We start from the raw sequence: 57,671 nt of genomic DNA on the forward strand, positions 1-57,671 counted from the left end.
CTGGTGAAAGTCAGAATGGCTCCTTTGCTTGTGGAATAAACGAGTGATCCTGGATGTCCTCCTTTGCGTCCAGCAAGTGAAGCCAAATTAACAATACTGCTGCTTTCATTTTTTGCCAAATGAGGAGCTGCTGCGCGTGTCACAAACATCATGGAGGTCATATTGATATCCATGACTTTGTGCCAAAAATCAGCTTCCATCTCGTCTAGCATCTTACGTGCTACGAGTGAACCTGCATTATTAATTAATATGTCTAAACCTCCAAGGGTTTCAACAGTTTTGTTCATCAATTCATTGGCTTCAGCTTCTTTTGTCAAGTCTCCACTGATAGCAATGGCTTGTTGACCTTTTGCAATGGCGTATTTCGTCAATTCATTTGCCTTATCGGCACTGGAAAAATAGTGAATCGCAACATTCGCTCCATTGTCAATAAAGTGTCTTGTGATTGATTCGCCGATTCCTTGTGCTCCAGCGGTGATAAGGACATTTTTTCCGACTAATTTATTATTGTTTTTCATGTTGAACCTGAATTAGTTGACTATTCAATTTTTTGTAAATATAAAAAAATATATATTTGGGTGCCCAGATTGGGTGCCCAAATATTATGACTGACGTAAAAAATAAGATTATTTTCATTATAGGAGTTTCTGGAGTGGGTAAAAGCACGATCGGAAACTTGCTGGCTGAAGCGTTAGAAATTCCTTTTTTTGATGGGGATGATTACCACCCAAAAGAAAATGTATTAAAAATGTCAAGTGGGAAAGCGCTAAATGACATGGATAGATTGGGCTGGTTACAAACATTAAACAAGCTTGCTATTGGCCAAATGAAAAATGGTGGATGTGTTATAGTTTGTTCAGCATTGAAGGAGAGCTATCGAGCAATTTTAAGTGCCAAAATTGAAACCACTTGCAAATGGGTATTCCTGCACGGTTCATTCGAACAGATCAAAGAAAGAATAAACAATCGTAAAGGGCATTACATGAGCTCTGACCTGTTGCAATCTCAATTTGATACTTTGGAAGAGCCTAAAAATGCTATTAAAGTAGATATAAGTTTAACACCTGAAAAAATTATAGAAGTGATAGATAAGGAACTAATGGAAAAGTCCGCATTTGGCCTGTTTGGATTAGGCGTAATGGGCAAGAGTCTGGCAAGAAATTTAGCCAACAAAGGATTCAAAATCTCTTTATTTAATCGGCATGTGGATGGACAAGAAGTCGATGTGGCCAAAAAGTTTAAAAATGAATTTGGAGAGTTGTCAGCCGCAAGCTCATTTGACGATGTAGAACGATTTGTGAATTCCTTGCAAAAGCCAAGAAAGATCATGCTGATGGTGAATGCTGGTAAGATTGTGGATGATGTCATTGAAGACCTTTTGCCACACTTGGATAAAGGAGATATATTGATCGATGGAGGAAATTCCAACTATAATGATACGAATGAACGCGTTGAGCATTTGAAATCTAAGAGTATCAAATTTGTCGGTACCGGTGTTTCAGGCGGAGAAGAAGGAGCCTTAAAAGGCCCTTCGATCATGCCTGGATGCGATCCTGATGCTTATAACGAAGTAAAACCTTTCTTAGAAGCTATTGCGGCTAAGGATGCCAATGGGCTACCTTGCTGCACGTGGATCGGAAATGGCGGCAGTGGCCATTTTGTGAAAATGGTTCACAATGGAATTGAGTATGCGGAGATGCAATTACTAGCTGAAGTATATATCATTCTCAAAACTATGGGTAAGAATCCGAGCCAAATAGCAGAAGATTTGGAATCATGGAAACCAACTGCCAATAGCTATTTGATGGAAATTACAATTGATATCCTGAGAAAGAAGGAAGGTGAAGATTGGTTGGTCAATAAAATCATGGACAAGGCTGGAAATAAAGGCACGGGAAACTGGACAACGATTGCTTCTGCTCAGCTGGGTGTGCCAAGTACCATGATCGCTTCAGCACTATTTGCACGATATACCTCCTATTTTAAAGAAGAACGTGTGATGGCAAGTAGAAACTTTGCTTCAGAAAATCTTCCTGACCTAGATCTTAGTGTTGATGAACTCTTGGAAGCCTATCAATTTGCCAGGATTATCAATCACTATCAAGGGTTCAAATTGATTCATGAAGCATCAGAAAATCATAATTGGGGCTTGAACTTAAGTGAACTATCTAGGATTTGGACCAATGGGTGTATTATTCGCTCAGACCTCATGATAGAATTGGTTACCACTTTTAAGACCTCAAAGAATTTACTGATGAACGACGAAATAATCAGAAGAGTTAAAGCTTTAAAGCCAAGTGCTAAAAAAGTGATATCAGCTTGTGTGCTGAATGAAGTAGCGATTCCTAATCTGAGCGAATCGATTAATTTCTTAAACAGCTTTGCTGTGTCCAATTCATCTGCAAATTTAATTCAAGCGCAGCGTGACTATTTTGGTGCACATACATACCAAAGAAATGACGACGATACTGGGAAATTCTATCACACCGATTGGATTAACAATTAAACTAATAAAATAAGCGCATGGCAGATTCAGACCATAATAAATCTTTGTTAAAGAAAATTATATCCATCGTTCTAGGTTTTGGTCCTGGCATTTTTGCGATAGGCTATACCATAGGCACAGGGAGTGTGACTTCTATGATCGTGGCTGGAAGCACCTTTGGGATGCAGCTGCTGTGGGTGCTTTTTTTGAGTTGCTTATTTTCTGGTGTTTTGATGTTTGCTTATGGGAATTATGCATTGATCACAGGTGAAACGGCGCTTTATGGCTTTAAGAAGCATTTAAAGTATGGTAAGCTCATCGCACTCTTGATCATTGTGGGAATTTCATTTGGACAATGGAATTCGTTAATGGGTATTTTAGGAATTTCGTCCAATATTATTTTTGAAATATTGGCACTCAATATTGAAGGCTTAGCCCCACATAAATATGAGGTGGTCTTAACGGTTGCCATCGTAGTAATAGTGGTATTCTATTTATTGATGCTGGTAGGAAAGTACACTTTCTTCGAAAAAATCCTAGTGGTATTTGTATCCTTCATGGGCTTATCATTTATCATATCTTTCTTTTTTGTGCAGCCTCATGGAATAGATGTAGTGAAAGGTTTGATTCCCACTATTCCTGATGTCCCTGGAGGTAAGATGTTAGTAGCTGCTTTTGTAGGAACTACCATGGCTGCTGCTACTTTTTTATCTCGTCCATTGTTCGTGAAGGGTAAGGGCTGGACCATCAAGAATTTGGATCAACAAAAAAGGGATTCAATTACAGCAGCGGTTTTAATTTTTGTGATCAGTGGAGTGATTATGGCTGTGTCTGCTGGCGCTTTGTATTATGATGGTAAAGAAGTTACACAAGTAATAGATATGGCTGGAGCATTGGAGCCAGTTGTGGGTAAATGGGCTGTTACTATTTTCTTTTGTGGAGCATTGAGTGCTGGGTTGTCTTCCGTATTTCCTTGTCTATTAATCGCTCCATTGCTTATCGCTGATTATCAATCTGGAACCGTAGACACCAGCTCAAAGCAGTTTAGAATCATTACAGCAGTCGCTAGTCTGGTGGCATTGATGGGTCCGGCTTTTGGGTCTAATCCTATTCAAATTCAAATACTATCTCAGGTGTTTAATGTATTCGTATTGCCGATAGTGGTGCTCGGAATTATACTGATGCTGAGCAATAAAAATGTCATGAAAGATTATAAAACCAGTTGGGGTGTTTATATAGGAATGTATGCCGCCTTGTTTTTTTCTCTTGTAATTTCATACAATGGAATCATGGCTCTAATGGATTACTTTGTGTAATAAATGAATCCAGAAATTGAATTACAGAGTTATTCTTTTAGAATAGAAATGCCTAAAAATTAATTGCAGTGAAGATAAGTTTGATAGATCAGCAGGCGAATAAGATTTTACAAAATGAGGTCATCAGTAAAATCAGAGATTTAATCAATAAAAGAAACCTAGAACGAGGAGATAAATTGCCTTCTGAAAGGATGATGTCCGAAAAATTTGAGGTCAAAAGAAACCACATTAGAGAGGCCATTAGAAAACTGGAATTTTATGGTGTGGTAAAGTCGGTCTCTCAGAGCGGTACCATGTTGGCCATTGGTTTGACTGGGTTTAATGGTATGGTGGATGAAATTATTTCTTTGAATGCACCTTCGTTTCAAGAACTTGTAGAGACTAGAATATCCTTAGAGTTGGAAATGGTAGGCTTGGCTGCTCAAAGACGAACAGACGATGATTTAGATAAGTTAAAAGATGCGCTTGAAGCGTTCAAGGTAAAATTAACTAATGGAGAGAGTTATTTAGAGGAAGACTTATTATTTCATTTGGCTATAGCCAAGGCTAGTAAGAATGGAACAATGATATCACTCATGTTATTATTGATTCCGCCGATACTTTCAAAGTATGACAGAGATAATGTTTGCGAGGGCGATGAGGTACAGGCTGAGATTAAAAAGCATGAAGATGTTTATCTGGCTATTGAGTCGAAGGACGCAGCGCATGCGACAAAAATGATGAATAAACACTTCTTTAAATTATCTCAATATTTAGAAAGAACAAAAGGGGAATAGGCGATTACCATTTTGTATCTGTCAAGATTCCACCATAGACTATTTGCTTTGCAATGTCTTCTAACCGATATTTTACTTTGGATTCATCCAAATTTAGGAAGCTATTGGTTAAATTGTATGTACGTACATAAAACCCAAAACTATGGACAGAAAATCATTCCTCATTAAAATAGGTGCAGCATTTTTAGCTGGTATCCCGCTCGTGTCACTATGGAGCTGTTCTGATAACTCGGAAGATGACGATATGGATGACAACGCTGAAGATGACGAAGAAATCGACGACGAATCTGATGAAGATGACACTGACGATTCTGATGACACATCTACCAGTTGTGTAGACAATGGAACTTCCAGCTCTATTTCGGCGAATCATGGGCATAGTTTAACAGTATCTAAAGAAGACATGGCGGCCGGAACTGCCAAAACATACAGCATTACTGGTAGTGCGGATCATGCGCATGATGTCACGGTAACTGCCGAAAATTTTACTTCGTTGCAAAGCAATAGTAGTGTGACCATTCAGTCTACAACTTCGGGGCATTCGCACAGCGTTACCATTACTTGTGCCTAATTAGTTGGCCGCTGGATTAGGGAAGTTGTCTGATTCATCTTCTCCGGGTCTTTTGTGCAAGCACTGAAAGTCTTTTTCTACTAAGATTCTGACATTGGTTTGGTCTGCATTTTCAAATCCGACCAAGTCAGTTTCGGTCCATTGTTTGGATAAATCTATTGGGACTTGAACAGTAATGTGACTCCCGTCAAAATCCACAGATACTTCTTTTTGATTTGAAGAGAGCAATTGATAAGTCAATGAGTGAGATCCAAAATTAATTGCATCTCCCACGCGATTGTTTTCTGAAAAATTATCCACTTCACTTTGGCTCAATCTAAGTCGTACAAAATTCCCGTTGATTCTGATTTTCATGGCTGTTGCAAAGATTTACTGATCCAAAAGTACATTTTCTTTTCCTGAGTAAATATTGAATGAATCCTTTTTTAGAAACCCAACCAGGGTTTTTTTGCTTTGTTGTGCCAGATCTACCGCAAGATTTGATGGCGCTCCTAGTGCTGCAATAATTTGTATGCCAGCCATTGCTGATTTTTGAACCATTTCGAATCCTAGTCTACCACTCAGCCATAGAATAGTTTGGCTTAAATCAATTTTTTTCATGCTTCCTACACCGATTAGCTTGTCCAGCGCATTGTGTCGGCCTATGTCTTCTCGTAGGACCAGTAGCTCTCCATTACTATCAAATAGCGCTGCAGCATGTAGTCCACCAGTATACTTAAAAGTACTTTGATGATTTTTCAACTGTTGAGTCAATTGAAGAATGGTTTTTTTAGTGACTTTAAGAGGATTGTTTTTCGAAGCTGGTATATCAGAAGTTATCATATCCAAAGAAGCTTTGCCGCATACACCACAGCTAGAACTTGCATAAAAATTTCTTCTGAATTTTTCTTGGTCAAATGGAGTTCCATTCTTTAGCTCGACTTTGAGGGTGTTTTCTGGTTGTTTGGCCTGCATGCAATACTTTGCAGAAAGAATGTCTGTGGAAGATTTCACAATTCCTTCAGAAAGTAAAAAACCTCTGGCTAATTCTTCGTCTGCACCAGGGGTGCGCATCGTGATGGCTAATGAAAACTCCTCTCGTTTGGTTTCTTGCCCGTACCCAATCCGAATTTCCAAAGGCTCTTCTTTGACCAGTAAGTCGTTGGTTTCTTCAAAGTTTTGTGCGTTGACTCGTAATATTTTGGATGTTGATATACCTAAAGTGCTCATTCCCGTATGCCTCTATTGAGTAATAATTTTGCATCAATCTTATAGCATAAATGTATATTATATCACTGACTTACAAAGTTCCTTTAGAAAAAATAGATCAGCATTTGGAAGATCACGTCGCATATTTAAATACCCAATACGAAAAAGGTCATTTCCTGATGTCCGGAAAGAAAGTGCCTCGAACGGGTGGAGTCATATTGGCGCAAGCCAATGATAAAGAAGAAGTGATGCGAATAGTTGAGCGGGATCCATTTTATGCGAATCAGTTGGCTGATTATGGAGTGACTGAATTCATTCCTTCTAAATCCGCAAAGGAGTTGCAATTTTTATTGGTTTGATCAAATCAGGATTTACTTCGTTTGAATAACTTTGAGACTTATGAGTGAAATTCAAATAAAGGTGGTGGCTTTTGGAATCGCTAGAGATATCATAGGAGGTAGAGAACTCAATTTGAAATTGAAGAGTGGCTCGAAAGCACAAGAAGCCATGCATCTGTTGAAATCTCAGTACCCTGCCTTTGAGCAATTGAGTACGCTAAACTTGGCCATCAATGAAGAATATGTGGATGATAATCATGTCATAATAGAAGGTGATGAATTGGTACTCATTCCACCAGTAAGCGGAGGTTGATCATTATGATAGAAATCACAGAACATAAAATTGACGTTCCAACGCTTATTGCTGCTGTCTCACATGACGGGGCTGGTGCCACTGATGTGTTTATAGGAACCACTCGAAACAAAACCTCTGAAAAGGCCGTGGTAAAGCTGGATTTTGAAGCTTATGAGCCTATGGCGGTCAAGGAGCTTCAAAAAATCGTAGACAGAGCGAAAGAACAATGGCCCATATTAAAGTATGCTATTTCACATCGAGTGGGAGTAGTAGAAATTGGAGAAGAAGCGGTAGTGATTGCAGTATCTACACCGCATAGACAAGCTGCATTCGAGTCCTGTCAATTTATTATTGACGAACTCAAAAAGACCGTTCCCATCTGGAAAAAAGAAATTTTTGAAGATGGTGACGTCTGGGTGGCTTCTCACCCTTAGCCTAGTATTTTTATGGCCGCTTCGTACTCTTCTGGTGTATTGATATTTTTTAGTACGGTAGGGTCTTCCAGATGTACGATTTCTACCTCGGTATTGATCAGTACTTTTCTTGGACATGAATACCCAAGACTCAGAAAATGTAATAAGTGCGAATACGCTCGAGGTTCCCAAATTGTAATCAAGGGTTCTGGAAACTCAGTTTCGGGATTGTAAAAAGCAGTAGCAACTTTAGAAGGGTTTCGTTTTAAAACCAAAAATTCCAAAATCTCTTTTGTTAGGAAGGGTTGATCGCATGCAGTGACTAACCATGCTCTATTTGGATTGCTCCGAAAGGCAGAAAGTATAGCTCCAAATGGTCCAAGCCCAATGAAACTATCAGCAATCTGATGGTCTGATTCAGTCCCTAGTTGATCTTGCCTCACAGCATAAAATGCTTGATCGGTTATCGAATCAAGTAAGTCAAACATGAAGTCCTTTTGGCTCTTTCCATAATAATTGATTTCACTTTTGTCTCGCTTCATGCGTGTGCTCTTTCCTCCTGCAAGCACCAATCCATTGATATTTGGAATGTTCTCAATTAAATTCTTTTCGATAATTGAATTGATTGAAGATATATCGCTTAGTTCATATTTAGGGATTTTATCAAAATTCGCAATACTTGATTTGAGAAATTCAGGAGTATCGCTTTCACCATCTTGAAAAAGTATTAAAACTACTTGAGTTAACTTGTGTAGTTTCTTCTCTAGTGACTTTCTTGAGTCAATGACAAGTATTTGCTTTTCAGCTTCAAAATGATTGCCATTCACTAAAATTAAATCCTGATTGATAAATTTTCTTTTATAGTCGAATGGATTTAGCTCACCCATTTCATCAAAACGGTGGAAGTCAATTTTGTCAACATATTCTAGCTGATTGCCATAGGCTAGCGAACTGCCTTCAAGATTAGAAGCGTCATCAGCACTTTTGTGATCCGCATCTACATAGGCGATTTTATATTTATCGGAAAGCTGTTTGCTGATTGATTGAGCCAGCTTTTTGATTTCCCCACACGGCGTACCTAGAATAGCAAATTCGTTCCGTCCAAAATTTCCTATGTTGGGTCTTGTTAGTTTGGCGTGTTTTTGGTGTTTTTTAGCCATTGTATCTAAAGTCTTTTTTGCCTCCTGTCTTCTCGATTAAACGAGTTTCTTTAATGACAATGTTGTGCGACAGGGCTTTACACATATCATAAATGGTTAACGCTGCCAAAGAGGCTCCTGTAAGTGCTTCCATCTCAACCCCCGTTTTGGCGGCGATAGTTGCTGTACATTCGATTATCACTTCAAGTCCTTTTACTTCTATGGAGAAATCACATCCATCCAATCCAATGGGGTGACAAAGCGGGATCAATTCGCCCGTTTTCTTAGCTGCCATCGTTCCAGCAATTATTGCTGTTTGAAAAACCGGACCTTTTTTAGAATGAATCTCTCCAGCTTCTAAACCTGACATGATTCCCTCTGTCAACTGAACCGTGCTACGAGCTGTTGCTGAGCGCACTGTTACTTGTTTGTCAGTAACGTTGACCATGGATGGATTGTTTTCTGAATCTATGTGAGAAAATTTGTCGTTTTTCATATTTGGTATTCGATTCGAGACGAGTTGTATTTAATTTACAAACAGGAGATAAAATTAGAGAATCTGACATGATATCAGTTGACAAGGCTAAAAATATTATTAATTCGCAGCAACCAAACTGGGGAGAAAAAATAATCCCTCTAGAGAATAGTATGGGAGAAGTATTGGCGGAAGACATTTTTGCAGATAGGGATTTCCCGCCTTTCGATAGAGTGACGATGGATGGGATTGCGTTGAGTTATGAGGCTTTCAAATCTGGAAAAAGAGAATTCGTTATTCAAGAAACACAGTTGGCAGGAGAACCTGCCGTTACCCTTAGAGGTCAAGATTATGCCATTGAGATCATGACAGGTGCAATTTTAAGTCATGGTTGTGATTTGGTTGTCAGATATGAAGATTTAGAATTTTCTGAAAGTGAAGATAAAAAAACTGTGTACATCCACTTGGAAGAGGCCAGTCGATGGAAAAATGTCCATAAGCAAGGTAGCGATCAGGGTAGTGGTGAATTATTAATTTCAAAAGGAAAAGTAATTACAGCTGCTGAAATAGCCATTATGGCTACTGTAGGACAGAGTGAATTATCTGTAAAGAAAAAACCAAGAATAGCCATTGTATCTACAGGAGATGAGTTGGTTGATGTGAACGAGAAACCTCAGACTCACCAAATCAGAAAGTCGAATTCAGTGGCTATCGAGGCTTCTTTGAATCAGCTTAGAATCCCAAATCAAAGAATTCATTTAAATGATAATAAGAAAGAGCTTAAATCTAAGATTGGAGCGATTCTGAATGATTTTGATATTGTCTTGATGAGTGGGGGGGTATCTAAAGGTAAAGCAGATTACCTACCTGAAGTTTTAGAAGAGCTGAAGGTGAATAAACTTTTTCATCGTGTGGCACAGCGGCCAGGTAAGCCCTTTTGGTTTGGAGTGAATGATTCGGGTACACAAGTATTTGCTTTTCCAGGCAATCCAATTTCTACCTATATGTGTTTTAGAGTTTATTTTATTCCTTGGCTAATGAAGAATCTGGGTAGAGAATGCTCTAAAAAAATGGCTGTATTGCAGGAGGAGGTTGAATTTAAACCTGATCTTGGCTATTTTTTACAGATTCGTAGTGTGACGATGCCTGATGGTCTTATCCATGGGTATCCCGAAATGGGTAATGGATCTGGAGACCTAAGCAATCTTGCTAAAAGTGATGCCTTTCTTTATTTGCCTCAAGGTAATAGCCAATTCAAAACTGAAAAATCATACGAATATTATTCGTTTGATATATCGAGTTTAGCATAGACAGCGTCTACGCTTTTGAATGGATTGAATGAGATCATTTCTTCTTTACACCCTAATAGACTTAGGAAGAAGATGTAAAATGAAAGACTGAATACAAATCTTTTATATCTTATTAATTGCTTCATTTTCCAAATAATTATATTCAACCAATTTCCCTATTTAGAATCTTTAGATTCCAATTGGTTTAAAAACATAATAAATTTTTCTTTAAGATATACTTTGTGGACAAGCTGCTACTGTTTTGATAATCAATTAATTGTTAATTATAAATTATCTCTACATTACAAAACTAATGAGCTTATGCATATTCACCAACTTTTATGTTCGGATATATTTCTGCGTAGGTCTTAATGCGCTCCTGATCCAACCTACGGTATACATGGTGCCTTTTTATTTTGGAAATAGAGTTTACTCCTGTAGCTCCCATAAATTCCACAAAACTCATGACTGTTTCGTTATGAAACTTGGCCACTCGTTGGATTTTATCATCCACGTTTAAGCCTTTGACCAGATGCTGTTGTTGGGTGGCTACTCCTGTAGGGCAGTTGTTGCTATGGCATTCTAAAGCCTGTATGCACCCCAATGCTAGCATCATACCACGTGCACTGTAGCAAGCATCTGCACCTAAGGCAAAGGCTCTGAAAATATGGAACCCTGTAAGAATCTTGCCAGAAGCCAATACACGAACATCTTTTTTGAATCCATAACCTCTCAAAGAATCACATACAAAAGCTATTCCATCTCTCAATGGCATGCCTATGTTGTTGGAAAATTCTAAAGGCGCTGCACCAGTACCTCCTTCTCCACCATCAACTGTAATAAAATCTGGTGTTATTCCTGTGTTTTGCATGGCAATGCAGAGATCTGTGAATTCTATTTTATTACCTACACAAAGTTTGAATCCTACAGGTTTGCCATTGGATAAATCTCTTAACTTCTTAATGAAATGCATCAGTTCTTCAGGGTTTCCAAAAGCACTGTGGGCGGGTGGGGAATCAACACGTGTGTGTGGTTCCACTGCTCGAATGGCAGCAATTTCTTCAGTGTTTTTTATGGCTGGCAAGATACCTCCATGTCCAGGTTTGGCACCTTGAGACATTTTGATTTCAATCATTTTAACTTGATCCAGCGTGGCTTTTTCTTTGAACATTTCCTCATTGAATGTACCATCCTTATTTCTGCAACCAAAATACCCTGTTCCAATTTGCCAAATCAAATCTCCCCCGTGTTTCAAATGATATTGACTAATGCTGCCTTCGCCCGTGTTGTGTGCAAAATTCCCCAGTTTCGCTCCTCCATTGAGAGATTCAATGGCTCGGTCGCTCAATGCTCCATAACTCATAGCAGATACATTGTATATGCTAGAATTGTATGGTTGTTTACAATCTTTACCGCCTATCATCACTCTGGGGTGATCGTCTAAATCGTGGTGGTTGATTGGATGAATAGAATGATTAGCCCATTCATAACCGTCTACATAAACATCGAGTTTTGTTCCAAAAGGATTGGTAGAAAGCGCGCCTTTGGCTCTTTGATAAACTATCGATCTAAACATTCGGTTGATGGGTGCACCATCGGTTTCAGATTCGATAAAATACTGATAGATCTTAGGTCTTAGATCTTCCATAACATAACGAAAAGCACCGAGTACTGGGAAGTTTCTTCGAAGTGTATGCTTTTTATCAAAAATGTCCAGTGTGCCAAGTATGATAATTGGGCCAATAAGTGCAAAACTCCACCATACCCACGGCCAATAAAGAGAAAGAATGATTAAAGTTAAGGAGGTTATAATCGAGAGTGCAATGAACTGATTTCTCATAAGTAGAGGTTATAAATGATTAATGTCAAATTAGTCAATTTCCTCTCCTCATGCACAAGTTGCATGGAAATTATAAATATTAAAGGTAATTTCAAAATTGATGCAACCCTAAAAGATTTATATGGTCTTTTGTATAGAATTTTGATAATCGTTGGAAATAGGAAATAAGGACATTCATTATCATTTGGTCGAAGCGGCGAAACGCTACGATCAATCCGCTCAATTTGAACTTTACAATTTGTATGTAAAGGCCATGTTGAATGTGAGTTTTCGTATAGTGAATGATCGTGATGAAGCTGAAGATGTAATTCAAGATGCTTTTGTCAATGTTTTTAAGAATATTGATAAGTATCGTGGAGAGTCGACTTTCGGAGCTTGGGTCAAGCGTATTGTAATCAATGCGTCTATCAACGTGCTTAAGAAAAGAAAGCTAGACTTGGTGGAAATAGATCAAGCGGGAGGAGAAGTAGATGAGTCATTTATCGATGATGAGGAGTCTTTGAGTCTGCCAGCTATCAAATCAGCCATCATGCAATTGCCAGAAGGTTTTAGAGCAGTATTAAGCCTCTATTTACTGGAAGGCTATGATCATAAGGAAATAGGAACAGTATTGGGTATTACTGAATCTACCTCAAAATCTCAGTTCAATAGAGCTAAGAAAAAATTGAGAGAGATTCTAAAAGACAAGTATCAATATGAAAGATAAATTAGAAGATTTCATCATATCGCATAAAACTGATTTTGATGATTTGGAACCAAGGAAAGATACTTGGGAAAAGATTCAAAAAGAAATAACTCCTAGTGAGCAGAAGAAAGATTACGTCTGGCTATGGAAAGCAGCGGCAGTAGTGTTTTTGTGTATTTCAGTCGGTTTGGCTGTCGAGCGCAGTTTGTTTAGTGAGGATGAATCTGTTGCAGATGTAAATGTTATTTCAAAAAATAAGACTGCAGAATTGAATGAAGTGGAGGGGTACTACACTCAACTCATTTCGCAAAAACGAATGGAAATAAAAAGTGTAATAGATAAAAATGGTTTGGTAGATGTGGAGCTGTTAAAGGATATGGAGCAGTTAGATCAGATGTATACCTCGCTAAAAAAAGATTTAAAAAGGAATCAGAATGATGAAAGGTTGATCAACGCCATGATTCAGAATTTACAATTGAGAGTCGAAATTCTAAACAAACAATTGAGAATTTTAGAACGAATAAGTAAACACGAGCAAGATGAAAAAATTAGTGTATAGCCTATTGACTTTAGCCACTATCATGGGGCTATTGTCGGGTACGGTAGAAGGTAAAAATAACGGATTGGACTATGAGAAGAGTCGAAAAATTTCCAAGAGCTATGAAGTGAAGTCAAACGTAAAATTGGCGATTGAAAATAGTTTTGGGCGTGTCCATGTCAACACTTGGGATCAGAATAAAATAACTGTAGATATTGAAATCATTGCTCGAATGAGCAATGAAAGTAGAGCACAAGACCTGCTTGACAAAATTGATATTAAAATCGAAGAGAGTAGTTCGATAATTTCATTTGAAACAGTGCTAGGTAGGCTTAAAAACAGAGACCGAGAGGAATTTGAGATCAACTATAAGGTGAATATGCCGAAAAAGAATGATTTAAAGCTGAGGAATAGCTTTGGGGGAAACTACATTGGTGACCTAATGGGGGAAAGTGAAATTAATGTTTCTTACGGCGATTTTAGAATTGAAAAACTATTAGGGCTTGCTGATATTAAAATTTCATTTAGTGATGGCTCTATTCAGTTGGTTAAACAAGGAGAAATTGAGATTAAATATTCGGATGTAGAAATCAATGAGCTCGGCGTGGTGAAAATGGAGCAAGGTTTTTCTGATGTTGAAATAGAAAAAATTGGAACTATTGACTTGACTAGTAAATATGGTGATATGGAGATTGGCACCGTTCAGGGAATTAAGGGGTATGTGGGCTACTCGGAATTCTCAATAGATAGATTAGAAGTTGAATTGGATATTGAAGCCTCCTATAGTGGAAATTTCACAATTGATGAGGTGGCTAAAGACTTTACAAAAATCATAATCGATGGTAAGTTTGGTGATTATAGGATATCATTTGAAGAGGGAGCCAACTTCACCTTTGACACAGAATTGAGCTTCAGTGATTTCAGCTATTCAGGACTGCCATTGGATTTTGAGTATAAAATCAGAGAAGATTTCAAGGGTCGATACAAAGGAAAAATGGGGAGCGGAAAAGGTGGCTATATTCGAATTGATACTAGTTATGGCGATATCCGATTCCGATAGAAAATAATAACTCAAAAGCTCAATCTGCGTATGAGATTCCTTATGCACAGATTGAGTTTTTTTATTGTAGCCCTAATTATCTATTCTTTTCTTGATTATTATGTCTTTCAGGCGGTTAAAGTAGTAGTCAATAATTTTTCTTCAGCAGGTAAGCTTACAGTTTACATCTTATACTGGTCATTAACTGTGTTTTCTTTTGTTGCTTTGGTGCTTTTTGGGAGCGTCGATCCAACAAAGTATCATAATCTCAGAACCTTTCTGGCGACAGCAGTTTTTATGAATATTTTAGGAAAGTTGACCGCCGGACTTTTTGTTTTTGCGGATGATATTTTCCGAGTTGGAAAATATGCATATCAAGGACTGTTTCAAAACGGCGTGACTAGTTCATCTGCTGACCATGGGATTTCCAGATCTGAGTTTCTTTCTAAATCAGCTTTAATTGCAGGAGCGATTCCTGTTGCAGCCATGAGTTATGGGATATTGTCAGGAGCTTATGATTATCGTGTGAGAAAACGCACGATCACATTGCCAAACTTACCCAAAGCATTTGATGGAATCAGGATTGGTCAGTTGTCAGATATTCATAGTGGAAGTTTCTATAATAAAACTGCAGTAAAGGGTGGAATTGACTTGCTTAATGCTGAAAAACCGGATCTCTTTCTATTTACAGGCGATTTGGTCAATAATGAATCCAAAGAAGTCAGTGACTATATGGATATTTTTTCGAAAGTGAAGGCTTCTGCAGGTAAATTTTCTGTGCTAGGCAATCACGATTATGGTGACTATAAAGCTTGGAGGTCTCAAGAAGAAAAGCGAAAAAATCTTGAACAATTGGTAAATTCTCATAAGCAGATGGGTTGGGATATTTTACTCAATGAACACCGATACTTGGAAGTAGATGGAGAAAGATTGGCCATTCTTGGAGTAGAGAACTGGGGAGCACGAGGATTTACAAAATATGGGGATTTGGCTAAAACTTCAGAAAATGTAGAAGCGGATACCAAAATATTGTTGTCACATGATCCGAGTCATTGGGATGCTCAGATCAGGCCAGCATTTGAAGATATTGACTTGACCCTATCAGGACATACTCATGGATTCCAGTTTGGAGTCGAAATAGGCAATTTCAGATGGAGCCCCTCTCAATACCTGTATAAACAATGGGCCGACTTGTATTCTGAAGGCAATCAACACTTATATGTGAATCGAGGGTTTGGCTTCTTAGGATATCCAGGTCGCGTTGGGATATTGCCAGAGATTACGATTTTAGAATTAAAGAGGGCATAGCAAAAAAGTACTAAGGGCTTACAAATTATCAACTGTTATGAATCTGAATATTGCTTAACATAAGAGTTGAGTATTGATCATTAGTAAGAGCCCTTTGATTTTGGTTGATAGATTTTAGGGCCTTAAGCAAGTATTCAAAAAGAGGCTTCGGCCTCTTTTTTTATTTGCACTAAAAATATCCTAACCTCTTCTTAACTTCCTCTTTATAGGTTCTTCCTACTGGTATTTTTATTGTTCCAAGAAGAATTTGATTTGGAGAGAAAGATTCCACAAACGCAATTCCAATAATAAATGATCGATGTACCCTTAGAAACTTATCTGTAGGTAGAATATCTTGTATAGTCGTTAGGCTTTTGTAAGCCACTATTTCTTTTTCCGAAGTCTTTACTTTGATGTAATTTTTAAGGCTTTCTACAAAAACAATATCATCAAGAACTACTTTTTCTAGTCTCTTCTCTACTTTCAGATAAATAAATTTTTGACGGTTTATTTCCTGTTTCTCACTAGAAGAAATCCAGAGTTTATACAAGGAGTTGCCAATAGGGAGTATGGCTGCTAGATTCACGTCTAATAGGGTGTTCATCAATTCAGAAATGATGAAAAAACTTGACGCATCCCACTCGGGGAGATAAGTAGGCTGTACATGATAAAACATAAGTGGCCGCTGAATCAATAGTCCCACCAGTACAAGTAGCAATAAATAGGCAAGAGCAAAACGTGTGAATTGCCTGTTTAACAAAAATTTTGGAATAAGCCAGTATAACGTCGTATAAACTAAAATGAGCCTAGATGGTAGGCTATATAACTGTATAATAAAATTTCGTTGATAGTTGTCGTCCGAGCTCCCCCAAACAACACTTAAAAATGTAATAAGTCCCAGCCAATAAAGTATGTGTTTGGCGATTCCGCGAAGGCTATTGTGATGCAAAACTATCAGTCAATTTTTTTTGTGTTAACAAAAGTTTTAAAAGTCGATAAACATAAAAACTATTTGATACGAACGACTAGCAATTTTATACAAAGAACCTCGATTTTTATATCAACTACTTTAAATAACCAGAATTACTTCAAAGTTTATTCTTTCGGCCTGCCTGTAGTCTGGATTAAGAAACGGTTGATTGTATAAGGAAGTTGGTAGTAAGCCAAAATCATATCATCTAGTGGGATGTTTAATTTTTAAAACTTATTTGGTATGAATACAAAAAACAGAATTATACTCATTTGTTTGGCACTGTGTTTCACAGTGTTGAATCTTCAAGGGCAATCCATTCAGTTGGAGCGTGTAGAGCCACCAAGCTGGTGGGTTGGGATGGAAAGTTCCTCGCTTCAGTTACTTGTTTATGGTGAAAACATTAGCTTTTCTACACCCATGATCAATTACCCAGGAGTAGAGGTAAAAAGTGTTGTCAAATTAGAGAACCCTAATTATCTATTTGTCAACCTCAACATTTCTGCTGAAACTCAGCCTGGATCATTTGAAATCATCTTCATGAAAGGAAAGAAGCGATTAACTTCTTTTCAATATCAATTAGAGCAAAAGAATAACAGAAGTTCGAATGGACAAACCGTGGATGGGGCTGATGTTTTCTACCTTATTACACCTGATCGTTTTGCGAATGGGAATAAAGGAAATGACTCAACTGATGATACTATTGAAAAAGTGAATCGAGACGACATGCATGGTAGACATGGGGGAGACCTGAAGGGTGTAGAAGATCATCTGGACTATGTGCAAGAACTTGGAGCTACTACGCTATGGCTGAATCCTTTTTTAGAAAATGATCAACCAGCATATTCCTATCATGGATATGGAATTTCAGACTTTTATAGAACAGATTCAAGGTTTGGTTCGAACGAAGATTTTAAAAATCTCACCAAAGTGTGCCATGTTCGAGGAATGAAAATGATCATGGATCAGGTTTTTAATCATTGCGGTGCTGGACATTGGTGGATGAATGATTTGCCAGCAAGAGATTGGCTCAATCAGTGGGACACATTTACAAGAAGCAGTTTTACAAATGTTGCAGCTTCCGACCCGCATGTGTCTCTGTCAGATTATGATTTATTCACAAAAGGATGGTTTGACGTGAACTTACCTGACCTAAATCTTCAAAATGAATTTCTCGCCACCTATTTAATACAAAATTCTATATGGTGGGTTGAATATGCTCAATTGGACGGAATCAGAATGGATACCTATCCATATCCGGACAAACAGGTAATGGCTGACTGGGTAAAGAGAGTTAAACTCGAATATCCAGACTTTTATATTGTAGCTGAGACGTGGGAAAGTAAGGCATCCTCTTTGTCTTATTGGAATAGAATTGGATCCAATGCTGATGGTTACGATCCGCAAATTAATAGTGTATGTGACTACCCACTATACTATGCAATGCTCAAAGCCTTTGGTGAAGATGGCAACGTCTACAAATTGTATGAAACATTGGCGGAGGATTTCGTTTATGGAAATGCATCAAACAACAAGATTTTCAATGGGAACCATGATGTTCCAAGGCTTTACACTTTGCTCGGTGAAAATATGAGTAAAGTCAAACTAAGTATGGCTTTTACGCTGACCACACGTGGGATTCCGCAGTTATATTATGGAGATGAAATTTTATTAGCAGGCAACAAACCCGATGGAGTTTTGAGAAAAGACTTTCCTGGTGGATGGAAAAGTGATAAGAGAAATGCCTTCTCAAAGGAGGGACGAACTGTAGAGGAAAATGAACTCTATACGTATGTAAATAACATTCTTAAGTGGCGAAAGAATGCCGAGGAAATTCACGAAGGACGACTCATACATTTTCAACCATACGACAATGTTTACGTCTATTTTAGATCTCTTGGTGATAAGAGAACCATGGTTATCATCAATAACAATAATAGAAAATTTGAAAAGTATAATTTGGCTCGTTTTAACGAGGCCTTAGAAGGGTATAGAAGTGGTACTGATGTTATCACAAAAAGTAATTATTTGACCTTGGGGTATATCGATATCGAGCCAAATACGGCCTTAATCATAGAATTAAAAAAGTAAGATAGATTCAAAAAGAGGCTTCGGCCTCTTTTTTCATTTCTGATAAAGTACTTTACCGTTCACTATCGTGTACTCCACTTCTGTAGATAGTATGTCCTGAGCTGGTATTTTAAGTATGTCTTTAGACAACACTGTGAAGTCTGCCAATTTCCCAATTTCAATCGAACCTTTGATGTCTTCTTCAAATGCTCCATAAGCATTGTTGATGGTATATGCTTGAAGTGCTTGCTCTCTGGTCATTCGTTGATCTGGCTCATAGCCATTCTCAGGTTTTCCTTCTAAGGTCTGTCTTGTAATTGAGGCATAAAAACTAGCCAAAGGATTTACTGGTTCTACAGGAGCATCTGTTCCATTCATTACGTTAGCACCGGTCGTGATTAGTTCCTGCCACATGTAAGCACTTTCCACTATCCTTTTTTCTCCCAATCGGTCGATGGCCCAAGGTCGGTCCGAACTCATATGAATGGCTTGCATAGATGGTATGACACCCAATTGCCCAAACCTTGGGATATCATCAGGAGCGATATGCTGGGCATGTTCAATTCTGAATCTTGGATTGCTCATAGTAGTGTCAGATTTGAGTACGATTTCATACATGTCCAAGACTTCATGATTGGCACGGTCCCCTATGCAATGCGTACATATTTGAAAACCATTTTTTGTACCTTGTTCAGTAACCCTCATGATATAATCAGCAGGAGTGAGTCTAAGTCCTTGTACTCCTGGTGCATCTTCATAATCTTCTAGGAGCAAAGCACCTCTGGAACCAAGTGCTCCGTCTGCATACAACTTAATTGAGCGAACAGTAAGAAAATTGTCGCCTAAGCCAATCTGAGGGCCAGTGCTATACCAATTTTTCAATAGTCCTTCATCTCTTCCATTTAGCATAACATAAAGTCTGATTTTGAGTAGGCCGTTGTTTAAAAACGACTCATAGAGGTCAATCGTTTTTTGTTTGGCTCCCGCATCATGAAAACTTGTAATCCCATTTTGTAAACATTGCTCAATGGCCATATTCAATACTTGAATTTTTCTCTCATCAGAATCTTCAGGAATGATGTCTTTGACCAATTTCATCGCCGTTTCGTTGAGAATCCCAGTAGGGTTACCTCCCAAGTCCTTGAAAATGGTTCCTCCTTCAGGATCTGGTGTGTTTTTATTTATACCAGCCAGTTCTAACGCCCTTGCATTGGCCAATAAGGCATGACCACTGGCGTGAGATAAAACGACAGGATTGTTGGGAGAGATTTCAGAAAGCTTGTTGTGAGCAGGGAATCCATCAATCATATTCTCAGGTAGTACAAACCATTTGTCTTGATGCCAGCCACGACCAAGAATCCATTCTCCATCTTCGACCTCATCTACTTTGGCTTTTACCAACTCAATGATCTCATCATAACTTTTGGTATTTATCAAATCTAGATTGATGAGATTTTCACCAATGCCCATGAGATGACCATGACCTTCAATAAATCCTGGAGTTAGTGTTTTCCCTTCCAAGTCTATGATTTGTGTGGTATCTGCAACCCATTGATTGGCATTGACATTATTTCCTACATAAACTATTCTTCCATCCGTTACAGCGAGAGCTTCAGCTTTAGGTTCAGTTTTGTTTAATGTATAGATATTTCCATTGAATAAAACTAAATCTGCCTTTGGATGCTTGTCTGCACAAGAAAATTGCAGACAGATTGCCACAAGGACTAATAAATAATATGTAGAGCGCATTTTGCTGCTTAAAATTTGAATGATTCAAATGGGTTCCAACATTAAGTTTACCATTTTTGTAGTTAATAATCAAAAATATATTTGCCAACGGTAAATCCCAAGCATGAAGGTATATACAAAAACTGGAGATAAAGGAACTACAGGGCTTCTTGGAGGCACAAGAGTATCAAAAGCAAATTTGAGAATAGAATCATACGGCACCATTGATGAGCTAAATAGCCACATCGGGATGGTGAGGGATCAACCTGTGAATGAATCAATTGCAGAAGAGCTTATAGCCATACAGAATACCCTTTTTGTAATAGGATCTCATCTTGCTTCCGACCCAAATAAATCGAAAGTGGTTATTCCTGAAATAGAAGCAGAAAAAATAGTGCTACTTGAAAATGCTATAGATAGAATGGATGGAGAACTACCAGAGATGCGAAATTTTGTCTTGCCCGGAGGTCATGTTTCTGTTTCAGCAGGACATATAGCACGTTGTGTTTGTAGAAGGGCAGAGCGATTGGTGATAGGATTATCTGAAAATGAAATGGTGCATGAAAATATCACTAAGTATTTGAATCGTCTTTCTGATTATCTATTTGTTCTTTGCAGATGGATGACTCAAGAATTGAAAGCGCCGGAAGTACCTTGGAAGCCCTGATTTATTTCTATAGTATGTTACCTCAAATTACATTTTCGAGGTGCTTCCCATCACTATTTTGATTAAATTTGCGTTTCATTACCCAAAACAAAAATAGCTTAACGAATGACTGAGACGGCACAATTTGAAATTAAGAAGATCGAAAGATCAAGAATTAGTGAGGTTGATTTTGACAACATCCCATTTGGCAAAGTATATGCCGACCACATGTTTGTCGCGGATTTTGAAAATGGTGAGTGGAAAAATCTGAGAATTGAGCCTTTTGGCGACTTATCTATTAGCCCAGCCAATGCTACTTTACACTATGGTCAGTCTGTTTTTGAGGGATTAAAAGCATATAAAAACAAGGAAGGGGAGATCTTAGTTTTTCGTCCTGAAGCAAATGCTAAACGTATGATCATTAGTGCGGAACGTATGTGTATTCCTCCAATATCTGAAGAATTATTTATGTCAGCTCTTACCGAGTTGCTTAAATTGGATAGTGCATGGATTCCAGAGAAAGCTGGGTCGTCTTTGTATGTGAGACCAGTTGTATTTGCAGATGACCCTTATGTAGGCATCAGACCATCTGAAACTTACAAATTTTTAATTTTTACTGCACCAGTAGGGGCTTACTATACTGAGCCAGTTAATGTGAAAATTGAGACTAAATACACCAGAGCAGTAGCTGGAGGAGTAGGATATGCTAAAACGGCGGGTAATTATGCAGCGTCTTTATACCCAGCGTTACAAGCACAAAAAGAAGGTTATCATCAGTTGATATGGACGGATGGACAAACACATGAGTTTGTTGAGGAAGCTGGTACGATGAACTTGTTGTTCTACATTGGCGACACTTTGATTACGGCGCCAACTGGTGACTCTATTCTCAATGGGATCACTAGAGATAGTGTATTGACATTGGCCAGAGATTGGGGGATGAAAGTAGAAGAAAAGAGGTTGAGCGTGAAAGAATTGGAAGCGGCTTTAAAAGCAGGTGAAGTGAAGGAAGCTTTTGGTGCAGGCACAGCGGCTACTATTGCCAAAATCCATAAAATTGGGTATAACGGTGTGGACTATGTACTGCCAGCAGAAAAACCATTATCTGACAAATTATTTGACACTTTAGATAAAATTAAACTGGGAGAAATTGAAGATACACATGGGTGGGTTTACAAAGTCTAATCCATAATTTCTCTTCTGTCGAAATAATGAAGTCCCGATTGATCGGGACTTTTTTTATGCCTAAATTTCTATTTTCCAATCCAAAAATGAATCTTCTATGATCCGTTATGTAACTATACTCTGTCTATCTATTTTTCTAACTGATTCTTTTGCTCAAGTAGCCACCTCCGCCAATGATCGGATGAATAATAAAGCCTTGAGACAGCAAATGCTCAAAAGCTCTTTGATTAAAGATATTCCGTTTAGAAATGTGGGACCCACTATCATGAGTGGAAGAGTGACAGACTTAGCCGTGGACCCAAATAACCCCTTGCATTTTTATGTAGCCTATGCTTCAGGAGGGCTTTGGGAAACCAAAAATGGCGGAACTTCATACGAGCCGCTTTTTGATAATGAAATGGTTATGTCTATTGGGGACATAGCCGTCAATTGGAATACGAAGACCATATATGTAGGGACAGGTGAGAATAATTCTAGTCGCTCCAGCTATTCTGGGATCGGTATTTTCAAATCAACTAACAATGGAAAAACTTGGACACACATAGGTTTGGCCGATACCCAACACATAGGAAGAATTGTTTTACATCCTACCAATGACCAGATCCTTTGGGTGGCGGCAATGGGTCATTTGTATTCAGACAATGAGGAACGTGGGATTTATAAGTCCAACAATGGAGGCAGGAGTTGGGCCAAGACACTTTTTGTTGATGATAAAACGGGTGCAATTGATTTAGTGGTAGATCCGATAAACCCGAATGTGCTTTACGCATCGATGTGGCAACGTGATCGCAAAGCTTGGAACTTTGATGGTTCGGGAATGGGAAGTGGAATATATAAATCCACAGATGGTGGACAGCATTGGAATGAAATATCGGGAGGTAATTCTGGTTTCCCTGATACGAAAGGCACGGGCCGAATTGGCTTGGCTATCTACCCTAAGAATCCCAAAATCATCTATGCCATTTTGGACAATCAAGATCGTAGACCTGAAGAAAAAAAAGAGCAGTTATCTGCGGGGCTAACGAAAGACCAAATCAAAGCTATGGACAAAGCCACCTTCTTGGCAGTGGATGATTCTCTGCTCAATGATTACCTGAAAGAGAATGGCTTTCCTAAAAAATATGATTTTGCAGAAGTAAAACGCATAGTAACAACAGGCGAAGCCAGACCATCAGATGTCGCCACGTATTTTGATGACGCCAATGCCCAATTGTTCAATACACCTGTAGTTGGTATGGAGCTATATCGTTCGGATGATGCAGGAGTGACTTGGCGAAAAACGCACAAGGATTTCATTGATAATATGTTTTATTCCTATGGATACTACTTTGGTGAGGTAAGAGTTTCTGCATCCAATTTAGATCATGTATATGCGCTAGGCGTGCCAATCATTAAATCTGAAGATGGCGGTAAAAGCTGGAATAACATTGAAGGAGATAATCAACACGGCGATCATCAAGCCCTTTGGGTAGATCCAAGTGGTTCTGGCTATTTGATTAGTGGAAATGATGGCGGAGTCAATATTTCTCACGACGATGGAAAGACATGGTTGAAAAGCAATCCTAATGCTGTCGGGCAATTCTATGATATCAATTTCGACATGGCCGAACCATACAATATATATGGTGGTCTACAGGATAATGGAGTTTGGTGGGGATCGAGTGCGTATGAATACTCAACAAGCTGGCAAAGTACGGGTAAATACCCTTGGCAGATGCTGATGTGGGGCGATGGTATGCAAACAGAAGTTGACACCCGAGATAACAATACCATATACACGGGTTTCCAATTCGGTCATTATTATCGAATTGACAAATCTACTGGTGACGAAAAGAAAATTACGCCGATGCATGATTTGGGCGAAAAGCCATATAGGTGGAATTGGGAAGCGCCGATTCATCTCTCTAGACACAATCAGGATGTAGTCTACATGGGATCCAATCGATTACATAAATCCACTACTCAAGGGGATGATTTTGGTAAGCCAACCAAAGACTTAACCAAAGGTAGGAAGGATGGAAATGTGAGTTACGGCACGCTAACAACCATATCGGAATCACCAATGAAAGAAGGGCTGCTTTATATCGGTACAGACGATGGGGTAGTGCAAGTTTCGCAGGATGGCGGAGAGGCTTGGACGATCATTGATCCTAATCTGACTAAGGATTATTGGGTGAGCAGCATAGTGCCATCCAAGTACAAGGAGAGCCGTGTGTATCTCACGCTCAACGGCTATCGAAATGATGATTTCAGCCCGTTGGTTTATGTATCAGAAAACTATGGAAAACTTTGGCGTGCTATTGGTACAAATCTGCCTATGGAAGCGGTGAATGTGATTGCCGAAGACCCAGCCAAAGAAGATGTACTTTATTTAGGCACTGACCATGGCGCTTACGCTTCTATTGATCGGGGAAATACATTTATGCTTCTAAGCGGAGGGCTGCCCAACGTGGCCGTTCATGATTTGGCGGTTCATCCTAGAGAAAATGAGCTGATAGTAGGAACCCATGGGCGATCAGTGTACGTGGCAGATGTGAAAGCCATTCAAAATCTCACTGAGTTAGGCAAAAAAGAATCATTGAAAATTCTGTCCATTCAAGAAATGAAATTCAATGATAACTGGGGAGCGTACAAATATGGTAGCCAATGGTACGGCTACAATGAGCCGACATGCGAAATGGTCATCTACAGTGAGGCTGCAGGTAAAGCCCAACTCAAAGTCTTAGATGGCGAAAGAACGATGTTCGTGACTAACATTGACCTATCCGCGGGGCTCAATTTCTACAATTATGACCTTTCCAGATCTGGAGATGCCGCTGAAGATGGTACCCCAAAAGCTAAAAATGGCAAGGTGTATTTAGAGGCAGGGGAGTATGCTATTCAATTTAATGTGGATGGGAAGATTGCGAATGGTAAGCTCGTGGTGAAGGAGTGATTTATTACCCGTCATGCCCCGGTTTATCCGGGGTATCTGTTTCGGTGACCTCTGCTGCATTTACAGGCAGATTCCCTAGACGAGCTTGCTTTCAGCAGTCTCGCTAGAGAATGACGTCGTACTCTCGGAATTTGTCACTTCGAGGAATCGAGAAGTCCAATAGTATCCGTTTAGATTTCTCTCTCCGTTCAAAATGACAATCCTTAGCCATACTGTTTAATATTAAAATATCTAACTCTGGATTCATGTCCTGAGTTAATAGCTTGATAGATTAAGAATGGAATACTCAATACGCCAACCATTCCTGAGATAGCATAAACTTGCGAAGTTTTGAAAAAATAAGGCCAGAGCAGTATGAATAATATCGAAGTGCCAACAAGAAAGATCAAAAGGCTGACGATCCCAATTACTCTACTTTCTTCAGCTTTTATGTCATTAACATGATAACTTTTATTACAAGAACATGAGTTGCATAAAAGGTGGATTTTTTCTCCTTGTTTTTTTACAAGAACAAACCGATCTTTTGCTATAGAATTAAAACTAATTTCTGAATTACAATTCAAACATTTAGTATATAGCCTCATAGGTTGTTTAAATATATTTTTCAATAATGCCCACTCAATTCAAACTCATCTTTTTCGGAATCCAAGAGATTGCCACCTTCGCATTTGAGCGTGCGATGTGGGTAATAGTTTATGAAACTATGATTGTGTGTCGCCATGAGTACGGCCGTGCCACTTCTGTTGATTTCTAAGAAGAGATTGAAAATGCCGTCTGACACTTCTGGATCCAAATTTCCTGTAGGCTCATCGGCAATAAGTATGGCTGGTTCGTTGATCAGTGCTCTGGCGATGACCACACGCTGTTGTTCTCCGCCTGAGAGCTGGTGCGGCTGCTTATCTGCTGCGGCGCCAAGCCCCACGCGCATGAGTACCTCTGCTAGTCGGGTTTTTATTTTTGATTTGTCTTTCCAGCCAGTAGCTTTCATGACGAAAACCAAGTTTTCCGTAACTGTCCGGTCTGGAAAAAGCTGAAAGTCCTGAAAAATAATACCGATTTTTCTTCGTAGGAAGGGTACATCCTTAGATTTGATATTTTTGATATTAAAGCCCGTCACGTCGGCAGTGCCTTCTCTTAATGCCAAGTCAGCATAAAGCGTTTTAAGGAGGGAAGATTTGCCGCTGCCTGTTCGACCCACCAAAAAGACGAATTCGCCTTTTTCGATTTTGAAACTGATCGAATTGAGTACGGCCTGATTTTCCTGATAGATGGTTGCATCATTTACTTCTACCACAGGGTTCGCACTAAATTCCATTGTACTTATATGTTTAAGGGTTGAATTTTACCGAAAGGAAGTTGATCAATAACTGCTTTGAGTGCTTCCTCTTTGCCCTCTAGACCATATTTTTCTAGTTTTTTCAATGGGCGATCTGCCCGAAAATAGGCAATTAAAACGAAATCATCATCCCGTAGCTGGATATAGTCCGGTATTTTGGCCTTTCCTTTTACCTTAATGATATGCATAGGGCGAGAGCTACGAGATGATGAAAGCTAAAAATTAGTTTCCTTTTTGATGATCAGCCAAGAATTGAGCCAATCCACTGTCAGTCAATGGGTGCTTCAACAAGCCAGTAATCACTTTGAGTGGACAAGTCGCTACGTCAGCACCGATCTCAGCACAGTGAATCAAGTGCATATTGTGTCTGACAGAAGCTGCTAATACTTCAGTATCTAATTCTGGGTAGTTGCTATAGATATGCACGATCTGCTCGATCAATTGCAAACCATCTACAGAAATATCGTCTAATCTTCCAATAAATGGAGAAACGTAGGAAGCTCCAGCTTTTGCAGCTAATAATGCTTGTCCCGCATTGAAAATCAATGTACAGTTGGTACGGATACCTTCGCTACTTAATGCTTTAATTACTTTGATGCCATCTTTGATCATTGGCACCTTCACCACGATTTTTTCATCGATTTTGGCTAATACGTGTGCCTCTTCCATCATGGTTTTGTAGTCTGTGGCGATTACTTCCGCACTTACGTTGTTGTCTACGATGTCGCAGATTTTTTTGTAGTGTGCGAGGATGTTTGCCTGACCAGTGATGCCTTCTTTGGCCATCAATGAAGGATTGGTAGTCACGCCGTCCAATACGCCTAAGTCATAGGCTTCTTGAATTTCGTCCAAGTTGGCCGTGTCGATGAAAAATTTCATATTTTCTTTTTTTTAGTGTGAATGAAATTGCTAGCCGACAAAATTATAAAGAAAAGCTTCAATGAGATAATGAACCAATGATTTAATGAGATAATGATTTAATAAGCTGAGGAATCAATGAACTAATGAACGACCACTATAGTGGAGCAAATAGAGGCTCTTATGAACTCATTAATCGATTAAAAAGAATTAATAATTGAAAGAGAGAGGGGTATAAAAATGGCAAACCAACATCGCACCGCTACGACTATCTACCCTTGCTGCCTTCCGGCCCTGGGGGAGTTCGACAGGAGCTGGTCGTATCGATTTGCCACTGCAAAATTAGAACGATTTTTTCCTAAAGCCAGACTTCCTTCAATTATTTTTTTAAGAATTGGAAACCTATCATGACACCATCTGTCTTTTGCTTAAATTAGGTTTGGAATTTTAATCAAATAATGAAAACGACTCAACTTATACTCGGACTATTGCTGCTTTCTGTTTCGACTTTCGGTCAAACCATTATCCCTCAAAAATCAGATACAATCAATCAAAAATCGGAGTTGCAATACTTTGGCGATCAGGCAGTGGAGAAAGATTCTTTAAGCGTAAAATCAGAACCAGAGCAACCAATCAAAGTGGATACGGTTACTACTCAGCCTGTGATCATCAAATATTATCAAGCAACTGAGCCTTATCAGCCTGAAGTAGAGGATAAGCCAACCAAGAATAAAAATCAGATCAAAACATTGACTGGCAGAATGAATCACAGTGGTGGCTACGGTGCTGTAAGTTTTAAATCATCAAGTTTTAAAGGAGAAACACTCGTGTTGGGGGGTCTTCGCGGAGCTTGGATTGTTAATAGGACCTTGGCTATTGGTTTAGATATGTATGGTATTATTCCCACTACAAAATATCGAGATGTTGATGATACCGACCCTTGGAATGAGTTGCGATTGCTTGGTGGGTATGGAGGAATTATGCTTGAGCCTATTTTCTTTTCTAATGAAGTCGTGCATATTACCTTTCCTGTTTCTGCTGGCGCTGGATGGTTGGGATATGAAGACCCTGATCAAGAAAGTTTCTGGAGCAATAATGATGGATTGATAGACGATGATGTATTCTGGTATATCGAACCAGGAGCAAACTTAGAAGTGAATATCGCTCGAAACTTTAGAATAGATTTGGGTGTCTCCAAACGTTTCACGCAAGACTTACAACTGATGAATACGGAAAGTGACGAATTCGATGAAATCAACTACTATCTCACATTGAAGATAGGTGGGTTTTAATGAGTCTCTGTTTTGATGTTTAAAACAGACAAAGCTTCATCCACATGACGTCTTCCGTTCAACTGAGATTTGATAGTATGCATGAGTTTCCCCTGTTTATCAAAAATGAAGGTTACTCTATCCTTAAGTAAGCCAAATAATTTCCGTCCTACTCCAAAGGCTCTTTCGGCTTCGCGATTTACATCACTGAGTAATCGATATTCTAAATGAAATCGAGTGGCAAATTTTTTGTGCGAAGACACAGTATCCTCGCTGACACCAAATACTTTAACACCAGCTTTTTTCAGATCACTATAATGCGCTTCAAATTCGCATGCTTCAATATTGCAGACAGGCGTATTATCTCTAGGGTAAAAAAATACTACCACGGGTTGGCCTACAAAGTCTCTGAGTTTAATCCAAGCCCCATCCTGATCGGCCAAGGTAATATCTGGTAATTCGTCTCCTTTAGTTAATTCCATCTTCAAATAGTTTTTGAAACTAAAAGCTAAATAATATTTTTATAAAATTCTATTCCCACAGTGGGCTAGGGTACATTCCTTGAGCCACATATTTTTGAATAGCCTGGGCTGCATATTGTGCATCTTCTTTGTAAGTCACACCAAACCACTTGGCTCCTGAGTGTAATACTGAAACTTCAATCATGCCTTTTTTAATCATTTGATCAATGACCGTAGGAATTTGATATTCATCTTTCGTCAAGTCAGGTGTTGTTTCAAGAAAACCCTTAAACTGTGATTTTAGTTCATCGAAAAGATTATTCTGAAAACCCCAAAAATTCATGGATGCTAGTCCTTCGGTGATCTCAATATCTCCTTCTGCTAATATTTTATCACCCTTAGCGAATATACCGTGTGTTTCTTTTATTGAAGACAAATAACCATTTTCATCGCTGATAGAAATACCACGGGACACCGTGCCATTGGCAGATAATGTGTTCTCCAGATCATAACCTACCATACTGTAATTATTAGGAGCAGTATTCTTTTGTAAGAAATTAGCCATCGTGCTAAACGCATCTTTGCCGTAATAGTCATCGGCATTGATCATAGCGAAATTTCCTTCGATTTTATCGCTGGCACACATGATCGCATGGGCGGTACCCCATGGTTTCAATCTTTTGGATTGAATATCTGGATGAATAAATTCGGTGTATTGATCTTGATAAGCGTAGGAAATTTTGCCTTTAGCGGAGGTCATTTTATCAACCAACTCAAAAGTATCCTGTTCCACATCCTTATTAATTACAAGTACCACTTTTTCGAACCCATTGTTTAATGCGTCATAGATGCTGTATTCCATTATGGTTTCTCCATGTGGTCCCATGGGTGCTACTTGTTTGGCTCCGCCAAATCTGCTGCCTCTTCCTGCCGCAAGTATGAGTAAAGTGGGTTTCATTAAAAAATTTAAATATTGGATTAGAAATTAGCTTGCAAGTTAATATTACTCGGGAAATAATGTACGGTCAATATTTGGAATCACCTGAAGTGCATTTTTATAATATAATTTTTTGAGTACCTCATCTTCTAAACCCAATCCGTACATTTTCCAATACGCATGGTATTTTTTATAGTAAGGGAAATATTCATCGCGAGTTTCTAATACTCTGAAGTAGGTGTAGTATTGTTCTTTGTTGTAGGAGTCTTTGCCAAACATGACTCGGTCTTGATATTTAGTGAGGAAGGCTTTGGCAGCACGAGGTTGTCTTCCTAACTCTGCTATTACTGCTCCTATTTCAGAATACATGTTGGGATATTTGTCCATCAATTCACCAAGTGTATTAAGGTCATTGGCATACCATCCCAAGTGCGCATTGATAAATTTAGTATTTGGATGTTTTTCAAAAATATGATGTTGCTCGGCAATAATTTGTTCCCACGGAGCTGGGTTGTCTGCTCCTCGCTTTCTGCCTGGTTTTGTTTTCAGTTCCAGCCAACGTTCATTGTTTTCGTCATGCGCATCCCAAAATGGCTTTGGATCTGCTGAATGAATGAGCACTGGGATACCTAACTCTCCGCATTTGGCCCATACGGGATCCAATCTAGGATCGTCTACAGCGATTCTGTTTCCGTTGTTGTCAGTATGGTGGAGTCCAAGACTTTTGTAAATTTTGAGTCCATTGGCTCCAGCTTTCACATCCGCTTCTAGCTGAGCTACCGTGTTTTTTGACCAATTAGGGTCGTCTATATTTTCTAAAGATATATTCGTAAATACAATGAATCGATTAGGTGCATTTTCTTTCACATTATTCATCACACCATTAAAATGCTCATCACTTCCTCGCCCTCTTCCACTCAAGTTGACCATCACTGCCATGTTCAAATCATCCATGTCTTGTAATAGAGGCCTTAAATCTTGGGTATTCATGCCGAACTGATGATTGTGAACATCTATAAATGGGAATTTGGCACGAGTAATAATATTTTCTTCAACCACTAGAGTAGATGGAGGATTGTAATTTTCAAAATCCATGGTTTGGCAATTCGCCGATAAAGAAATGATTGAAAACGTGAGTAAGACTAAGTAGCTTATCTTCATATGGAGCAATAATTAAAGTTGAATGTCATTGTTAACCAATAATCGAGCGATGGGTTGCGCAATATTAGAGTTAAATTTCGTTATTTTGTAAAATTACAATTTGTCTATGCGATTTCTAATTCTATTCTGTTTCGGAATAATTCTCTTATTTGTTTCTAATGAATCTTTTGCTCAATCTTCTCGTGAGTCAGAAGTGAAGCCTATACCAGCGAGTTCGTCACAGACTTTTTCCAATAAAAAGAAAAAATCAAAAAAAGCTTTTAATAAAAACTATGATCAAGGGATCAAAGATTATGAAAAGCTAATGAAGGCGAATAAAAAGAAGTATCGCAAAATGGCTAAAGGAATGGAGAAACCTCAGTATTCAGATCCTACCTATTTCGGTCATAAAAAGAAGCCTAAAAAACGCCCCAAAGGCAAACGAAAATTTTGCGACGAGTGTGGAATCGTCCACTAGCTTGGCTATCTTTCTTATGTGAAAGCAAAGCCTAATTCTTACATAGAACATACTAATCTGAGATCTGAGTTGATTGATCGTGATATTGATCAGTTAATTTCAGAAGCAAAAAAACATCAATTTTTTGGTGTTTGTGTGCCTCCATTTTGGGTCAAAAAAGCCAGTCGTGAATTGAAAGCATCAGACATTCAATTGGTGACTGTTATTGGGTTTCCTTTAGGGTACCAAATGACTCAAACCAAAATGGCGGAAATGGAATTGGCGATAGCAGATGGTGCTGACGAGATGGATTTAGTCATGAATGTTTCTGCTTTTAAATCTGGTATGAGCTGGCCAAAAATTGAAATGGCTAAGGCTGCAAAAATGGCACATGAGCATAATAAGTTGCTCAAGGTAATAGTGGAAACCGCGTTGTTATCTGAAGACGAACTAGTTCAAGTTTCAAAAATAGTGTCCGATGCTGGAGTAGATTTCATTAAGACATCCACGGGTTTTTCTTCTCGAGGTGCAAGTGTAAGAGACATTGAAATTATGAAAATGAATATTTCTTCAAATGTGGGAATCAAAGCTTCGGGCGGGATCAAAACGCTATCACAATTGCAATCACTAATCGATGCAGGAGCAGAAAGAATAGGAACTTCGTCAGGAGTAAGTATAATGAAAGATTACTATGATGGATGAAGTCATTGGTCGATCGATTTTGGTCTCAGGTAGAGTTCAGGGAGTTTTTTATAGGGCATCCACTGTGGCAGAAGCTAAGAAGCTCAATTTGAAAGGCTGGGTGAAAAATTTATCAAATGGCGATGTGTTGATTGAAGTTTTTGGTTCACCCAAAAATATTAAAGTCTTAATCAATTGGTGCAAACAAGGTCCACCGCTTTCTGAGGTAGCTGATATTAAAATTCAGGAAATCCCTTTGAGGGAAGAAAACGAATTTAAAGTAGCTTATTGAAAGAAATTTCAGGACGCTTTTCTAAGTTTTTTTTCCTTTAGTACCACTCGTTTTACTCCATTTCTTTTCAGAATTTTAATCTCGAAGTAGTCATTGATGAGCCCTTTCACAGCATTTCTAACAAAAGTCAACTCTCTATTTTTATCATTGAATACAGTAAGCTGTAAAATGCCTTTGATGACACTTGGGTTTTCGGTAAGATCATTCACCCAGCGGTCAAATGTATTGCTCCATTCTTCCTTGTATTTTTCTTCATGAGACTTGCCATCCCAAATGATTTCAAGTTGATTGTCCCCATACTTATATCGGTAGGCCACACACAAGTTTTCATAAATGCCTACCAATTCATTCGTGTTGTCAAATCGATAATCTAATATTCGCTGAAAAGTATCGTCAACTAATCCAAGAGGATTAAAGTAAATACTGTATTTGTGAATGGCAATCTCAACTAATCGCTGAGCAAGGTCTGTGAATATTTGATCCTGCGCTGTTTTGAGTAGGATGTTTTTATCCTTTTCGAAACTCTGTAGAAATGCTGTCTGATGATTGACTTGATTCAAGGTAATTTATTAACAAGTTATACACAAAAGTAGATAGGAATAGGGATAATAGAAAGGTAATGATATGATAATAAAATATGATTTATTCTCTTGGAAAGGTTTTATTAAACTTGCGCTGCAAAACGAATTTAAAGTTCATTTCGAATTATTTGAACTTTGATTCCCATGCTTAATTTAAATGAACTAATTTTATTAGAGTAACAAATTACTTTATAAACCCCATTATTAACTAATTAATCAATTATGAAACATTTAATTTTACTAATGTTTATTTGCTCCTCGACATGGCTTTATGGTCAATCAGGGGCGGTGTCTGGTCAGATTGTTGACGGAGATACCAACGAGCCATTGATCGGTGCAACGGTTATGGTACAAGGAACCAGTAACGGAGTCATTACTGATTTGGAAGGAAATTTCAAACTTGGCGATCTGGAACAGGGCAATGCCACTTTACTTATTAACTATATAGGATACTCAGAAATTAAGAAATCTGTGGATCTATCAAATAATATGGTTGATTTAGGTGTCATAAAAATAATGAGCTCTGCTGTTGGACTTAACGAAGTAATGGTAATTGCTTCCGTTGGTGTAGATAGAAAAACACCAGTTGCAATGTCTAACGTAAAAGCCGCACAAATAGAAGCTAAAATTGGGAGTCAGGAGTTTCCTGAAATATTAAAATCAACTCCAGGTATTTACGCTACACGTGCGGGTGGTGGATTTGGAGATGGTCGAGTAAATATTCGAGGCTTTAATGATGAAAATGTAGCTGTATTAATTAATGGTATTCCTGTTAATGATATGGAAAACGGAAATGTTTACTGGTCTAACTGGGCCGGATTGACAGACGCAACCAACACCATGCAGGTACAAAGAGGACTAGGTGCTTCAAAAGTAGCTGTACCATCTATTGGAGGTACAATCAATATTATCTCTAAAGCTTCTGAAAGAGAAGAAGGTGGCGATGTTTATGTAGCTACAGGAAATGATGCTTATAGTAAAATTGGATTCCAACTTTCTTCAGGACTTAATGAAAAAGGATGGGCTTTTACTGTAGCAGGTTCAAAAACACAAGGAGATGGTTTTGTGGATGGAACTGAATTTCTTGGCTTCTCATACTTTGCAAACATCGCTAAAAAAATAAATGACAATCACGAATTGACATTTACTGCTGTAGGAGCCAAACAAAGACATGGTCAGCGACAAAACACTCATCAATTAAGTAGCTACGAAGCATCTCCATCTGGTATAAAATACAACTCAGATTGGGGTATTAGAGATGGTAATGTTGTAAATGTGGAGGACAACTTTTATCATAAGCCACAATTGTCTTTGAATCATTATTGGACAATTTCTGATAAAACGGAAGTATCAACTGCTGTTTATGCCTCGTTTGGCACAGGTGGTGGCGGTGGAACCGGAGGCGAATGGAATGTAGGCCCCGGAAATACAAAACCTACAGTAGGAGGTCCTTATGACGCGATTGATGTAGATGCATTGGTTGAGATCAATCAGAATAATGCAAGCGGAGAATCGCTAGCATGGCAACGTGCTTCAAGAAATGATCACAACTGGTATGGTATTTTATCTACTGTTAATCAAGAGATATCTGAAAGCCTGACTTTCATGGGAGGAATTGATTTGAGATCCTATACAGGAAAGCATTTTTATGAAGTGACTGATCTACTAGGAGGAGAATACATAGTGAATAACGACGATGTAAATAATCCAAATAGAATCCTCAAAACTGGTGATAAGTATAACTATAATTATGATGGTAAAGTGGGTTGGCAAGGAGTTTTTGGACAAGTAGAATATTCACAAGATGCGCTTTCTGCATTTGTGACTTTGTCCTTGTCTAACACTTCATATCACAAATTAGAGTATTTTAATCAGGCACCTGGAGATGAAAAATCAGAATCTGTGAATTTCTTTGGGTATCAGGTAAAAGGTGGTTTGAATTATAACCTTACAGACAACCACAATGTTTACTTTAATGCAGGATATTTTTCTAAAGCACCATTTTTCAGAGCAGTTTTCTTGAATAGAGAAACAAACGATTTGAATGAAGATGCTGAAAATGAGAAAATCTTGAGTACTGAAATAGGTTATGGTTATAGAAGTGGTGATTTGACCTTAAACGTAAATGTGTATAGAACACAGTGGAACGATAGAAGTATGACAAAATCTTTACCTTCTGGTGATGAGCTGTATTTTGCTAATATTCTAGGAATAAACGCTGTGCATCAGGGGATTGAAATAGATGGGGCTTATGACATAACTCCTAATCTTAAAATCACTGGTATGTTATCTTTAGGAGACTGGATATGGGCCAACGATGTTGAGAATGTTTTTGTCCAAGATGAGGATGGAAATATAATAAATGAAGATGATCCTATCAGTGTATATAGTGATGGATTGAAAGTAGGTGATGCTGCACAAACTACTGGAGCCATCGGTCTTACTTACACATTGATGAAGGGATTGAGCGTTGCGGTAGACTATACTCATGCAAGTAATTTGTATGCATCGTTTGATCCGACAGCAAGAACATCTGAAGCAGACCGTGAAGATTCATGGAAAGTCCCTTCATACAACCTCTTTGACTTAAACGTGACATACAATTTTGATATTGCTGATTTTAACTCTTCAATTTATGCTAACATCTATAATATAGGAGATGTTCATTATGTGGCAGACGCCAATGATGGTTCGGGTCATGATGCAGCTTCAGCTTCTGTTTATTATGCAGCTGGATTGACTTGGAACTTAGGGCTTAGAATCAGATTTTAAAACACAATAATGATTTCAATAATGAAAAATATATATAAAATATTTAGTTACAGTTTAGCAATGACACTTGTGTTTTTTGCAGCATGTGATTCTCCTCTGCAAGATGAGATCGATGAAATAGAGGAGTCAACTGCAATAGTTAAGGACATCGAGTATACCTTGACAGATGATGACTATGGTACTATAGATGATGAATGTGAATGTTCGGGATTTGGATCATTCAATACCGAAGATGATGCAAAGGAGTTTATTCCAGTAGCATTGAATGATGTGTTTCCTGCATTAGGAAGTGGATCTTCAATTATTGCTACCTATAAATTGTATAAAGGTAGTTCTCCTGATTTAAGAGGTGATAGCGAAGCATATACTGTAACAAGCGCAGAGTATGATGAACTTGGTTTTACTTACGGTAATTTCAGTAGTCTTGAATTTGATATTCCGCTATATGCAGATTATAAATGGCCGAATGCCGGAGATGGTGATTACATGGATATTACGCATCAATATTACAATGGATCAGCAACTGTGACCGAAGTTTCAAGAGCTGGTTATACGGTTGCATACGGCTGGAAATATGTAAACATCTTACCAGATGCTGATTACGGTGATTATTTTGGCGAAAGTGGAACAGACTTTAGTACAGAAGATGAAGGAGAAGAAAAGATGCCTGTTTATTTAGCAGACATGATTAAATTTTCTTCTGATGGTGATATTCGCTTGGTTCAATATAATTATGATGATGGCGAGGATGGAGACGTTCCAACATTAAGGATGTATATTTTCGATGATGCATCATGGTTGCTTTATAATGACTACTATCAAACTGTTGATCAAATATTAAGTTTTAGTAATGACGGCAAAGATTGGGTGCCTGATAATACTATCAAATATACTTTAGCCTCTGCTGATTATGCATCAGTTGGTGAAGCTTGGGCCACTAAAAATGCTGATGGTTCAACTAGTATTTCGCAGTATGGCAATTATGATTTGACCTTATGGTCTGACGATCAAATTGTAGAATCACTTAATGAATTAATGCTAGGAAGCAGTGCTTTCTTGAAGGAAGTGGGTCAAAAATATTTAGTTTCTTATGCGGTTTGGATGCCTGGTGCTGGAACTAATAGCAAACTATTTATTTATGATGGAACCAATTTTGTCATTGTAGAAGAAGAATAAATCAATATTAAGATTTTTTAAAGCCTTTCTGAGCAATCAGAAAGGCTTTTTTTATGGATTGTCTCGTCCTGAAACACGTTTAATTTCCTTAATTGAAATTTTCAATTTAATATAGCCGAATCCCATGTTAAACTTCAAATGAATCAATTATGATACTGCGTTTACAAACTTTGTTTTTTTCTGCCCTCATTTTTTGGAGTGCTTGTCAACCTAAGACTCAAACCAACCAAAAATTTGAGTTAGAAGAAAAGTCTGTAATAGACCTTCAACAAATGATGGAAAGTGGAAGCCATTCTTCCGTTTCAATTTGTCAATTGTATATAGATCGAATAAAAGCCATAGATCAAGGAGAAGGAGGATTGCATGCAGTGATCGAATTGAATCCTGAGGCTCTCGCTATCGCAGCAGCTCTGGACAAAGAAAGAGCAGCAGGAAAGGTGAGAGGCCCTCTACATGGTATTCCCATCATGATTAAAGACAATATCAACACGGGTGATCAAATGGAAACTACTGCCGGATCTTTGGCACTATTGGGAAGTGATGTGGAAGAAGACGCATTTATTGTAACTAAGTTGAGAGAAGCAGGAGCCGTATTATTGGGCAAAACAAATTTAAGCGAATGGGCTAATTTCCGATCAGAAAGATCATCTAGCGGTTGGAGTGGTAGGGGTAGACAAACGCACAATCCGTATGTACTGGATCGGAGTCCATGTGGTTCCAGTTCTGGTTCGGGTGTGGCTGTTTCGGCCAACTTATGTGCAATTACTATTGGAACTGAAACCAATGGATCAATCGTTTGCCCTTCATCTTTGAACGGTGTGGTCGGCATTAAACCAACCGTAGGTCTTTGGAGTCGAACTGGAATTATTCCTATTTCCAAGACACAAGATACCGCTGGCCCTATGGGCAGAACAGTGGCCGATGCAGCTCTTTTGTTAGGAGCTCTTGCAGGCCCAGATACTCAGGATTTGATCACACAAGATAGTACTTCCATAGTATATGAGGATTATACACAGTTTTTGGATTTGGATGGTCTGAAAGGGAAGCGAATGGGAATTTTTAGAGGACCTATGGGGCAACATGAGGGAGTAGATCAAATAATGGAAGCTTCCTTCAAAGCCATGGAAGAGGCTGGTGCTATTTTGATAGATTCCATTCAACTAGGTGAAATGCATTATTTGGGAAATGCCGAATACGAATTGCTACTTTATGAATTCAAAGAAGGTTTAAATGCCTATCTATCTGGATTAAGATCGGATTTTCCATATAAAAATATTGAAGACTTAATTCAATTTAATGATGAGAATAGTTCAAAGGAGATGCCTTATTTTCAGCAGGAGATTTTTAAGCTCGCGAACTCCAAAGGTGATTTAAAAGATCAGGCCTATAAAGAGGCTCTCGCATTATGTCAGAAAATATCTAGAACTGATGGCATAGACCTAGCCGTAGAAACTTATAAATTGGATGCTATTGTATCGCCTACTGGTGATCCAGCATGGAAGATTGATCGTATCAATGGCGACAATTATAGAATTTCCAGCTCCTCGATGCCAGCGATGTCAGGTTACCCTAATATCACGGTTCCAGCTGGAAATGTTCAGGGCCTACCCATTGGAATATCGTTTTTCTCTACTGCATATAAAGAAGCTGAACTGATAGCTATAGCCTACAGTTTTGAGCAAAAGACTCAAGCACGTATTGTTCCGAACTTGTTGCCGACTTTGGTGTTACCTTAATCATTGATTTATTATTTATCTTTTGGCAAAAAGTCCTTAGTGAAATGAGCACGTTCTTTTTCTTTAGCGAACATTTCTTTGTTGTAAGTAGCTGATTGACCTTTTGGAATGGAAAGAGATTTCCATTCATCGTTTTTGATCATTTTACCGATAAAAACGATTTGTCCGACATGATAGGAATAATGCGATAGTTGCCTATTAATGGCTTCTACTACAGTATGCCCTTGATTTCTAATGTATACGATTTTCGTGAGATCCTCAGGTTTCAAATCATTGATGGCATGAAATAAACAGTCCCAACCTTTATCCCAAGAGATTTTCACCTGTTCTGAGCTGAAAATTTCATTTTCAAACTCTTCATCTCTATTTCTCCATTCTTTTTCTCCATCGGAATTGATAAAGTCTGTCCAACGGGATAGCATATTTGAAGATAGGTGTTTCACAATTTGGATGATGCTGTTGCTTTCTTCATTGTATTGCCAGTTTAATTTTTCGGCAGGAATTTGTTCTATGGTTTTCCAGCCTAATTCTCGGTTGTATAAAAACTGCTTTTTAATACTGGACAGATAATTATCATTCATATTCTATAAAAAGTAAAGTCTTCTAAAGTCTAACTTAAACTATACTTAAAAGGTTTTAGGAAAAACCTCTAATTAAAAACGCATATAAAAATAGGTGAAATCACTCATTGTACGTGGTTTTGATAAAAGGTAAATTTGAGCTTTGATTTAGAGGATGCTATCATTATTTAGGTTGGTATCTTTTGATGTATGGTATAGACCACTTATTTTTAGTAGTACAATAATTACGACAGCTGATAGCTAAGCGGACACCAAATAAATAGAACTCAAATCCAAGTAAACCAAAAATGAGTATTGACATGATTGAAAAATTTACAGAGCAGGAAATGGAAGTGGCTGTCGAAATGGTGAATAGGGGACTTGATCGAGCGGCAGTTTCGCTTAAAATGATCCTTAACAGTGCCATTGAAGTAACCAACGTAGACTTTGATATTGCTGTTTTAAACGATGAACCTCAATATTCAAGTAAAACCGACGATAAGATTCATATCTTAAGAACTGAATTGGCTGGAGAGCTGAGAGGCATCTGTCATTTGATATTTACCAGTGACGAAGTGGAGAAAATTTATACTAAATGTCTTCCTGAGAGTGTGATCAATAGCGATAATGATGACGCCCAAGTGATGAGGTTAGAATTGCTTAAGGAAATAGATAACATTATGGCAGCATCTGTAATTACAGAATTTGCTAATAGCTTAGATGTTGGAATTTATGGAAATGTGCCATCTTTGCACATTATGAAAGCAGATGAAGTCAATAAATATATTCATACCGAATCTGAGACTTTGAGTCCTTTGATTCAGTTTAGCTCTGTTTTTCATACAGATGATATCGATATAAAATCAGATTTCATCTGGTTGTTAGAAGAAGAATTTATTCAGAAAATAAAGAACTTAGCATTAAGTAAATAATAAAAATACCAGAATAATGGGCAAAAAAGTATTAGTCGTTGATGATTCAGCTTACATGCGTACTCTAATAAAAGACACGCTTACTGAGGCAGGCTACGAAATTATAGGAGAAGCACCAAATGGAGAGACAGCTATTGACCTTGCGTTAGAGCTGAATCCAGACTTAATCACATTGGACAATATCTTACCAGATATGATTGGTACGGATATTTTAAAAGTATTCAAAAGTCAAAATCTTTCAGCTAAAGTGGTGATGGTGAGTGCTGTAGGCCAGCAATCTGTGATCAATGAAGGAATTGAATTGGGAGCTGCAGATTACATCGTAAAACCATTTACCGGGGATGACCTCATTGATGTAGTCAACCGGGTGATAGGATAGTTTCCAATTAAATAATAGAAAAGGCCACCCTCTCATTAAAGAGGGTGGCCTTTTCTATTCCAAGATTAGCAAAAGTATGCGTGCATAAGAAAAACTCTTAAATTTCAATTTCGGTTAAATTACTCTTGAATAAAATCCGAATTTCATCGTTCATTGCATTCTATTAGGCAGCAAAGAGGAGAATGAAGAAAGAAATATTTATAGGGAGTAATAGCGACCTTATTGTAGATCAGATTGGGAAGGAGTTAACTAGTATCCATAGAGAGATACAAATCAGAATTGTTAAAGATTTGTCAGCGTTACCGCAGTTGGCAGATGGACAACTAGTGATTATAGATTTATCTGTATACACCACAGGAATCATTGATCGAATTAAAAATTTTAAGAAGGAGTTTCCGCATATAGAACTGATTGCTGTGACTTATACGAATGATGAACAAATTGATCAAATGTTGATGCATCGAGGGTTCGACCAAGTGGCTAACCGAGAAGAATTACCATCTATAGTATTGAAGTATTTGAATTCTCAGCTTGAGCTTTCTAGCTGAATTGAATTCAAAGTGACCAGAAATATTCTGTGAAGGATTTCAAGTCATTTTCATTCTTATATTTGATCTTGTTTTCTTTAACATAGGATTTTAGTTTTTCTGATTGGTTACCCAACTTGGCTAAAGATTTCGATTTTAAATTTTCGAGGACGAACAATTCATTTTCTTTCATGATTAGATATTCTTCTATTCTGGTAAAAATGATTTCAACTTCTTTTTTTTCGAAAACACTGATTGATTGCAGAGTAGCTTGATTTCCTTCCTTGCGGTTTTCTTTGCCTTCTATGGCGTAATACTTTAATAGAAAATTACCACCCTCTTCAAGAATTATCGAATAGAAACCTCTTCTTCCATAACTGCGTCCAAGCTCACTCACATTAATTAATTCATTGATGCTTGAATCTGAAAACTGAACTCTTTTCACCATATTAGGCGCCCCTACGATAATCTGATTTTCATGTCGTATAAGCAGTACTTTTTCTTTATAGTCGTACTTGACAATTACTTGTTCAACCAGTGAATCATTGCCGAGAAGGAGATTGGCATAGGCGAAATCAGGAGGAGTACACTGATTTATCCGACTATTTGCTTCTTCAATAGAAAGTACATTTTGATCAGTTTTGTTTCCGACACCGTAGCTGAGAACCTTGATCCAATCAGGGGAAGTATCTTCTTGTCCAAATGAAGGGGAAATAAAAAGAAAAATAAGAAGTAAGCAAAATAAGATTTTCATAATTCTTCTATTGAGCTGTATTCTGGATAATTTACTTAAAAACAATCCAATAGAAGAATTACATTATGGCTTCTTATTTATTCTGCTTCGACCAATTGTCTCTTAGAGAAACTGTTCTGTTGATTCTAGGTTTATCAGTTTTGGAGTCTTTATCAATAATAAAGTAGCCTAATCGCTCAAATTGAAACTGAGTATTTGGCTCCATGGCGCCGACAGAAGGCTCTACTTTTGCATTTCCTTTAATAGTCAAAGAGTCGGGATTCAAGTGATTTTTGAAATCATCATCAATATCATTAAGATTCTCTGTGGCAAAAAGACGGTCATAGAGCCTTACCTCTGCATCTACTGCATGTGCTGCTGACACCCAACCCAATGTTCCTTTTACTTTTTTTCCTGTTGTGTCGTGTCCACTTTTGGTCTCAGGATCGTATTCTGCATATATTTCTTCAATTTCACCCGCTTCATTTTTTTTGAAACCAGTACATTTTACAATGTATGCATATTTTAATCGCACTTCACGTTCGGGTCCCATTCGGAAAAACTTCTTCGGAGGATCCTCCATGAAGTCGTCTCGTTCGATGTACAATTCTCGTCCAAAAGGTATTTCTCTTTTCCCTGCTGTTTCATCCTCAGGATTGTTGACAGCCGGTAGCATTTCATTCTGACCTTCAGGATAGTTAGTGATGATCAGTTTGACAGGATCTAGTACTCCTAAAACCCTGTTTGCCTTTTTGTTGAGATCTTCTCGAACACTGTGCTCCAAAAGAGCCACATCACTTACACCGTCTCTTTTAGCTACTCCAATTTTTGAAGCAAAATTCCGAATAGATGCTGCCGTATATCCTCGTCTTCGAATAGCTGCCAATGTAGGCATGCGTGGATCATCCCATCCTTCTACGTGACCTTCTTCAACCAATTCCTTAAGTTTTCTTTTGCTAACGACCGTGTAGCTTAAATTCAATCTGGCAAACTCTGTTTGCTTAGAAGGATATAAATCCAATTCATTGATAAACCACTCGTAAAGCGGTCGATGAGATGCGAACTCTAGCGTACAAAGCGAATGAGTGATATTTTCTAATGCATCTGACTGACCGTGGGCAAAATCATAAGTTGGGTAGATGCACCACTTGTCCCCAGTTCGATGATGGATGGCTTTTTTTACTCGATAGATCACCGGATCTCTCATCTGCATCACAGATGAAGACATATCCACTTTTGCACGGAGCACTCTTTTACCTTCTTCAATTTCACCATTTTTCATGGCTTCGAATAGTGACAAATTTTCTTCTACTGATCGATTACGATATTGGCTTAGTATTCCAGGTTTATTTGGTGATCCACGTTCTTCACTGATTTTTTCAGCAGAATTATCATCGATGTAGGCCTTTCCTGCTTTGATTAAGAGGATGGCATATTCATACAGCTGATCAAAATAATCTGAAGCATAAAACTCATTGTCCCAATCATAACCCAGCCATTTGATATCTTCTTTAATCGAATTGATATATTCAATGTCTTCTTTTTCGGGGTTGGTATCATCAAAGCGCAAGTTGCATTGGCCATTGTACTTTTGAGCGAGTCCAAAATTCAAGCAAATGGATTTGGCATGACCTATATGCAAATAGCCATTCGGATGAGGAGGGAATCGAGTCAGTACTTTTCCACCATGCTTACCTTCAGCCAGGTCTTTCTCTATCATTTGTTCAATGAAATTCAATACCGGTCGATCCGTTGTTTCTTTCTCGCTACTCATACATGTGATTTTTTGGAATGCAATTTTAGTGAATTATTAAGTGCTAAGAATTGCGTTTTGTCAGAATAGTTTCCGTTTTCTTATCAATTCTTCATGATTAGCTTAGACTTCCTTCATTTGCTGGATCGTAGCTATCGGATCTTCAGTATTGAAAACTCCTGAACCAGATACAATCACTTCAGTTCCTGCATCAATGACGGATTTGAGATTGTCCAGTTTTACGCCTCCATCTATTTCAATAAAGATATGTTCGAGATTTCTCTCTTTCAATGTGGCTTTTAATTTGGCAATCTTATCTATGCAAGATGGAATCAATTTTTGTCCTCCAAAACCAGGGTTTACAGACATGATCAAGACAAAGTCTACTTCAGGCAAAATTTCATCAATGCTACTTAATGGGGTATGTGGGTTCAAAACCACTCCGGCCTTTTTACCCAATTCCTTGATCAACTGAATCGTTCGATGCAAGTGAGGGCAGGTTTCTACATGTACACTGATCCAGTCTGCTCCAGCTTTAGCAAAATCCGGGATGTATTGGTCCGGATTTTCGATCATCAAATGAACATCAATTGGAAGTTTGGTGCATTTTCTAATGTCTTTGAGTACCAATGGGCCAATGGTCAGGTTGGGTACAAAGTGGCCATCCATCACATCATAATGAATTACTTCCGCACCTCCTTTTTCTACCATTTCGATATCGGCACCAAGTCTGGAAAAATCTGCTGAAAGTAAGGAAGGAGCTATTTTGACTGAATTGGGCATGGAGTTTTTTTGTCGCAAATATAAGACGCTCGAAAATGAGATGTCTTGACTGATTCATTTTTTTGTTGTTCAGATCATTTTTAGATGACTTAAGAATATAAAGAAGTCGAAATCCTTATTTAGAATTGTTCATCAAACTGCCACTTCACTTTCCCATTCGTAATCGAGAGGTGATCAACTTCTCCTATTCCATCGAATAAATAGCTGACGCCAACCAAATAGCCCGGATCCTTGCTGAAGGAAGTCGAAAATATCTTTTGATTGCCTACTGACACATTGAGCTTTTTGTTTTTACTGGTTATATCTATTTGTTGCCAGTTGGCAAGAGATAGTCCAAAGGCAGACAAATCATTTTCTATGCCAGAGATATATTGATCCATTGCTAAAACATTGATTTCACCAATACAGCCAGGAATAGCAAATGGTATCAAAAATGCGCCTTCGGAGAAATGAATGACGACCTTGGCATATTTGCATGCCGAAGCTTGATTGACCTGAGCATACCTTATGCTAGTTTCAAAGCTAAAATCGTCTCCGGAGATGCTTTTTTCTGTGGTGTAATAATGAAAGCTGACGGGTTGATTCAGTTTGTTCAATTGCGCAATACCTTCATCAGACAGACTCAATTTTCCTTTTTTAATTAAATCGCCTTCTTCTAAATATACAGGCACAGGTTCCGAATTTATGGTTCCGAGCCATCCGTCTGTTTCGATGTACACATCTGCCTCTTTGAGTACGACTTCATCTGCAACAAATTTTGATCGGAAATATCCAGGGTAATAGAAGACTGAAGTTGCGGCTGTTTGGTTTTGATTTATTTTGATCCGTTTGCTTTTATCCCAAGACTGTTGAATCACGAGTTGTTCAGCTTCAATTTCATTGGCATTAAAAGAATAAATGACTGTGTTAGGCAATCCGTGGGAAGCGTAGGATGCTTTAAAATTCAAGTTAGCAGTCAATGCCTTAGGATTGCTCAAATTGGAGGTGATAATATACCAACTGCTGAAACTAACAAGGATAATTAAAGAGAGAATCGTGACTACTCTTTTGGTCAGGATATTGGGGATTTGGAATTTCTTTGAAGTGCGGCTAGAATCTTGTGCTCTTTTGTAAGCTGACCAACTCGGATAATCTAAAAAATTGGCCAATGCATCTAAAGTGCTAATACTAGGTTGACTGGCATAATTTACTTTTCCCCACACACGTTTCAGCGTAGTATGGCTAAGACTGACGCCAGTCTTGTTGAATATGATTTGGCTCAATTCCTCAAACTCCTGATTTTGCCATTGATCAGAAGTACCCCATTCGAGCAATCGTTCGATTTGAACTTTACAGTTGCTTATTGTTGATTGAGTGTCCAAAATTCTAGTATTGGTGATCTATTAAATAAACTTCAAAATTGATTTTAAGTTTTCAAATTTACTTGAATGGTAAAAAAGCGCCCCGACTCCTCGGGGCGCTTTACTCATTATACCAAACTATGCTATTTTCTTTATTCGTATTTCAATACAGTAGATGGATTGGCTGATGCGGCTTTTAAGGATTGAAAACTGATGGTGATCAGTGCAATGATCAAGGTTCCTATACCAGCAAAAATGAAAATTAAAGGGTTCATGTCTATTCGGAAAGCAAAATTGTTGAGCCAGTTGTCAATGGAGAAATAGGCCAATGGGCAAGCAATCACAAAAGCGATAGTGATGAGTTTGGTAAAGTCTTTCGAAAGCAAAAGGATGATTTGAGGAATCGTGCTTCCCAATACTTTTCTGACCGCAATTTCCTTTTTGCGCTGCTCTGCAGTAAAGGAAGCAAGCGCAAACAGACCCAGACAGGCGACTACAACGGCTAACCCTGAAAACAAACTGGCGACCTTGCTGAGTTTGTCTTCGTCTTTATAGAGCGTATTCAATTCGTCCTCCAAGAAGAAATAATCGAATGGCCAGCCTGGAGCGAATTCGTTCCATTTGCTTTCTACAAATGACAATGTTTCTTTGAGGTTTTCGGTGTCCATTTTGATAGCCACATATTTGATCAGGAAATTGAAGTTGCCAGGGTCAATTCGAGGTTGAATAACCAACGGTTCAATATTGCGATGCTTGGATGCAAAATTAAAATCTTCAACTACTCCGATCACCTTTCCTTGTCGATTGCTGTATTCACAACTTTTACCGATGGCTTCATCATCTCTCCAGTTCATACGTCGGCACATGGCTTGGTTGATTACTACAGCAGCCGTGTCATCCGATAGAATATTCTTTTTAAACGGTCGACCTTGTACTACATTCAATCCAAATGTTTCAAAGAAGTCATGCATGGGCCAGAAGACGGAAAACAAGGAAGAGCGCTCCATACCTTCAAATCTAAAATTATCTCCTTGATGCCTGGCACCAAGTGCGTCCACTACGCCCGTTACATTTTGAATATCTGTATGTCTGGTGATTTCTTTTTTGAAGGCTTCGTAGCGTTGAACCATCGGGGTACGCTGAGCAGATATATACAAGATTTGCTCTTTGTCGAATCCAGTATCGCTTTGCCTCAAAAAATCTAGTTGGTTCACGGCCACAGAGGTGCCAATGATCATGATAATTGAAATGCAAAACTGAATAATCACCAGCGTCTGTCGCAGGCGACTGCTGCTGCCTTTTTGTGCGCCTTTGAGTCCTTTGATAATAGAAAATGAGCTCAAAACAAATGCGGGATAGATGCCCGCTCCTACACCAATAAATAGTACGACTCCCAATAATCCTAACAGGATTTTGGGTTGCAATAGCATGGCAAACCCTATAGACTTTTCTGTAAAGGCATTGAAAGATGGCAGGATCAGCCAGAAAAACAGCAGGGAAACTAATACAGCAATGCTTGTGATCAATATCGACTCGAGTAAAAACTGAGAAACCAGATATCTCTTTTTACTTCCCAAAGTTTTCCGAATGCCGACTTCTTTAGATCGTTTGGCTGATTTAGCTGTCGAAAGATTCATATAATTGAAGCAGGCGATAAAGAGAATCAGAATTCCAATAATAGAAAACACATACACGTTGTTTTCGCTACTGTTGGGTTGAATTTCGAACTCAAGATCAGAAGTAAGGTGAATATCTGTGAGTGCCTGTAGTCTCATGACCACTTCACCTTGCATAAAATCAGGAAAGAACTTGACAATAAAGTCTGGGAATAAAGATTCCAAGTCGCTTGCCTGAGTTCCCTCTTTTAGCACCAGATAGGTCCAACACGGATTCCAGTACCATGTACGAGGCAGGCTACCGCCAAATCCTTGACGGACAGAACCCATAGCACCAATAAAGTCGAATTGGAAGTGTGTATTATGCGGCGTGTCTGCTAAAATGCCTTTTACGATCAAGTCGCGTTCATTTTGGAAACGGAGGATTTTACCAATGGGATCTTCATTGCCAAAGTACTTTTTAGCCATTGTTTCTGTAATGAGTAGGTCGTTGGGCTCATCGAGTGCTGTATTTTTATCTCCTTTGATTAGTTCGAAATCAAATACATCAAAAAATGTAGAGTCTGCAAAGAACATTCTCCTTTCGTTGAAAGCCTTGTTGGTTTGTTTGTTTTCGATCATCAGGGTTGGAGATTGGTAATCAAACAAACGAACTTGAGCTTCTACCAGTGACGGATATTCAGCGGAAAGAGTTGGCCCAACGGGAAATGGGAGGCTGGATGATCTTTCACCACCACTTTCGTCTTCCATAAATTCATTGATACGATAAATGCGATCTGCTTTAGTATGCATGCGATCATAACTGAGCTCATCACTGATGTATATCATGATGAGTAGGCAACAGGTGATGCCAAGTGCTAAGCCGAGTACATTGATTGAACTATAAAACTTGTCTCTGAGTAAACTGCGAAAGGCAACAAGAAAGTAGTTTTTTAACATGCGAGGTATTTTGAGTTTGCCACTAAAGTGAACGATTTCACTTCAATTTTTCTGCCTGTTTTACACGAATGGTTGATTCCTAGGGTCAAAAACATCAATTAAACCGACAAATACACGGACGATAGATGTTGATTTGATTATTGAAGGATAGTATAGCTGTTAAAGATTAGCTCTACCATATTACCTTTGAGGTTGATGTTAGAATAGTTTTTATGAAAGACAACAATTGCCTCTGTGGCTCCAAAAAGAATATAAATGAGTGTTGTGGTACTATCATAAAAGGTGAACCAGCCAAGACGGCTTTGGCATTGATGCGTTCCAGATATACTGCTTATTGCTTGAGCGAGGCGCAATATCTTTACAACACCACGCATAGCAAACATCGAGCTGCTTATAAAATTGAAGGGATTGAGCAATGGGCTAGAGAAAATACCTGGAATCAACTAGAAATTGTAAGTGTAGCGCATGGGAGTGTTTCAGATACTAAAGGTGTGGTTGAATTCAAAGCTTATTTCACAGATCCTAAAGGAAAAAAGCAAGTACATCATGAACGTTCTAACTTTTTAAAAGAGGATGAAAACTGGTATTATCTTGATGGAGAGATTAATCCGAAGGAAATAGATTTGATGAAGAAAGTGCATCGCAATGACCCTTGTCCATGTGGTAGTGGAAAGAAATATAAAAAGTGCTGTGGTTAAGTTCGATGTTAAGTTCAATATGACTTAATTTGAAATTCAATTAGAAAATCTAATTAGCTCAAAAGTCTAAATCCATCAATGAAAGTTTGCATTGCCGAGAAGCCCAGTGTAGCCAAGGAAATCGCTCAGGTGATTGGAGCCAAGGAGCGAAAAGATGGCTATTTTGAAGGCAATGGCTATCAAGTCACTTGGACCTTTGGGCACTTTTGTACACTTTATCCGCCTGAAGATTATAAGCCTCACTGGAAACGCTGGGATTTGAATACATTGCCCATGTTACCAGAGCGTTTCGAAACCAAGGTCATGGATGATGGTGGCGTAAAGAAGCAATTCAAAGTAATCAAAGGCTTGTTGGACAAAGCACAAGTGGTAATCAACTGTGGGGATGCTGGTCAAGAAGGAGAACTCATCCAGCGCTGGGTGATTAAGCAAGCGAAGTATAAAGGAGAGGTACAAAGACTTTGGATTTCTTCGTTGACCACAGAGGCAATCAAAACTGGATTCGAAGCCCTCAAGCCTGCAGAAGATTTTGATAATTTGTACTACGCAGGCAGCTCAAGAGCTATTGGCGATTGGTTACTTGGCATGAATGCAACCAGACTCTACACCCTTAAATATGGTGGTTTCAAACAAGTGCTCTCCATTGGTCGGGTGCAAACACCTACTTTGGCCATGCTCGTTAATCGACATCATGAAATTGAGAATTTCAAACCTACTTCGTATTGGGAATTGCAGACGGTTTACCGTGACACGAAATTCAATAACACTGAAGGAAAGTTTTTCACGAAAGAGGAAGGAGAGAAGTTACTAAACCAGGTATCGGGAAAGGATTTGGTCATCGTTGATATTGAAAAAAAAGAAGGTAAAGAATATGCGCCTAAACTCTTTGACTTGACAGCACTTCAGGTGTTTTGCAACAACAAGTTCGGGTTTACCGCGGAAGCGACATTAAAACTGGTACAAAGCCTTTATGAAATGAAAGTGGTTTCTTACCCAAGAGTCGACACCACTTTCCTGCCCAATGATATGTATCCAAAGGTGCCAGGTATATTGAAAGGTTTGACAGCTTATTCTACTTTCACCAGTTCTGTTTTGGGAGGGAAGATTCGAAAGTCAACTAAAGTTTTCAATGATAAAAAAGTCACAGATCACCATGCCATTATTCCAACGGGTGAAGAAAAGCCGTTGACTGGAGATCAACAAAAAGTGTATGATATCATCGTCAGAAGATTCATTGCAGTATTTTATCCGGATTGTCAAGTAGCTAAGACTCAAGTGAGTGCTGAGGTGGAAGAAGTGAAGTTTGTAGCCAAAGGCAAGGAGATATTAGAAGAAGGTTGGCGAGTACTTTTCCCAAAAGAAAAGAAAGGGAAAGACGACGAGGACAATGACGAAGAGAACAAAGAAGAAGATGACAATATTCTCCCATCTTTCGAAAAAGGGGAGCAAGGGCCACACGAGCCTTCATTTATAGAAAAGACCACTAAACCACCCAAATACTATACGGAAGCTTCTTTGCTTCGAGCGATGGAGACGGCTGGAAAACAGGTGGATGATGAAGAACTCAGAGATTTGATGAAAGCCAATGGGATTGGTAGACCTTCTACTCGTGCCAATATCATCGAAACGTTGTTTCGTAGAAAATATACGCAACGCCGCAAGAAACAAGTGATTCCTACGCCTATGGGGATTCAATTGATTGGGACTATTCAGAATGAGTTGCTTAAATCTGCCGAGTTGACTGGGCAGTGGGAGAAACAACTTAAGGAAATAGAGGATGGCGCTTTCAGTGCCAGAGACTTTATCGTCAACATGAAAAAAATGGTGGATGATTTAGTCTATGAAGTGAGAATGGAAACGGGTAAACCCAGACTGGAAACAGCCTCAGCTACTAAAGCCAGGAAACCTGCACCAAAGAAAAAGACAACCTTAGTCGGGATGACCTGTCCGAAATGCCAAAAAGGAAATATTCTGAAAGGTCAATCGGCCTACGGCTGTAGTGCGTGGAAAGAGGGTTGCGATTTGCGTTTGCCTTTTGTCTTTATGGACAAAAAGCTCACCGAAGCACAAATTAAACGCTTGCTCCAAAAGAAAGCCACCACCAAAATCAAAGGGTTTGTTTTGGAAGGAGGGAAGGTAGAAGGTGTTTTGAAGCTGACCGACACTTTTGATTTGGAATTCGAAAACAAGTCTCCCAATCCCAAAAAGGAGGGGAGTGACATGCCGCCATGCCCCAAGTGCGGCAAAGGTACAATCATCAAAGGCCAAGCAGCCTACGGCTGCAGCGCCTGGAAAGCGGGCTGTGATTTTAGATTCGCCTTCGATGAGATCAAGATTCGAGCCAATGGAAGACCGTTGTCCAAGGAGTTGGTTTTGGAGATGATGAAGGGAAGTTATTGACACTCAACTAATAACATTTCCAAGGAATCGATAATTAATTGTGTTTGGTATACCATTCATATCTCTGAGACATTGATCAATTAGTTATATTGATGTTTGTATAATCGATGCGTAAAAAATGAATAGTTCACTTTATTTAAAGACAACTTTAATAGCCAAAGAATCATTCATTATAGTATGATTAGTTTTAGAAAAGTCCTGTTAACAGGTTTGCTGTTATTGCCTTTTATTTCTTGTTTTTCTCAAGTTGTTATTGAGGGTAAAGTGCTTGAAAACATCAATAATACGCCAGTGTCTTATGTGAATATTGGCATATTAAATTCTGCCACAGGAACAATTTCGAACAGTGATGGAAGTTACTCCATTACAATACCAGATTCCCTTTTAGACGAGAATCTACTTTTCTCCGCAATTGGTTATGAAACCATAATCATACCTATTGAATCCATTATTCTCAAAAATAAACTCGTTATACGTCTTAAGGAAAAAGCAATTTATCTTGATAAAATAATCATTTCTGCACCGACGCAAAAAAATAAAGCCAAACGATCTTGGCTGGGTAATGGAAAGAAACATTTAATGGTGCAGGGTCAAATGTATTTAGACTCCTCTTCTGCAGGGAGTGCAATGGCTTTGCTAATTGAAAAAAATGATAATTTAGATTTGAAATTCATAGACAAAGCGCGATTATTTATTACAAAAAACACAGAATCTGAATTTAAAGTGCGTGTTAGATTTCTAGAGGTAGATAGCTCAAATAATAATATTCCAGGTAAAGATTTAGTTAATGAGAGTATTGTAATAAAATCAAGTATCAAAAGAGGATGGATAGATTTTGACCTATCATCATATGACATTAAAATAGAAGATGAGTCATTTTTTTTGGTATTTGAATGGATACTGGAAGATAAAGATCGCCTCAAAATGTTCAATACTTTGGCTGAATATGGAAGATTAAATCCAGATAAAATCATAAGGGATACCGTGATAATTGATGGCGAAATGGTCCCAATTTCTGATTATTCTAGTAGAGCTCCAATTCCGGTAATAGCATTTGGAGATACTAGGACTAAATCTGATTTGCTAAAATATAAGTGTTATTCAAGAAGTAATAGTTTTGGTGCATGGGAAAGAGGAACAAGTATTATTTCTGCTAATGTTTTAATGAGTAACAATCCTACTATAAACGCCAATTCTTTTGCTGAAGTAAGTGTGTCAAAGAGTAGAGTTTCTGATCAAAAGAATTCTCTGATAGAGGAATGGAGTCATGATTTTTTAGAGTATTATTCTATTATAGGAATGCAGATTTCTGTGAGTTTGAATAAAAATATGCTGTTTTCTAAAGGATTTGGGTATTCGGATTTTGAAAATGAAAAATTCGTGAATTCACAAACACGCTTTAGAATCGCAAGCGTATCTAAATCAATTACATCGGCCGCAATAATAAATTTGGTTTCTGATGGAAAACTAGATTTGGACCTTGATGTCAGAAGATATGTTCCTTCTTTTCCAACAAAAAGAGATTCACTAACCTCACGTCAATTAGCTGGACATCTTGGAGGTATTCGAGACTACTATGAAATCAGTTTGGATGAATTGTTTGGAAATCCACATTTCCATACAGCAACTGAAGCAATTTCTATATTCAAGGAAGACACACTGATGTCAGAGCCAGGAACTGATTTTTTATATTCCTCTTATGGTTATGACTTATTGGGAGCTGTCATTGAAGGAGCTTCGGGCGAAAGTTACTTGGATTATATGCAATACAACATATGGGAACCACTTCTTATGTCAAATACCTACGGAGACATATCAGATAGTATAATGATTAATAAAAGTAAATTTTACTATCCAAATGAGCATGAAGCTAAACCTTATGACTTAAGTTATGGCTATCCAAGTGGTGGCTTAATTTCAACTACGGAAGATCTATTAATATTTGGGAATGAATTACTATATGGTGATTATTTTGATGAGAAATTAAAAAACAAACTTTTTGAATCACAATACACAATTGATAAAAAGCTTACTAATTATGGGTTAGGATGGTTTATTGGTAAAGATTTTAATGGTCATAGCATCTGGTATCATGTAGGAGAATTGCCATCATCAGGTGCAGTTCTAATTTTATATCCAGACGATGGAATCGTTATATCCCTCTTATCCAACACACCTATATTAACGAATGCTTTAAATGGTCTCCCTCTAGAAGTTCAAAAACTTGCAGCAGCAATTTATAAGGAAAATAATAATTAAAACTATTGATGTTTAAAGCGTTAAACAGATGTTTTCAAAGTGCATAATTTCGTATTAAGAAAACCAGGAGGACGTTTGTAGTCAATTCAATTTTTTCTTGATTTAAGTAATTAGAGTTAGACTATTAATATAAGTCTTTCATTAAAAGCATAATATAAATTAATAAGGCTGGGCTCATAAAACGTATCTATATAACTTCGTATAACCACTCCCAAAATACCGCTTTGTTGTGAGCATTAAATTGAATAGATTGGTTTGATTCAAAAACCATTTCCAATTATGCATAAGGTATTCTCGCTGCTTGCAGCACTCTTCTTCATTTCATTTGGTACGATCCTAGAAGCTCAAAAAAGAAGAAAAAACTCAACTCCTGAAAAAGTCAATTACGACACGAAAGTATATGAGGGTATGGAGTGGCGGAGCATTGGTCCGTATCGAGGAGGACGATCAGCTGCTGTCACGGGCGTGTCTGGCAAACCTAATTTGTACTACATGGGTGCTACAGGTGGAGGCGTCTGGCGCACCGCAGATGCAGGCAACAGCTGGGAAAACATCTCTGATAAGTTTTTTGGCGGCTCGATCGGTGCCGTCACAGTCAGTGAGTGGGACAACAATGTAATCTATGTGGGTGGAGGAGAAGTGACCGTCAGAGGAAATGTATCTTCAGGCAGCGGCATGTGGAAGTCAGAAGACGCTGGCAAGACCTGGAAACATATGGGACTGGAAGATTCCAGACACATACCAAGAATCAGAGTCCATCCTAAAAACCCAGACTTAGTGTATGCAGCCGTCTTGGGTGATTTGTACAAATCAAGCGAGACCCGGGGCGTCTATCGCTCCAAAGACGGAGGTAAAAACTGGGAAAGGATTTTGTTTGCCAACAGGGACGCAGGTGCCGTAGATCTCACTTTCGATCCTAACAACCCTAGAATCTTATACGCCTCTACATGGAGAGTCCGAAGAACACCGTACAGTTTGTCGAGTGGAGGTGAAGGCTCTGCCTTATGGAAAAGTACGGATGGAGGAGACACCTGGACCGACATTTCTGGCAACAAAGGCCTGCCCGAAGGTATTTGGGGCATATCAGGCGTTACCGTCTCACCTGTCAACTCGGATAGAGTATGGGTGATTTTAGAAAACGAAAAAGGCGGGGTTTATCGTTCCGATGATGCGGGTAAGAACTGGGCTAAAGTGAATGAAAGTCGTAGCCTCAGACAGCGCGCTTGGTACTATACTAGAATCTATGCTGACACACAAGACGAAGACAAAGTCTACGTGTTGAATGTAGCCTATCACCAATCTAAGGATGGAGGCAAAACTTTTGAATCTAGTTATGCCCCTCATGGTGATCACCATGATTTGTGGATCGCACCTGAAGATGCGGATCGTATGATTATGGGTGATGATGGTGGTGCTCAGGTGTCGTTTGATGCAGGAGAGAATTGGTCCACTTATCACAATCAACCCACGGCACAGTTTTATAGAGTGACGACAGACGATCATTTTCCTTATCGGATTTACGGTGCACAGCAAGATAATTCCACCGTGAGAATTCCTCACCGCACAAGTGGCGGAGCTATCGACGAAAGCGATTGGGAAGATACCGCTGGAGGTGAAAGTGCTCACTTGGCCATAGACCCTGCAAACAATGACATTGTGTATGGCGGGAGTTATGATGGCTTTTTTACCAGATACAATCATCAGACAGAAGAAATTAGAGGCATCAATGTCTGGCCAGACAATCCCATGGGACATGGGGCAGAAGGTATGAAGTATCGTTTCCAATGGAACTTTCCTATTCAGTTTTCTCCACACAATCCGAAACGATTGTACACAGCTTCTAATTATCTGCACGTCAGTGAAAACGAAGGTCAATCATGGAAAATCATTAGTCCAGATCTGACTAGAAATGACACTTCAAAACTAGTTTCCTCAGGAGGGCCTATCACCAAAGACAATACGAGCGTAGAATACTATTGCACCATCTTCGCTTTCGCGGAATCTCCTCAAGAAGAAGGCTTGATTTGGACTGGGTCAGATGATGGGTTGGTTCATTTGACAAAAGATGGTGGAGAAAATTGGGCCAATGTGACGCCGACTGGTATGCCAGAATGGATGATGATCAATTCTGTTGAAATTGATCCATTCGTGAAGGGAGGGGCATACATCGCTGGTACGAGATATAAGCTGGGCGATTATAGACCTTATTTATACAAGACCAAAGACTATGGCAAAACCTGGCAGAAAATCACAAACGGTATTAGTACGGAACATTTCACAAGAGTAGTTAGAGCGGATCCTAAGCGAAAAGGGTTGCTTTTTGCCGGGACAGAAAATGGCATGTACATCTCTTTTGATGATGGAGCCAGCTGGCAAACCTTGCAAATGAATTTGCCGATCGTTCCGATTACAGATTTGGCTATCAAAAATGACAATCTGATTGCAGCCACACAGGGTAGAAGCTTTTGGCTGTTGGATGACCTTACCGTTTTTCATCACATGAATGATTCGAATAATGGATCAGTTCATTTGTATCAGCCCATGCCATCCTACCGGATGAATGGAGGCAATTGGAATAAGAGCAAACGAAAGGGTGACAACCACCCAGGCGGAGTGTTGACACATTTCTATTTGGAAAAAAAACCTGAAAAGGAAGATACAGTCACGTTGAGCTTTTATGAAACCTCGGGAGAGTTGATCAAAACATTCTCTACACATGCTGAAAAAGAAAGTGCAGAAGGAAAATTGGATGAGCTCAAAAAGGGTCTGAATGTTTTTCCGTGGGATATGCATTACCAGAAAGCTGAGTCATTTGAAGGGATGATTTTGTGGTGGGCATCTCTTAATGGGCCTCGGGCATTGCCAGGTACCTATGAAGTGAAATTGAACGCCAAAGGGCAAACCAAGTCAGCCAGTTTTGAAATTTTAGCTGATCCACGATCATCTTCCTCTGCAGAAGAGCTCAAAGCACAATTTGACTTTTTAATGTCTGTGAGAAACAAACTCAGTGAGACTAATTTGGCCATCAAGAAGATTCGAGAAAGCCGCGCCCAGATCAACACTTTTGTAGATAAGGTGAAGGAGATGGATGAAATGAAGTCCGTAGTGGATACTTCCGCTTACATTTTGGACAAGCTCAAGGTGATCGAAGAAGAATTGTATCAAACACAGAACAAGAGCAATCAAGATCCATTGAATTTCCCTATTCGTTTGAATAATAAGTTGGGGCATCTGAATTCTTTGGCTAGTTATGGTGATTATCAGCCCACTGATCAAGCCTTAGCCTATATGCAGGAAGTGAGTGGGCTAATTGACGTACAATTGGAAAAGCTCGATATTATCCTGAAAGAAGACATTTCTATGTTCAATCAATTAGTAAAGGAACAATCCGTTGATGCAATAATTATCAAGGAAGAGTAGAAAACCTATAAATACCTAAATCAAATTACCATGAAAAAGCTCCTGTTCAACTCAAAAGGCAAAGTGCGAATCATTTGGCGTTTGCTGAGTTTTATAATTATAGTGGGTTTATTGAGTTCTCCTTTTCAAATGGGTCTTCGTAAAATTTTAGACGAAGGGCTATTGCGTACCAACCTCAGTCGGATAGTTTCATTTTTGGCTATAGTGGGAAGTTTGTATGTTCAAGTCAAATATATCGATCGATCCTCGTTTGGCAAATATGGGCTGAAATTAAAAAGCCCTTGGATGAAAGAGTTTTTCATAGGTTGTGGAATTGCTTCTTTTCAGATTTCCTTGTTTTTCATTACCATGTATTTGGCTGGATTTCTGGATGTTGTTGGGTATTTTGTGACAAGTGCTCCAGATCACAGTTTTGCAGCGGGGTTT

The 57,671-nt window shown here is 38.6% G+C and carries 52 protein-coding genes and 1 other RNA gene (2 of these 53 running past the window's edge); 31 read left to right on the forward strand and 22 right to left on the reverse strand.

Features of this window, described 5'->3' with window-relative positions; genetic code table 11:
- On the reverse strand, nt 1-518 hold the 5' portion of the coding sequence (locus ABJH98_RS03810; RefSeq protein WP_348306303.1) for a glucose 1-dehydrogenase. It extends 253 nt beyond the left edge of the window; the window shows 518 of its 771 coding nt (coding positions 1-518); it begins with the start codon at nt 516-518; the stop codon falls past the left edge of the window.
- An 86-nt stretch (nt 519-604) separates the two neighbouring features.
- Here ABJH98_RS03810 and gndA point away from each other — a divergent pair, with 86 nt between their 5' ends.
- The 4 genes from gndA to ABJH98_RS03830 all read left to right on the forward strand — a co-directional run bounded on the left by gndA (nt 605) and on the right by ABJH98_RS03830 (nt 5,148).
- Entirely contained in the window at nt 605-2,506 is a 1,902-nt protein-coding gene (gndA, locus tag ABJH98_RS03815) for an NADP-dependent phosphogluconate dehydrogenase (RefSeq protein ID WP_348306304.1), read from the forward strand.
- A 17-nt stretch (nt 2,507-2,523) separates the two neighbouring features.
- Nucleotides 2,524-3,801 carry an Nramp family divalent metal transporter gene (locus ABJH98_RS03820; protein WP_348306305.1) on the forward strand — a complete coding sequence of 426 codons (1,278 nt, stop codon included), beginning with the start codon at nt 2,524-2,526 and terminating at the stop codon, nt 3,799-3,801.
- A 68-nt stretch (nt 3,802-3,869) separates the two neighbouring features.
- Nucleotides 3,870-4,577 (forward strand): FCD domain-containing protein, encoded by a 708-nt coding sequence (locus ABJH98_RS03825; protein WP_348306306.1) that lies wholly within the window; start codon nt 3,870-3,872, stop codon nt 4,575-4,577.
- A gap of 142 nt (nt 4,578-4,719) precedes the next feature.
- The gene (locus ABJH98_RS03830; protein ID WP_348306307.1) at nt 4,720-5,148 is read left to right on the forward strand and encodes a hypothetical protein; all 429 of its coding nucleotides are present in this window, start codon (nt 4,720-4,722) and stop codon (nt 5,146-5,148) included.
- On the opposite strand, the gene ABJH98_RS03835 is transcribed toward ABJH98_RS03830, so the two are convergent.
- On the reverse strand, nt 5,149-5,502 hold the full coding sequence (locus ABJH98_RS03835; protein WP_348306308.1) for a hypothetical protein: 354 nt from the start codon (nt 5,500-5,502) through the stop codon (nt 5,149-5,151).
- A 15-nt stretch (nt 5,503-5,517) separates the two neighbouring features.
- Nucleotides 5,518-6,357, reverse strand: coding sequence for a formate dehydrogenase accessory sulfurtransferase FdhD (gene fdhD / locus ABJH98_RS03840; protein WP_348306309.1), 840 nt, complete (start codon nt 6,355-6,357; stop codon nt 5,518-5,520).
- A gap of 50 nt (nt 6,358-6,407) precedes the next feature.
- Between fdhD and ABJH98_RS03845 the strand changes: the two genes are divergently transcribed.
- Genes ABJH98_RS03845 through ABJH98_RS03855 form a run of 3 tightly spaced genes read left to right on the forward strand, consistent with a single transcriptional unit; the run spans nt 6,408 to nt 7,403 of the window.
- Entirely contained in the window at nt 6,408-6,695 is a 288-nt protein-coding gene (locus tag ABJH98_RS03845) for a YciI family protein (protein WP_348306310.1), read from the forward strand.
- 40 nt (nt 6,696-6,735) lie between these two features.
- Nucleotides 6,736-6,987, forward strand: a complete 252-nt coding sequence (locus ABJH98_RS03850; protein ID WP_348306311.1) for a MoaD/ThiS family protein — start codon at nt 6,736-6,738, stop codon at nt 6,985-6,987.
- Between the two features lie 5 nt (nt 6,988-6,992).
- A complete protein-coding gene (locus ABJH98_RS03855; protein WP_348306312.1) occupies nt 6,993-7,403 on the forward strand; it encodes a molybdenum cofactor biosynthesis protein MoaE in 411 nt (136 codons plus the stop codon).
- Here ABJH98_RS03855 and ABJH98_RS03860 read toward each other — a convergent pair.
- Both ABJH98_RS03860 and moaC read right to left on the reverse strand, forming a co-directional pair.
- On the reverse strand, nt 7,400-8,542 hold the full coding sequence (locus ABJH98_RS03860; protein WP_348306313.1) for an NTP transferase domain-containing protein: 1,143 nt from the start codon (nt 8,540-8,542) through the stop codon (nt 7,400-7,402). The genes ABJH98_RS03855 and ABJH98_RS03860 overlap by 4 nt on opposite strands.
- Nucleotides 8,535-9,017 (reverse strand): cyclic pyranopterin monophosphate synthase MoaC, encoded by a 483-nt coding sequence (gene moaC / locus ABJH98_RS03865; protein ID WP_348306314.1) that lies wholly within the window; start codon nt 9,015-9,017, stop codon nt 8,535-8,537. Before moaC ends, ABJH98_RS03860 begins: the two co-directional genes overlap by 8 nt.
- 68 nt (nt 9,018-9,085) lie before the next feature.
- Between moaC and ABJH98_RS03870 the strand changes: the two genes are divergently transcribed.
- Nucleotides 9,086-10,306: a molybdopterin molybdotransferase MoeA gene (locus ABJH98_RS03870; protein ID WP_348306315.1), complete on the forward strand. Its 1,221-nt coding sequence runs from the start codon at nt 9,086-9,088 to the stop codon at nt 10,304-10,306.
- A gap of 298 nt (nt 10,307-10,604) precedes the next feature.
- On the opposite strand, the gene ABJH98_RS03875 is transcribed toward ABJH98_RS03870, so the two are convergent.
- On the reverse strand, nt 10,605-12,125 hold the full coding sequence (locus ABJH98_RS03875; protein ID WP_348306316.1) for an FMN-binding glutamate synthase family protein: 1,521 nt from the start codon (nt 12,123-12,125) through the stop codon (nt 10,605-10,607).
- 151 nt (nt 12,126-12,276) lie between these two features.
- On the opposite strand from ABJH98_RS03875, the gene ABJH98_RS03880 reads away from it, so the two are divergent.
- The 4 genes from ABJH98_RS03880 to ABJH98_RS03895 are packed head-to-tail and all read left to right on the forward strand — an operon-like array spanning nt 12,277 to nt 15,695.
- A complete protein-coding gene (locus ABJH98_RS03880) occupies nt 12,277-12,831 on the forward strand; it encodes an RNA polymerase sigma factor (protein ID WP_348306317.1) in 555 nt (184 codons plus the stop codon).
- A complete protein-coding gene (locus ABJH98_RS03885; protein WP_348306318.1) occupies nt 12,821-13,369 on the forward strand; it encodes a hypothetical protein in 549 nt (182 codons plus the stop codon). Before ABJH98_RS03880 ends, ABJH98_RS03885 begins: the two co-directional genes overlap by 11 nt.
- Nucleotides 13,350-14,408 (forward strand): hypothetical protein, encoded by a 1,059-nt coding sequence (locus ABJH98_RS03890; RefSeq protein WP_348306319.1) that lies wholly within the window; start codon nt 13,350-13,352, stop codon nt 14,406-14,408. Before ABJH98_RS03885 ends, ABJH98_RS03890 begins: the two co-directional genes overlap by 20 nt.
- Nucleotides 14,409-14,438: 30 nt before the next feature.
- Nucleotides 14,439-15,695 carry a metallophosphoesterase gene (locus ABJH98_RS03895; protein ID WP_348306320.1) on the forward strand — a complete coding sequence of 419 codons (1,257 nt, stop codon included), beginning with the start codon at nt 14,439-14,441 and terminating at the stop codon, nt 15,693-15,695.
- Between the two features lie 169 nt (nt 15,696-15,864).
- Here the strand turns inward: ABJH98_RS03895 and ABJH98_RS03900 are convergent, their stop codons facing one another.
- The gene (locus tag ABJH98_RS03900) at nt 15,865-16,350 is read right to left on the reverse strand and encodes a LytTR family DNA-binding domain-containing protein (protein ID WP_348306321.1); all 486 of its coding nucleotides are present in this window, start codon (nt 16,348-16,350) and stop codon (nt 15,865-15,867) included.
- Between the two features lie 537 nt (nt 16,351-16,887).
- Here ABJH98_RS03900 and ABJH98_RS03905 point away from each other — a divergent pair.
- Nucleotides 16,888-18,735, forward strand: coding sequence for a glycoside hydrolase family 13 protein (locus ABJH98_RS03905; protein WP_348306322.1), 1,848 nt, complete (start codon nt 16,888-16,890; stop codon nt 18,733-18,735).
- A gap of 33 nt (nt 18,736-18,768) precedes the next feature.
- Here ABJH98_RS03905 and ABJH98_RS03910 read toward each other — a convergent pair whose 3' ends face one another.
- Nucleotides 18,769-20,463 (reverse strand): amidohydrolase, encoded by a 1,695-nt coding sequence (locus ABJH98_RS03910; RefSeq protein ID WP_348306323.1) that lies wholly within the window; start codon nt 20,461-20,463, stop codon nt 18,769-18,771.
- Between the two features lie 103 nt (nt 20,464-20,566).
- Here ABJH98_RS03910 and ABJH98_RS03915 point away from each other — a divergent pair, with 103 nt between their 5' ends.
- The 3 genes from ABJH98_RS03915 (at nt 20,567) to ABJH98_RS03925 (ending at nt 25,208) form a co-directional block, all read left to right on the forward strand.
- Nucleotides 20,567-21,109 (forward strand): cob(I)yrinic acid a,c-diamide adenosyltransferase, encoded by a 543-nt coding sequence (locus tag ABJH98_RS03915; RefSeq protein WP_348306324.1) that lies wholly within the window; start codon nt 20,567-20,569, stop codon nt 21,107-21,109.
- Between the two features lie 105 nt (nt 21,110-21,214).
- Nucleotides 21,215-22,273, forward strand: a complete 1,059-nt coding sequence (locus ABJH98_RS03920; protein WP_348306325.1) for a branched-chain amino acid aminotransferase — start codon at nt 21,215-21,217, stop codon at nt 22,271-22,273.
- A gap of 97 nt (nt 22,274-22,370) precedes the next feature.
- Nucleotides 22,371-25,208: a glycosyl hydrolase gene (locus ABJH98_RS03925; RefSeq protein WP_348306326.1), complete on the forward strand. Its 2,838-nt coding sequence runs from the start codon at nt 22,371-22,373 to the stop codon at nt 25,206-25,208.
- 604 nt (nt 25,209-25,812) lie between these two features.
- Here ABJH98_RS03925 and ABJH98_RS03930 read toward each other — a convergent pair.
- The 4 genes from ABJH98_RS03930 to ffs form a co-directional block, all read right to left on the reverse strand.
- Nucleotides 25,813-26,523, reverse strand: coding sequence for an ATP-binding cassette domain-containing protein (locus ABJH98_RS03930; RefSeq protein WP_348306327.1), 711 nt, complete (start codon nt 26,521-26,523; stop codon nt 25,813-25,815).
- Between the two features lie 5 nt (nt 26,524-26,528).
- Nucleotides 26,529-26,732 carry a fructose-6-phosphate aldolase gene (locus ABJH98_RS03935; protein WP_348306328.1) on the reverse strand — a complete coding sequence of 68 codons (204 nt, stop codon included), beginning with the start codon at nt 26,730-26,732 and terminating at the stop codon, nt 26,529-26,531.
- 34 nt (nt 26,733-26,766) lie between these two features.
- Nucleotides 26,767-27,423 (reverse strand): fructose-6-phosphate aldolase, encoded by a 657-nt coding sequence (fsa, locus tag ABJH98_RS03940; RefSeq protein WP_348306329.1) that lies wholly within the window; start codon nt 27,421-27,423, stop codon nt 26,767-26,769.
- A 216-nt stretch (nt 27,424-27,639) separates the two neighbouring features.
- Nucleotides 27,640-27,737, reverse strand: an RNA gene (ffs, locus tag ABJH98_RS03945) — signal recognition particle sRNA small type.
- Between the two features lie 123 nt (nt 27,738-27,860).
- On the opposite strand from ffs, the gene ABJH98_RS03950 reads away from it, so the two are divergent.
- Complete coding sequence (locus ABJH98_RS03950; protein WP_348306330.1) at nt 27,861-28,694, forward strand: hypothetical protein; 834 nt, start codon at nt 27,861-27,863, stop codon at nt 28,692-28,694.
- Here ABJH98_RS03950 and ABJH98_RS03955 read toward each other — a convergent pair.
- From ABJH98_RS03955 to ABJH98_RS03965, 3 genes are read right to left on the reverse strand one after another with little or no spacing between them, the layout of a single operon-like run.
- Nucleotides 28,691-29,155: a peroxiredoxin gene (locus ABJH98_RS03955; RefSeq protein ID WP_348306331.1), complete on the reverse strand. Its 465-nt coding sequence runs from the start codon at nt 29,153-29,155 to the stop codon at nt 28,691-28,693. The two genes, ABJH98_RS03950 and ABJH98_RS03955, sit on opposite strands and share 4 nt — an antisense overlap.
- A gap of 49 nt (nt 29,156-29,204) precedes the next feature.
- Nucleotides 29,205-30,092 carry a sugar phosphate nucleotidyltransferase gene (locus ABJH98_RS03960; RefSeq protein WP_348306332.1) on the reverse strand — a complete coding sequence of 296 codons (888 nt, stop codon included), beginning with the start codon at nt 30,090-30,092 and terminating at the stop codon, nt 29,205-29,207.
- A 45-nt stretch (nt 30,093-30,137) separates the two neighbouring features.
- Nucleotides 30,138-31,166: an amidohydrolase family protein gene (locus tag ABJH98_RS03965; protein WP_348306333.1), complete on the reverse strand. Its 1,029-nt coding sequence runs from the start codon at nt 31,164-31,166 to the stop codon at nt 30,138-30,140.
- Nucleotides 31,167-31,338: 172 nt separating this feature from the next.
- Between ABJH98_RS03965 and ABJH98_RS03970 the strand changes: the two genes are divergently transcribed.
- From ABJH98_RS03970 to ABJH98_RS03980, 3 genes are read left to right on the forward strand one after another with little or no spacing between them, the layout of a single operon-like run.
- Nucleotides 31,339-31,689: a hypothetical protein gene (locus tag ABJH98_RS03970; RefSeq protein WP_348306334.1), complete on the forward strand. Its 351-nt coding sequence runs from the start codon at nt 31,339-31,341 to the stop codon at nt 31,687-31,689.
- Between the two features lie 18 nt (nt 31,690-31,707).
- Nucleotides 31,708-32,370 carry a deoxyribose-phosphate aldolase gene (gene deoC / locus ABJH98_RS03975; protein WP_348306335.1) on the forward strand — a complete coding sequence of 221 codons (663 nt, stop codon included), beginning with the start codon at nt 31,708-31,710 and terminating at the stop codon, nt 32,368-32,370.
- Nucleotides 32,363-32,641, forward strand: a complete 279-nt coding sequence (locus ABJH98_RS03980) for an acylphosphatase (protein ID WP_348306336.1) — start codon at nt 32,363-32,365, stop codon at nt 32,639-32,641. Before deoC ends, ABJH98_RS03980 begins: the two co-directional genes overlap by 8 nt.
- An 8-nt stretch (nt 32,642-32,649) precedes the next feature.
- Here ABJH98_RS03980 and ABJH98_RS03985 read toward each other — a convergent pair whose 3' ends face one another.
- Nucleotides 32,650-33,201, reverse strand: coding sequence for a hypothetical protein (locus ABJH98_RS03985; RefSeq protein ID WP_348306337.1), 552 nt, complete (start codon nt 33,199-33,201; stop codon nt 32,650-32,652).
- A gap of 243 nt (nt 33,202-33,444) precedes the next feature.
- Here ABJH98_RS03985 and ABJH98_RS03990 point away from each other — a divergent pair, with 243 nt between their 5' ends.
- From ABJH98_RS03990 to ABJH98_RS04000, 3 genes are all read left to right on the forward strand, one after another.
- Nucleotides 33,445-35,994, forward strand: coding sequence for a TonB-dependent receptor (locus ABJH98_RS03990; RefSeq protein WP_348306338.1), 2,550 nt, complete (start codon nt 33,445-33,447; stop codon nt 35,992-35,994).
- Between the two features lie 21 nt (nt 35,995-36,015).
- Complete coding sequence (locus tag ABJH98_RS03995) at nt 36,016-37,170, forward strand: hypothetical protein (protein WP_348306339.1); 1,155 nt, start codon at nt 36,016-36,018, stop codon at nt 37,168-37,170.
- 149 nt (nt 37,171-37,319) lie between these two features.
- Nucleotides 37,320-38,906 (forward strand): amidase, encoded by a 1,587-nt coding sequence (locus ABJH98_RS04000; protein WP_348306340.1) that lies wholly within the window; start codon nt 37,320-37,322, stop codon nt 38,904-38,906.
- A gap of 11 nt (nt 38,907-38,917) precedes the next feature.
- Here ABJH98_RS04000 and ABJH98_RS04005 read toward each other — a convergent pair whose 3' ends face one another.
- On the reverse strand, nt 38,918-39,487 hold the full coding sequence (locus ABJH98_RS04005; protein ID WP_348306341.1) for a DUF1572 family protein: 570 nt from the start codon (nt 39,485-39,487) through the stop codon (nt 38,918-38,920).
- A gap of 299 nt (nt 39,488-39,786) precedes the next feature.
- Here ABJH98_RS04005 and ABJH98_RS04010 point away from each other — a divergent pair, with 299 nt between their 5' ends.
- The 3 genes from ABJH98_RS04010 (at nt 39,787) to ABJH98_RS04020 (ending at nt 41,325) form a co-directional block, all read left to right on the forward strand.
- Nucleotides 39,787-40,398, forward strand: a complete 612-nt coding sequence (locus ABJH98_RS04010; RefSeq protein ID WP_348306342.1) for a hypothetical protein — start codon at nt 39,787-39,789, stop codon at nt 40,396-40,398.
- A gap of 16 nt (nt 40,399-40,414) precedes the next feature.
- Nucleotides 40,415-40,777, forward strand: a complete 363-nt coding sequence (locus ABJH98_RS04015; RefSeq protein WP_084371319.1) for a response regulator — start codon at nt 40,415-40,417, stop codon at nt 40,775-40,777.
- A gap of 182 nt (nt 40,778-40,959) precedes the next feature.
- Entirely contained in the window at nt 40,960-41,325 is a 366-nt protein-coding gene (locus ABJH98_RS04020; protein ID WP_348306343.1) for a hypothetical protein, read from the forward strand.
- 7 nt (nt 41,326-41,332) lie between these two features.
- On the opposite strand, the gene ABJH98_RS04025 is transcribed toward ABJH98_RS04020, so the two are convergent.
- From ABJH98_RS04025 to ABJH98_RS04045, 5 genes are all read right to left on the reverse strand, one after another.
- Nucleotides 41,333-42,058 (reverse strand): hypothetical protein, encoded by a 726-nt coding sequence (locus ABJH98_RS04025; protein ID WP_348306344.1) that lies wholly within the window; start codon nt 42,056-42,058, stop codon nt 41,333-41,335.
- Between the two features lie 73 nt (nt 42,059-42,131).
- Entirely contained in the window at nt 42,132-43,811 is a 1,680-nt protein-coding gene (locus ABJH98_RS04030; RefSeq protein WP_348306345.1) for a glutamine--tRNA ligase/YqeY domain fusion protein, read from the reverse strand.
- Nucleotides 43,812-43,913: 102 nt separating this feature from the next.
- Nucleotides 43,914-44,573 carry a ribulose-phosphate 3-epimerase gene (rpe, locus tag ABJH98_RS04035; RefSeq protein WP_348306346.1) on the reverse strand — a complete coding sequence of 220 codons (660 nt, stop codon included), beginning with the start codon at nt 44,571-44,573 and terminating at the stop codon, nt 43,914-43,916.
- A gap of 119 nt (nt 44,574-44,692) precedes the next feature.
- Nucleotides 44,693-45,934 (reverse strand): hypothetical protein, encoded by a 1,242-nt coding sequence (locus ABJH98_RS04040; RefSeq protein ID WP_348306347.1) that lies wholly within the window; start codon nt 45,932-45,934, stop codon nt 44,693-44,695.
- Nucleotides 45,935-46,065: 131 nt separating this feature from the next.
- Nucleotides 46,066-48,468 (reverse strand): ABC transporter permease, encoded by a 2,403-nt coding sequence (locus ABJH98_RS04045; protein WP_348306348.1) that lies wholly within the window; start codon nt 48,466-48,468, stop codon nt 46,066-46,068.
- A 212-nt stretch (nt 48,469-48,680) separates the two neighbouring features.
- On the opposite strand from ABJH98_RS04045, the gene ABJH98_RS04050 reads away from it, so the two are divergent.
- From ABJH98_RS04050 to ABJH98_RS04070, 5 genes are all read left to right on the forward strand, one after another.
- Nucleotides 48,681-49,166, forward strand: coding sequence for a YchJ family protein (locus ABJH98_RS04050; protein WP_348306349.1), 486 nt, complete (start codon nt 48,681-48,683; stop codon nt 49,164-49,166).
- 78 nt (nt 49,167-49,244) lie between these two features.
- Complete coding sequence (locus ABJH98_RS04055; RefSeq protein ID WP_348306350.1) at nt 49,245-51,566, forward strand: DNA topoisomerase 3; 2,322 nt, start codon at nt 49,245-49,247, stop codon at nt 51,564-51,566.
- A gap of 177 nt (nt 51,567-51,743) precedes the next feature.
- Complete coding sequence (locus ABJH98_RS04060; RefSeq protein ID WP_348306351.1) at nt 51,744-53,825, forward strand: serine hydrolase; 2,082 nt, start codon at nt 51,744-51,746, stop codon at nt 53,823-53,825.
- Between the two features lie 279 nt (nt 53,826-54,104).
- Nucleotides 54,105-57,245, forward strand: coding sequence for a glycosyl hydrolase (locus tag ABJH98_RS04065; protein WP_348306352.1), 3,141 nt, complete (start codon nt 54,105-54,107; stop codon nt 57,243-57,245).
- A 30-nt stretch (nt 57,246-57,275) separates the two neighbouring features.
- A protein-coding gene (locus ABJH98_RS04070; RefSeq protein ID WP_348306353.1) for a CPBP family intramembrane glutamic endopeptidase crosses the window boundary here: on the forward strand, nt 57,276-57,671 show its beginning. 525 nt of this gene lie beyond the right edge of the window; only the first 396 of its 921 coding nucleotides appear in the window; it begins with the start codon at nt 57,276-57,278; its stop codon lies off the right edge, out of view.

It is taken from the genome of Reichenbachiella sp. (genome assembly GCF_039969095.1).
GTDB lineage: Bacteria > Bacteroidota > Bacteroidia > Cytophagales > Cyclobacteriaceae > Reichenbachiella.

What these genes read in the sequence shown, in the direction of transcription:
- gndA (WP_348306304.1), top strand. Translation starts at nt 605, where the DNA reads ATGACTGACGTAAAAAATAAGATTATTTTCATTATAGGAGTTTCTGGA.
- ABJH98_RS03820 (WP_348306305.1), top strand. Translation starts at nt 2,524, where the DNA reads ATGGCAGATTCAGACCATAATAAATCTTTGTTAAAGAAAATTATATCC.
- ABJH98_RS03830 (WP_348306307.1), top strand. Translation starts at nt 4,720, where the DNA reads ATGGACAGAAAATCATTCCTCATTAAAATAGGTGCAGCATTTTTAGCT.
- ABJH98_RS03835 (WP_348306308.1), bottom strand. Translation starts at nt 5,502, where the DNA reads ATGAAAATCAGAATCAACGGGAATTTTGTACGACTTAGATTGAGCCAA.
- fdhD (WP_348306309.1), bottom strand. Translation starts at nt 6,357, where the DNA reads ATGAGCACTTTAGGTATATCAACATCCAAAATATTACGAGTCAACGCA.
- ABJH98_RS03845 (WP_348306310.1), top strand. Translation starts at nt 6,408, where the DNA reads ATGTATATTATATCACTGACTTACAAAGTTCCTTTAGAAAAAATAGAT.
- ABJH98_RS03850 (WP_348306311.1), top strand. Translation starts at nt 6,736, where the DNA reads ATGAGTGAAATTCAAATAAAGGTGGTGGCTTTTGGAATCGCTAGAGAT.
- ABJH98_RS03855 (WP_348306312.1), top strand. Translation starts at nt 6,993, where the DNA reads ATGATAGAAATCACAGAACATAAAATTGACGTTCCAACGCTTATTGCT.
- ABJH98_RS03860 (WP_348306313.1), bottom strand. Translation starts at nt 8,542, where the DNA reads ATGGCTAAAAAACACCAAAAACACGCCAAACTAACAAGACCCAACATA.
- moaC (WP_348306314.1), bottom strand. Translation starts at nt 9,017, where the DNA reads ATGAAAAACGACAAATTTTCTCACATAGATTCAGAAAACAATCCATCC.
- ABJH98_RS03870 (WP_348306315.1), top strand. Translation starts at nt 9,086, where the DNA reads ATGATATCAGTTGACAAGGCTAAAAATATTATTAATTCGCAGCAACCA.
- ABJH98_RS03875 (WP_348306316.1), bottom strand. Translation starts at nt 12,125, where the DNA reads ATGAGAAATCAGTTCATTGCACTCTCGATTATAACCTCCTTAACTTTA.
- ABJH98_RS03885 (WP_348306318.1), top strand. Translation starts at nt 12,821, where the DNA reads ATGAAAGATAAATTAGAAGATTTCATCATATCGCATAAAACTGATTTT.
- ABJH98_RS03890 (WP_348306319.1), top strand. Translation starts at nt 13,350, where the DNA reads ATGAAAAAATTAGTGTATAGCCTATTGACTTTAGCCACTATCATGGGG.
- ABJH98_RS03895 (WP_348306320.1), top strand. Translation starts at nt 14,439, where the DNA reads ATGAGATTCCTTATGCACAGATTGAGTTTTTTTATTGTAGCCCTAATT.
- ABJH98_RS03900 (WP_348306321.1), bottom strand. Translation starts at nt 16,350, where the DNA reads ATGTTTTATCATGTACAGCCTACTTATCTCCCCGAGTGGGATGCGTCA.
- ABJH98_RS03905 (WP_348306322.1), top strand. Translation starts at nt 16,888, where the DNA reads ATGAATACAAAAAACAGAATTATACTCATTTGTTTGGCACTGTGTTTC.
- ABJH98_RS03910 (WP_348306323.1), bottom strand. Translation starts at nt 20,463, where the DNA reads ATGCGCTCTACATATTATTTATTAGTCCTTGTGGCAATCTGTCTGCAA.
- ABJH98_RS03915 (WP_348306324.1), top strand. Translation starts at nt 20,567, where the DNA reads ATGAAGGTATATACAAAAACTGGAGATAAAGGAACTACAGGGCTTCTT.
- ABJH98_RS03920 (WP_348306325.1), top strand. Translation starts at nt 21,215, where the DNA reads ATGACTGAGACGGCACAATTTGAAATTAAGAAGATCGAAAGATCAAGA.
- ABJH98_RS03925 (WP_348306326.1), top strand. Translation starts at nt 22,371, where the DNA reads ATGATCCGTTATGTAACTATACTCTGTCTATCTATTTTTCTAACTGAT.
- ABJH98_RS03930 (WP_348306327.1), bottom strand. Translation starts at nt 26,523, where the DNA reads ATGGAATTTAGTGCGAACCCTGTGGTAGAAGTAAATGATGCAACCATC.
- ABJH98_RS03935 (WP_348306328.1), bottom strand. Translation starts at nt 26,732, where the DNA reads ATGCATATCATTAAGGTAAAAGGAAAGGCCAAAATACCGGACTATATC.
- fsa (WP_348306329.1), bottom strand. Translation starts at nt 27,423, where the DNA reads ATGAAATTTTTCATCGACACGGCCAACTTGGACGAAATTCAAGAAGCC.
- ABJH98_RS03950 (WP_348306330.1), top strand. Translation starts at nt 27,861, where the DNA reads ATGAAAACGACTCAACTTATACTCGGACTATTGCTGCTTTCTGTTTCG.
- ABJH98_RS03955 (WP_348306331.1), bottom strand. Translation starts at nt 29,155, where the DNA reads ATGGAATTAACTAAAGGAGACGAATTACCAGATATTACCTTGGCCGAT.
- ABJH98_RS03960 (WP_348306332.1), bottom strand. Translation starts at nt 30,092, where the DNA reads ATGAAACCCACTTTACTCATACTTGCGGCAGGAAGAGGCAGCAGATTT.
- ABJH98_RS03965 (WP_348306333.1), bottom strand. Translation starts at nt 31,166, where the DNA reads ATGGATTTTGAAAATTACAATCCTCCATCTACTCTAGTGGTTGAAGAA.
- ABJH98_RS03970 (WP_348306334.1), top strand. Translation starts at nt 31,339, where the DNA reads ATGCGATTTCTAATTCTATTCTGTTTCGGAATAATTCTCTTATTTGTT.
- ABJH98_RS03980 (WP_348306336.1), top strand. Translation starts at nt 32,363, where the DNA reads ATGGATGAAGTCATTGGTCGATCGATTTTGGTCTCAGGTAGAGTTCAG.
- ABJH98_RS03990 (WP_348306338.1), top strand. Translation starts at nt 33,445, where the DNA reads ATGAAACATTTAATTTTACTAATGTTTATTTGCTCCTCGACATGGCTT.
- ABJH98_RS03995 (WP_348306339.1), top strand. Translation starts at nt 36,016, where the DNA reads ATGAAAAATATATATAAAATATTTAGTTACAGTTTAGCAATGACACTT.
- ABJH98_RS04000 (WP_348306340.1), top strand. Translation starts at nt 37,320, where the DNA reads ATGATACTGCGTTTACAAACTTTGTTTTTTTCTGCCCTCATTTTTTGG.
- ABJH98_RS04005 (WP_348306341.1), bottom strand. Translation starts at nt 39,487, where the DNA reads ATGAATGATAATTATCTGTCCAGTATTAAAAAGCAGTTTTTATACAAC.
- ABJH98_RS04010 (WP_348306342.1), top strand. Translation starts at nt 39,787, where the DNA reads ATGATTGAAAAATTTACAGAGCAGGAAATGGAAGTGGCTGTCGAAATG.
- ABJH98_RS04015 (WP_084371319.1), top strand. Translation starts at nt 40,415, where the DNA reads ATGGGCAAAAAAGTATTAGTCGTTGATGATTCAGCTTACATGCGTACT.
- ABJH98_RS04020 (WP_348306343.1), top strand. Translation starts at nt 40,960, where the DNA reads ATGAAGAAAGAAATATTTATAGGGAGTAATAGCGACCTTATTGTAGAT.
- ABJH98_RS04025 (WP_348306344.1), bottom strand. Translation starts at nt 42,058, where the DNA reads ATGAAAATCTTATTTTGCTTACTTCTTATTTTTCTTTTTATTTCCCCT.
- ABJH98_RS04030 (WP_348306345.1), bottom strand. Translation starts at nt 43,811, where the DNA reads ATGAGTAGCGAGAAAGAAACAACGGATCGACCGGTATTGAATTTCATT.
- rpe (WP_348306346.1), bottom strand. Translation starts at nt 44,573, where the DNA reads ATGCCCAATTCAGTCAAAATAGCTCCTTCCTTACTTTCAGCAGATTTT.
- ABJH98_RS04045 (WP_348306348.1), bottom strand. Translation starts at nt 48,468, where the DNA reads ATGTTAAAAAACTACTTTCTTGTTGCCTTTCGCAGTTTACTCAGAGAC.
- ABJH98_RS04050 (WP_348306349.1), top strand. Translation starts at nt 48,681, where the DNA reads ATGAAAGACAACAATTGCCTCTGTGGCTCCAAAAAGAATATAAATGAG.
- ABJH98_RS04055 (WP_348306350.1), top strand. Translation starts at nt 49,245, where the DNA reads ATGAAAGTTTGCATTGCCGAGAAGCCCAGTGTAGCCAAGGAAATCGCT.
- ABJH98_RS04060 (WP_348306351.1), top strand. Translation starts at nt 51,744, where the DNA reads ATGATTAGTTTTAGAAAAGTCCTGTTAACAGGTTTGCTGTTATTGCCT.
- ABJH98_RS04065 (WP_348306352.1), top strand. Translation starts at nt 54,105, where the DNA reads ATGCATAAGGTATTCTCGCTGCTTGCAGCACTCTTCTTCATTTCATTT.